This is a genomic window from Thalassospira sp., assembly GCF_048059015.1.
Lineage (GTDB): Bacteria > Pseudomonadota > Alphaproteobacteria > Rhodospirillales > Thalassospiraceae > Thalassospira.
This window is the reverse complement of the sequence record NZ_JBLLNT010000004.1, coordinates 135,172-192,842: the sequence shown is the minus strand read 5'-3', so window position 1 is coordinate 192,842 and position 57,671 is coordinate 135,172. Positions and strand designations below refer to the sequence as shown.

The following is a 57,671-nucleotide window of genomic DNA, read 5'->3' as shown; positions in this document are numbered from 1 at the left end:
CGGTGGCATGCCCGCTGCCAAGCAAAGCGAGACCAGCTGATAGTAGATGATCGCGCCGACAAACGGGGCGAGCAACTGGCGAAACACGCTTTGTTTGCCAACAACTGCTTCACCGATCATGAGTGCCGCAAGGCCGTTGATCAGGATGCCAAGGCCCATATTCACATCGGCAAAGCCCTGTGACTGAACCATCAGCGCGCCACTGGTGGCCGAAAAGGCACTGGCAAGGCCGACACCAACAATGGTCATCGCCCAAACCGAAATGCCCTGTGCCTCGGCCATGGCCGGGTTTGATCCAACAGCGCGAAGGGCCGTTCCCTTTTCGGTTTTAAAGAACCAGTTAAGTGCAAGGAAAACACCCGCGCCAATGATACCGGCAATGATGATCTTGCTGACCGGGAAGCCCGGCGTGACAAATGGTGCCCAGTTATAAACGCTGTCAGATCCAAAGATCGACAAGTTCGATTTGCCCATGATGCGCAGATTGATGCTGTAAAGCATCGTCATCATCAAGATCCCGGCGAGAAGCGTATGAATGCGGAACCGTAGGTGAATAAGCGCTGTGCAGCACCCGGCAATGAACCCGCACAGAAGGGCAATGACAATCGCCAATGCCGGGTTCATGCCGCCCGCAATCAAAACACCACACACACACCCGCCCAGCGGATAGGCACCTTCACTGGTCAAATCCGGGAAATGAAGGGTTCGAAACGGGATCATGATGCCCAGAACGACAAAGGCCAAAATCAGGCTTTGCGCCAGGGTCACCGGGACAAGGGCGACATAGCTGGTAAAGGTCGAAGAAAGAAATTCCATCATGATCTTGCCTTATGCCCCCAACATCATTGCGTCGGTCTTGACCGCAAAATGGTCGACCAGTTTTGCCACGGTGATATTGGCCTTTTCTTCGCCGCCGATCTGAAGTTTGACGCGACCGGCATCCAGCATGATGACGCGATGACCGTAATCAACTGCATGCTGCATATTATGCGTCACCATCAAGGTCGTCAGTTTCAGGCTATCAACCGCACGAACGGTGGCCTGCATAACAAGGTCCGCCGTGCGCGGATCAAGGGCGGCGGTATGTTCATCAAGCAACAGCAAATCGGGCGATCCGCCAACTGCCATGATCAGTGACAGCGATTGGCGCTGACCACCTGAAAGCAATTCAACCTTGGTGTTCAGACGGTTTTCAAGGCCCAATCCAAGTGTGGATAACCGTTCCTTGTAATCTTCAAGGCGCTTGGCATTGAGCCCGCGCGACAGGGTGCGTTTGCTGCTGCGAAGCTCTGCCAGAAGCATGTTTTCCGCAACCGTCATGCTTGCCGCGGTGCCAAGCATCGGGTCCTGAAACACACGCGCGATGCGCGATGCACGTTTGTGAACCGGTGTTGCGGTAACGTCATCGCCATTGATCAGGATTTGCCCGCTATCAAGGGGCAGGGCACCGGATACGGCGTTCAACATCGTACTTTTGCCAGCGCCATTTGACCCGATTACTACCCCGAACTCGCCGGTCTGAAGGGTAAGGTCAAGGTTATCAAGGGCGACTTTTTCGTCAGGCTGCCCGGCATAAAAGGTTTTGCGTGCAGATCGGATTTCAAGCATCCGTCTTCTCCATAAACTCATTGGCGCCGAAAGGGAATTGACCCAGACGGCGCCAATGTTCATTCAAGTGCGTAATAAATTCCGGGCGGATTATTCGACGATGCAACCGCAATCGTTGAACGATGCCGGAATTTCAATGCCAAATGCCGCCGCAGCAGATTTGGAAATCATCGGCGCATGCGTCTCATAGGTCGGTGCCGACGGTGCGATATCTGCCGCAGGCGTACCTTTGAGGATCTGAGCTGCGATCTTGCCCGCATTCAGACCAACCTGGCTGTAATCAACCGAGAAGCTCGCCGGAACCGTCCCATTGGCAACAGCGGAGCTGTCAGAGTTGACAATCGGCACACCAATCTGGCGGGCCGCTGCCGAAACAGCCGCAATCGCCGGCTGAATCAGGTTCGATGCCGGGGCATAAATCACGTCTGCTTTACCGGCAACTGCGGTGACGCGCTGCTGGATGTCGTTGACGTTATCAATACCAACTGCCACGACCGAGAAACCGGCAGCCGGTGCCAGTGCTTCGACCTTTTCAAGTAGTGCGACGTCGTTTGCTTCGCCCGGGTTATAGGGCAGCGCAAGGCGTTTGGCATCTGGCAGAAGCTTGCGGGTGAATTCCAGAACCGCTGCGATATCCTGAAGGTCAGACGCGCCGGTCATATCGGTGTCGCCCTTGTCCCAGGACGGAACCAGTTTGGCAGCAACCGGATCGGTCACAGCCGAAAACACAACCGGAATGCCCGAACCGGCAAGTGCTTGTTTGGCGATCTGGGAAACCGGGGTGGTGATCGTATAGATCAGTTTCGGGTTTTCAGACTGCAGCTTGGTGATCATCTGGGGCACCAAGGATGCGTCAAAGTTGGTGTGGCTTTCGGAATAGGAAACGTCCGTGCCTTCGACAAAGCCGTTGGCAGCCATGGCTTCCTTGAAGCCTTCGATCGCGGCATTGAGCTGCGGATGTTCACCAAAGTTGGCGATACCAACCTTGATCTCATCAGCAGATGCGCTTGATACGGATGCAAAAAGGCTGCCTGCAAGGACCAGACCTGAAATCAGGCCCTTCTTATTCGTTTTCATCTTCTGAAACTCCCTGTTTTCTTGGACTGGCATTTTTCCAAGCCAATCTCGAAACGGGATCATGCGAAGTTCCGGGATGCACGTCAATAATATGTATTATTGTAATGTGCTTATCACACAGGAAATGCCCGGCCTGACGGGGTATCCATCGGGCCGGGCATCTGATTTGGGCGGGTTTTAGGGGGTGTTAGCTGCCGTCTGCGGTGCGAAACACGGTCATGCCATTGACGACCACCCGGCCATCGGGCAGCAATTCACCGTCATATTCCATCGTGCCTTGCGGGCCGGGGCGGCCTGCGGCGAGACTATCAACGGCAAAGGGCACCAAAGCCCCCAGAAGGGTCGGGCTATCAGGGGTACCTAGTAAATCAACCAGCTTGTCCTGACCCAGAAGTTTGAAATCAAAACTGCCGGTAAAGCCATATCGCGCGGCGGCCTGTGCCAGGAATTCACCGGCACCAAGAGCCTCAAGCCCGCGCGATTCAACATAGAACTCGTCAACCTTGACCGGAGCACCATTATGGGCGGCGCGCTGCCACAGGGCATCGCCGATCTGACGGCGGGCAACGCGCGGGGCGGTCCCGGTCAGGATGTCGTAGAAGCCCTGTTGAATGATCGGCTGGGCCTCGGTCCAGGGCAGGCCATCGCTGCTGCTTTTGATCCGAACCGTGCGTGGTTGGATCAGGCTGGGGAGCCACAACCCGTCATGGGCGTAATCAAGATGGGTGGCCCCGTCATCACCGGGATAAAGCACAAAGCTTGTGGATTTGATCGAGCCGCGCTTTTCGCGGTTGGCCCCGGTCCATTCCGCGGCCTGCCATGAAATGCGCGCCAGTTCCGGCAACCATTGAATGACAAGGCCATTCATCATCCAGTGTTTGCGCGTGACCGGCTCATCACCGATCAGGGCATTGGCAAAGCCATCAAAGGTAATCGGCACATTGCGTGCAATGTCCCAGCGCAAATAGCCACCGGCATTGCGCATGGTCATGTCGCGCTGATCGCTGGTGGCTTCGGCATCCATTTTGGCCCGTTCGGGCAGTTTGATATCGAGATCAATGTGGCTTGGATTGTCGGTGTCGCGCACGGTGACCTGCACGTCATCCATCAGCAATTGGCGCGGTTCGGAATAGCCCGACAGATCAAGTTTGACGCTATCATAGATCAGCTCAACCGCATCGCCATCAAGAGCGCGCGCGTCAATTTCGGTCGCGGAAATGCCAGATTGCATCAGGATGGCATCAATCGCACTGCGCGCATCTTCAACGGAAATGGCGTGCGCTGGCTGGCTCACCGCAAACAGCGAGATCGCGCAAATACCGGCACGGATGAATGGAAGACGCACGGCCATCAAGTGATTCCCTATAAAAGGTGCAGCGCATCAAACGCGCGCAAATCTGTTTGGAACACTTCTTATTATTTAGCCCAATTTTGGTGATGATAGGGCAAAAACATCGTGATCCGGATCACCCATGCAAGCATCCTGACAGGATGCTGTCAGGAGTGGGGCGCTATAAGTGCCTGACGTTACTTACAAACAAGGGGCGCCTAACTGCCACATCCGAACTTTTCGCGATGATCAGGTGTTGCAATGCCACACAGAAGCATTTGAACCGCGCGCGAGACACGCTGTTCGATTTGCTGTTCGCTCATCGGCGGGCGCGGATTGTGTTTCATGATGCGTGATTGCCAGTCACCGATCACCATGGCTTCGAACAATTCTGCGCAATGGTCCGGGTCTTCGATGGATATGCGGCCCTTTTTTTGTTGGCGTGACAGGTAATCTGCCAGGTGTTTGCGCGTGCTGTCAGGGCCGACTTCAAAGAACTTTTCGATCAGGGGTAGAAAGTGTTGTCCTTCGGAATACAGAATTTGGGTGAAGCGCGCGACTTCCTCGGTTACTATCTTTTTAGCCAGTTTCGTGCCGAAGTCCGTTAGGGCATCACGAGGAGGGAGGTCCGTTTCCAGCGAAATGTGAAGTTCCGCGGAAAATTCAACGCAGCGCTCGGTCATGACGGCGCCCAGCAAACCATCCTTTCCGCCAAATGCTTCGTACAGAGTTGTACGTGAGCCACCCGATTGCGAAATAACATCATTGAGTGTGACGCCGGAGAACCCTTTTTCAAGCAAGAGTTTCCAGGCTGCATCCATCATTGCGCGTCGCCGTGCAGACCCGCGAGTGGATTGTTTTTCAAGCTTTTCTGGCTTTTCACTCATGATTCTAAATTCGGTTGTTTTTGGCTCTTGATCGTGCAGTGCACAATGTGTACTGTACCGTACAGTATTTCGAAATGCAACTACAAAGCCTTCGCTTTGCTTAGTGTGCAGGACTTAGAAGGAAGAACAACTTGTCCATGCGATCTTGTTTGAAATTTGCTGGTATGGCCGCACTTGCCTTGATGGTTGCCGCCTGCAGCGAGAGCAACGAAGGTGGTCAGCAACAGGCAGCAGCGCCGCAACAGCCGCAGGCGACGCCGGTTGGTACTGTCGTGCTGGAAGCACAGACCGTTGGTCTGGTCGAAGAAATGCCGGGCCGCACCATTGCCTATCGTCAGGCCGATATCCGTCCGCAGGTCGATGGCATCATCAAGGAACGCAACTTCACCGAAGGTGCGTTTGTTGAAGCCGGTCAGCAGCTTTATATGATCGACCAGGATGTCTATCTGGCACGCGTTGATGCAGCACAGGCCGAACTGGCCCGCCAGTCCGCGACCTATGATCAGGCGGTTAAAACGCGCAAACGGTATGACCCGCTGATCAAGTCGCAGGCCGTCAGCCAGCAGACCTATGATGATGCGGTTGCCGCCGAAGCACAGGGTCGGGCATCTGTTGCCGCTGCCCGTGCGGAACTGGAACAGGCCCGTATTGATCTGGCTTACACCACTGTTACCGCACCGATTGCCGGTCAGATCGGATCATCCGATTACACCGAAGGTGCGCTGGTAACCGCCAATCAGTCGGCGAAGCTGACCACGATCACCCAGCTTGATCCGATCTATGTTGACGTGACCCAGGCCGGTGGCCGCCTGATGAAAATCAAACAGGCGATCCAGAATGGCCGCATCAAGGGCATTGATAATGGTCAGGTGGAAGTATCCCTGATTGTTGACTTAACCGGTGAAGAATATCCGCACAAGGGAACACTTCAGTTCTCCGACGTTACGGTGAATGAAACCACCGGCACGATCCGCCTGCGCGTTGTCTTCCCGAACCCGGATGGTGCCCTTCTGCCGGGCATGTTTGTGCGCGGTCAGGTCCGTCAGGGTCAGCTCGAAAATGCATTCCTTGTGCCGCAAAAAGCGGTGATGCGTCGCCCGGATGGTTCGGCATATGTTTATGTCGCAGCCGATGGCAAAGTCGCCTCCAAGGACGTGACCATCGAACAGTCCCAGGGTCAGAACTGGCTGGTTTCCGCAGGTGTTGAAAATGGCGATCAACTGATTGTTGATGGCATTCAGCGCATCGGACCGGGTGCACCTGTTGCGCCGCAGCCCGTTGAAACCGCCAAAGCCGCCGAATAAGGGTTTATTCAATGGCAAAATTCTTTATTGATCGCCCCGTTTTCGCCTGGGTTATTGCCCTGGTGATTATGTTGGCGGGGGGACTTTCTCTTTGGCAGTTGCCCATCGAGCAATACCCGTCGATTGCACCGCCATCTGTGGAAATCAATGCGACCTATCCGGGCGCATCGGCACAGACGGTGGAAAATACCGTTACACAGGTCATCGAACAGCAGATGAATGGTCTGGACTATCTGCGTTACATGTCGTCGAACTCTTCGGCCAACGGTCAGGCGTCCATTTCGCTGACCTTTGAACCCGAAGCCGATCCCGACATTGCCCAGGTTCAGGTCCAGAACAAGCTTCAGGCTGCGATGTCATCGCTTCCGACCGAAGTGCAGCAGCAGGGCGTGACTGTTACCAAGTCATCGGGGTCGTTCCTGATGGTTGTTGGTTTCGTCTCCGCTGATGGTTCGATGTCGGCAGAAGATCTGTCTGACTTTGTGGTGTCCACGGTTGAAGATCCGCTTGCACGTGTGAACGGTGTTGGCTCTGTCACGGTGTTTGGTTCGCAGCATGCGATGCGCATCTGGCTCGATCCGAACAAGATGTATTCTTATAACCTGACCGTGTCTGACGTCAGTTCGGCGATTGAATTGCAGAACACCGAAGTCACCGCCGGTCAGATTGGTGGGGCACCGTCCATTCCGGGTCAGCAGATCAACGCAACCATTACCGCACAGAGCAAACTGCAAACCGTTGACGAGTTTGCCAATATCTTGTTGAAAGTCGAAACCGATGGTTCGCAGGTCCGTCTTGGCGACGTGGCCCGCATCGAAATCGGCGGCGAAAGCTATGAAGTTGTGGCGCGCTATAACGCACAGGCCGCAACCGGTATTGGTATCAACCTTGCCACCGGTGCCAACGCACTTGATACCGCCGAGGCCGTGAAGGCACGTCTGGCAGAATTGCAGCCGTTCTTCCCGCAGGGCATGGAAGTTGTCTATCCGTATGACACGACCCCGTTCGTCAAAGTGTCGATCGAGGAAGTGGTTCACACCCTGTTTGAAGCCATCGTTCTCGTCTTCCTGGTGATGTTCCTGTTCTTGCAGAACTGGCGCGCCACCCTGATCCCGACGATTGCTGTTCCGGTTGTGTTGCTGGGTACCTTTGGCATTCTTGCCGCCTTTGGTTATTCGATCAACACGCTGACCATGTTTGCCATGGTGCTGGCCATTGGTCTTCTGGTCGATGACGCGATTGTTGTTGTTGAGAACGTCGAACGTGTGATGCACGAAGATGGACTTCCGCCGCGCGAAGCAACGCGGAAATCCATGGGCCAGATTACCGGTGCGCTGATTGGTATCGCACTTGTTCTGTCGGCCGTGTTCGTGCCAATGGCGTTCTTTGCCGGATCGACCGGTGCGATTTATCGCCAATTCTCGATCACGATCGTATCGGCGATGGCGCTGTCGGTTGTTGTGGCAATCGTTCTGACGCCAGCCCTTTGCGCCACCATGCTCAAACCCTCGCACACCGATCCGAGTGCGAAGAAAGGCCCGTTTGGCTGGTTTAACCGTGGCTTTGATCGGACCAACAAGTTCTATCAGGGCAGTGTTGACCACGTGGTTCACCGCAAATGGCGTTACCTGTTTGTCTATGTGATCCTGGTTGGCGGTCTGGCAGCTTTGTTTGTCCGTCTGCCGGGCTCGTTCCTGCCAGATGAAGATCAGGGCATCATGTTCTCGATGTTGCAGCTTCCTGCTGGTGCATCGCAGGAACGTACGGTGGATGTTCTCAAAAAGCTCGAAGATCACTTCCTGCAGAACGAGAAAGAAACGGTCAATGGCCTGTTCACGGTTGCTGGCTTCTCGTTTGCCGGTAGCGGTCAGAACGCTGGTATTGCCTTTATTAACCTCAAAGACTGGTCGGAACGTACCCGTCCTGATCAGGCTGTGGGGGCGGTGATTGGCCGTGCTTATGGCGCGTTTTCCCAGATCCGCGAAGCAATGATCTTTGCCTTTGCCCCGCCTGCAATTATCGAGCTTGGTACGGCAAACGGCTTTGACCTTCAGCTTGTGGATCGTGGTGGTAATGGCCATGACGCACTGATGGCAGCCCGTAACCAGCTTCTGGGAATGGCTGCACAGGATCCGCGTCTTGTCGGTGTGCGCCCGAACGGTCTTAATGACATGCCGCAGTTCAACATCAATATCGACCAGGAAAAAGCAAGTGCGCTTACGGTCGAGCTGTCTGATGTGAACCGCACCCTGGCTGCGGCCTGGGGTTCAAGCTACGTCAATGACTTTATCGAAAACGGCCGTGTCAAACGGGTCTATATGCAGTCGGATGCGAAATACCGCATGATGCCTGAAGACCTTGATCACTGGTATGTCCGTAACGGTCTGGGCGAAATGGTGCCGATCTCGGCCTTTGCCATCACCGAATGGAACTATGGCTCGCCGCGACTGGAACGCTTTAACGGTCTGTCATCGATCAATATTCAGGGTGCAGCTGCACCGGGTGTTGCATCGGGCGATGCGATGAAGGCGATGGAAGAACTGGTTGCCAAGCTTCCGGGTGGTATCGGCCTTGAATGGCAGGGGCTGTCCTATGAAGAACGTCAGGCGGGCGAGCAGGGACCGGCATTGTATGCCCTGTCCATGATTGTTGTCTTCCTGTGTCTGGCAGCCCTTTATGAAAGCTGGGCGATCCCGATCTCGGTCATGATGGTCGTGCCGCTTGGTGTTCTTGGTGCGGTTGTCGCAGCCCTTCTGCGCGGTCTTCCAGATGACGTGTACTTCCAGGTGGCCATCCTGACGACCATCGGTCTGTCGGCCAAGAACGCCATCCTGATTGTCGAGTTCGCCCGCGAACTTTACGACCAGGGTATGGGCCTTCTTGAAGCCACCGTCGAAGCCGCCCGTCAGCGTCTGCGTCCAATCATCATGACGTCGATGGCCTTCACCCTTGGTGTCGTGCCGTTGGCGATCTCGACCGGCGCTGGTGCCGCGGCCCGTGTGGCTGTGGGTACCGGTGTGATGGGCGGGATGATTGCAGCGACCGTGCTTGCGATCTTCTTCGTGCCGCTGTTCTTTGTCTTGATTGTTGGCACCTTTGCCAAGAACCGCTCGAAACGCGGTGACGTCAAGGCAGCCCACGAACATCCGGCGGAATAAAATTCAGGGCCAGCCTTGAAAAAGACTGGCCCTGAAAGGCATCGCGCCGTGACGGTGCAGAATAATTAGAGCCTCAGCAATGAGGTCTCTAAAACTGCATGATCCCCCGACCCCGCCGTTGCGCGTGCGAAAGAAAGGGCCGATGCAAAAGCATCGGCCCTTTTGTTTTGGCCCTATCCAAAAGTGGCGTCAAGCGCCTTTTGGATAGAACACACAGGGAGAAAGGAGGGTCAGAGCATACTTCCTTAGATCTGCTTCACTTTGTTTGATCTTGGCGTGACGTTTGGCAAGGCACAGCGCGAAGAGCGATGCGGCGCATCGGTCAAGCGGTGTAACGCCGCAAAACGCCGCCAAGAACAAACCCTTCGGGCCGTTACATTCGCCTGCCCCGCAGCGTCAACGTCCTTGACCGTAGCCCCACTACGCTCTGCAGACATTTCCTTGCCGGACAGGCGAATGCCTCCGGCAAAGTGGATCAGATCTAAGGAAGTATGCTCTTAGTGGCTCAACCCCGGCCCGAAGTTAAGCTTAAAACTTAGTTTTTGCTCATCGCATCAAGGGCCTGGCGATGACTATGCATCTGGTGGAAAATGGCATACCGACGGTCATGTTCGGCCTTGGCTTTTTCATCTGGCGCATGCAGGGTTTCTTTGCCAGCCATCTGACGTGCAGCCTTGGCAAGGCCACCATCGGCATCAAGCGCACCCGCCGCCAGCATGGCCGAGCCCAGAAGAACCGGCTCTTCGCAATCTGACATCACAACGTGACAACCCGTCACATCGGCATAAAGTTTGACCAGAACCGCTGATGCGGTGTGGCCACCACTTAGATGGATATGGGTGATGTTATAGCCGGTATCATTGAGCGCATCGATGATGTGGCGCGTGCCATAGGCAATCGCGCAGGCTGTTGCCCAATAAAGCTTCAGGAAGCTTTCCTCGCTCTGATCGAGTGTCAGGCCGGAAATCACGCCAAGGGCCTCGGGATCGGCAAGCGGGGATCGGTTGCCATGGAAGTCCGGCAGGACATGAAGGCGCGGTGCCAGATCGGTTTTTTCTGCCATCATCGGCATCAGTTTTTCACCGGCAAGCTTGTGCGCATCCCGCCCCATTCCATGGGAAAACGGATGCATGGCAACCACATGGTCAAGCAATGCACCCGTTGCCGACTGCCCACCTTCATTTAGCCAAAGTCCTGGTGCAATCGCACCGAAATAGGGGCCCCAGACACCTTTGATAAAGCGCGGTTCTTTTGACAGTGCCATATGACAGGTCGAGGTGCCGGCAATCATCGCGAAATGCTGATCGAGATTGCCATCAAGATATTCACCAAGGGTGCCAAGCGCACCGGCATGGGCATCAATCAGGCCCGCACCGACCACGCAATTGGTGGTCAGGCCAAGATCAGCCGCACCCTGTTCGGAAAGTGATCCGATCAGATCACCAACCGCAAGTGCGCTTTCATGCATGTTGATCTTGTCATTGAGATCATCCATGCCAATCGTCGCCAGGAAATCGCGATCCCACGGTTCATCCTGATGGGCAAGGTAGGTCCATTTGCACGTCACTGTGCAGCAGGACCGTGCATTGCTACCCGTCGCACGGAAGGACAGGAAATCGGCCAGATCATAGGCCGCACCCATTTTATCCCACGCGGTCGCATGATGGCGTTTCAGCCACATCAGTTTCGGGATTTCCATTTCCGGTGACATGGTGCCACCAATGAATTCAAGAACCCGCGCGCCAGTTTCGGTGCATTCTTCGGCTTCGCGCACTGCACGGTGATCCATCCAGACAATTACATCCCAATTGTCCGTGCCGCCCGGCGTCACACCAAGCGGCTGGTTATTCTGATCACGGATCACGAGCGAGCAGGTGGCATCAAAACCAATTGCGGCAATCTTTTCGGCGGCGACACCGGATTTTGCCATGGCGTCGCGCACGGATTGGCAAACCGATTGCCAGATATTTTCCGAATCCTGTTCAACGAAATCGGGTTTGGGACGGTTCATCGCAATCGCATGGGCGGCACTGCCAAGCAGTTTGCCATTGGCATCAAACACGCCTGCGCGTGCGCTGCCGGTGCCAACATCCACGCCGATGAAGCAGGTATTCTGGGACTCATAATGGGTATTTCCTCCGCTTTCCCCCGACTTTCCGGACCCAGTCCTGATTGCCGGTGTTTTTTTGTTTGTTCTATCTGAACCTGATTTGATCAAAAGTTCAATGATTGGTCAAATGCTCATTTTTGTTGACGCTGAAACGAACATTTCGATACGCTGTTTTCATCAGACAAATGAAACAAGCCAGGTTCAACATGGCCGCAGAAAATAACACTGGAAACGTATCCGGGAATGACACCGCAAAGAGCGCGCTGATGGTCGCGACCGTTCGCGCCTTGATGAAAGATTGCGCCATCGTCCTGTTTGATTGTGACGGGGTGCTTGTCGATAGCGAACCGATTTCGCTGGCGACACTTGTCGATGTGCTCGATCATTTTGGCGCCCCCCTTAGCTTACAGGAAGTCTCGGACCGCTTTACCGGACGATCAAGTTCGGCGCCGATTGATCATATCCGCGCCCAGACCGGGCAGGATGTGCGCGCGGCCTTCAAGCCGTTCTTCTATCAGAAGCTGTTTGCGCGCTATGACACGGAACTGCGCAAGATCGATGGCATCGATGCGGTGTTAAAGGCGCTTTCTGATCATCAGATAGCCTTTTGCATTTCTTCAAGCAGCTCGGTCGAGCGGCTTGAAAAAACCATGCAGGTAACCGGTCTTGGCCCCTGGTTTGGCCAGCGGATCTATAGTGCCGATTTCGTCAAAAACGGCAAACCGGCCCCGGATCTGTTTTTGCACGCCGCGGCTGACATGGGCTTTTCACCCAAAAAGACCGTCGTGATCGAAGACTCGGTCGCTGGTGTCACCGCTGCGGTGGCGGCTGGCATGAAATGCGTCGGCTTTGTTGGCGGTGGTCATTACGATCAGGACCGCGCCAAGGCGTCCGAGCGCCTTTACAATGCCGGTGCCGATGTCGTGATTGACGATATGAACGATCTTGCGGCTGGTATTGCTGCAAGTGCCGCCTGAAGCCTGAAATCAGCCCGCACCGCGCATGAGCTTCTGATCCTATCGTTGGGTCAGAAGCTTTTGATAGCGGGTCTGGCTCAGGCTTAGGTGATCGCGCATGGCTTTGCGTGCGCTATCTTCATCGCGGGTCGCAATGGCATCGTAAATGCGGCGATGCTCGCCCATGATCATTTCCATATAGGCTTTTTGATCTTCGACCTCTGGCGGGCGGCGGCGCAGCTGCGCACGCGGGATGGTCTTATCGCCCAGATGTTCAAGAAACTCGGCAAAGCGGCGATTGTTGGTCGCCGATGCGATGGCGCTGTGGAATTCGAAATCGAGCTGCTCGGTCGGATCGCCTTTTTCAATCGCACGTTCCATCTTTTCCATCGCTTCGTAAATCTTGGCCTGCTGTGCGACAGAGCTTCGTGTGCAGGCAAGACCGGCGGCCTCGATTTCGACCGCCATACGCAGTTCAAGGATTTCCAGAACGTCGGACACCTGCGCGTAATCAACGGCAAAGATCGATTTGTCGTTTGTGCGGGCTTCGGGGGCGAGAACAAAAACACCGGCCCCTTGGCGCGGTTCAAGCAACCCGTCGGCCTTAAGCGCTGCGATTGCTTCGCGCACCACGGTGCGGCTGACGCCAAACTTTTCGGTCAGGACCGGTTCGGTTGGCAGTTTGCTGCCCGGTTCGCGCTGACCGCTTTCAATTTCCTGACGCAGGCTGGCAATGACCTTTTCGGTCAGCGATACCTTGCGGGGCGTGTTTGACGGGTTGCTCTTGTTCATTTTGCGTGTCCGATAAATCCGGTATAAAACAACCGGATAGAAAATGATTGCCCGGCATTAATGTTTGATTGGTGTCACGGGCGTTACCATCTTCAGATAATCGAACGGGGATGGTGATGTAAAGTCATCATATGATTTTGGTTGGATTTGAGGCAGCAACGCATGGCCAAAAAGGGCGAACCGGAATACCGCTGGAACAGCGGACCATTTCAGATCGGCATTGTTCCCCAGGGTGGGGCAATTTCGCGGATTGACTGGATCAGGCCCGATGGCCAAGGCACGATCAATTTGTTGCGTCCGGTAACACCACAGGCGCTGACATCTGGCAATCCGTCCAGTCTTGGCTGTTTCCCGATGGTGCCCTTTGCCAACCGGTTGGCCTTTGCCGAGTTTGATTTTGATGGCCGCATCGTCAAGGTCCCGGCAAACCGTCCGCCAAGCCCGCATGCCATTCATGGCTTTGGCCGGGGCGCTGAATGGAAAATCGAGCGCCCGACGGTCGATACCCTGCGCTTCAATCACAAACATGATGACCCGCAAAGCGGCTTTGTCTATGTCGCCTGGCAGGAATTCAAGGTGACCGAAACTGATGTCACCATCGAAATTGGCGTACGCCATTTGGGCCGCACCCCGATGCCCTATGGTATTGGTCTGCATCCATGGTTCCCGGGCGGGGATGACGTGACAGTTCAGTTCATCGCCACCGATTGCTTTGGCACGGACGAGGACATGTTGCCGACAGCGCGCACCGTGATTGATCTTGGGCGTGATTTTTCCGACGGGAAGATGATCCGCCATAATCTGGGGCTCGATGTGCATTACTCCGGTTGGCAGCGTGAAGCCGACATGATTTGGGACGATGCGGGCTATAGCGTGAAAATGACGGCAAGTGAGACGCTGTCAAACCTGCAATTCTATATCCCCGAAGATGGCAAAACATTTTGTGTCGAGCCGGTTTCCCACGTACCAAACGTGCATAATCACCCGGAATTCAAGGAACTTGGCGATGTTGTCGTGCTTGATCGCAACGAAGCCCTGACCGGCACCATGACCCTGACGCCAAGCTTGCTTGCAAAACCTGTTAGCGGTTTGGTCGATGATGACATGGTCGGTATTCCGGGCAATCGGGATTACTCGCTGGTCGATTAGTTATGCGTCCATGATCACCGCCGTTCCGGGGCTTTACCGGCTTGTCGTTTGTCGATAAAACTTACAAGTGGGTTTTACAACATAACAAGTCCAAGAAGTTCCGGGGGGCGGGATGACGCAATTACAGCTTAGGGTCCAGAAGCGCGAAAAGCTGGCCGATCAACTTTATGGCCAGATTCTTGAACAGATTGTCACCGGCAATCTGCGCGAAGGGGCGAAGCTGCCATCCGAAAATGAAATCTGTGCATCCTTTGGCGTGTCGCGCCCGGTTGTGCGTGAAGCATTGCGCAAGCTGCAATCAGACGGGCTTGTCTATGCCCGTCAAGGTGTTGGCTCGTTCGTCAAGAAACGCCCGCCACAGGGGTTGATTGAATTTAGTGGTGTTCAGGATGTCGCAGGACTTCTGCGCTGCTTTGAGGCCCGCATCGCGATTGAAGGCACAACCGCGCGCATGGCGGCCGAACGCGGCAGTGTCCGCCATCACCGCGAAATCGAAAATGCGCTGAAGCTTCTCGAAGACGGCATTGCCGCAGGCGACATTGCCGATAAGGCCGATCTGGCCTTTCACATGGCGATTGCACGTGCCAGCGGAAACGAGATTTTCCTGACCATCCTTAATTCGCTTGATGGGGTGATGGCAAAATCCATGCGGGTGGCGCTTAATATCACGCGCGGCGGATCGGCAGAACGCGCGCAAAAGGTCCTGGCCGAACATCGCCAGATTTACGATGCGATTCTAACCGGCGATGGCAATAGTGCGGAACTTTTGATGCGCTATCACCTGCATCAGGCACGCCAGCGCGTCACCGACCATGCGCGCGATCAATAGGGCACAGGCCCTTATGCCGCCTGCCTTTGGGCCGCTTTCATCGAACAGGGCCTGACATCCTTGGGGGGATCAGGGGCAACTGCCTGTCACTCAAAATGGCAATTCCGGTTGACAAGGTGGGCCTCGCGGCGGCACACCCAAGAATATAAAAATTGATCATATGACTTTTGGGGTGTTAAACATGTCGGGATCAAGCGGGGCGCTTTATCAGCCGGAAATTCTCAGTAACGAGACGTTTACCTTGGCGGAATGCCCGAATTGGGATGCCAAAAACAACCGGCTGTATTGGACCGATATCCTCAATGGTCAGCTTCATGGTCTTGATGTCAGGTCGGGCGAGCGTCAGACATGGCAATTCGACAGCGAACTTGGCTGCTTTGGCCTGACCGATGCCGGGCGGATTATCATCGCCCTTCGCAAGGACATCCTGTTCCTTAATCCCGAAAATGATCAGCGCACACCGCTATGTCGCATTGAAGATGGGCTTAACAGCCGCACCAATGACGGTAAGATCGGCCCGGATGGTGCGTTTTGGGTTGGCACGATGGATGACAATGCCGACAAGCAGCCCGTCGCATCGCTGTATCGTATCACCGCAGACGGAAAGGTCGAAGAAAAGGCCAAGGGGTTCAAGATTTCCAACGGGATCGCCTGGTCACCCGATGGATCGCATATGTATCACTCGGACTCGCGCGGGCCGTGGGTCAACCGTTGGGATTTTGATGTGGCAAGTGGCGATATTTCCAACTGCACGCGCTATCTTGATCTTGATGATACGCTTGGTCGTCCGGATGGCGGGGCGGTCGATGCCGAAGGATGCTATTGGTCGGCAGGCGTGTCGGCGGGCAATCTGAACCGCTTTGCGCCAGATGGCACGCTTTTGAAATCAATCGCGATGCCGATGCCCAATCCGACCATGCCATGCTTTGGTGGGCCGGATATGAAGACGCTTTATGTCACCAGCCATCGCGAAGGATATAGTGCTGAAAAATGCTCGCAATTCCCTGATGCGGGCAAACTGGTTTCATTGCGGGTCGATGTTCCCGGTGTGCCGGTCTCAGCCTTTAGCGAAAATGGCGAGCGCCGGGCGCAAAGCCGCTAACAAGCGCGTTAAAACCAAAAAGGCCATGCAGGGAAATCTGCATGGCCTTTTTCTTTGGTATTGGTCCGATCAGACCTTTTTGATTTCGGCGGTCACGGTGCCAAGACCATCAAAGATCGCCTCGATCTTGCCAAACGGGCTGATGGTCGGAAGCGCACAGGCGCCCGTGGTGATCACGTCACCTTGCATCAATTTCTTGCCGCGCTTGGCAAGGAACCCAACCAGATATTCCAGCCCGCCGAAAATTTCCGGCCAGGCTTCGGGATCGTCATTGGTGGCCAAAACTGCGCCATTGCTTTTGGTCGTTACCGTGCCGCCGATGAAACCAAGATCGCGCCAGCCTTCAATTTCCGCACCCAGCACGAAATAGCCGGTTGAATTCAAATCAGCCAACGTCTGGATCGGGTCCTGCTTTTCATGATAGCGGCGATCGGCAATCTCGATCGCAAGATGGATGCTTTTGATGTGATCAAGGATATCGCTTGATGTCGCATCCGGGGCAGGGCTGCTTTCCATCACCACGGCAATTTCCGCTTCGATATTGGGAAAATGCAGATCCTTGGTGGTCAGAACCGCACCCTCGGCCAAAATGCGGCCATCCAGAAGCGGGCCGACCAGCGGGCCTTCTGCGCCGATCTTTTCCTGTGCGGCGCGCGTCGCAACCGCAAGCTTCCAGCCCGCCTGTTTCGCACCGGTCAAAGCCAGTGTCGCATCAAGCGTGTCATAGGCTTCATCAAAGCTTGTCGGCGCAATGTCCGCTGGCAGCGGATCAATCAGTTCATGATTAAGGAAGGCATCCGCAAGGATGCGGCTTGCTTTGGTGATGTCAGTCATCGGTGTCTTCTTGGCTGTGGGTCATAACAAATGTGCCCTGACCCTAGCGGGCTTCGTGGGTGAAGTCATCATATCAATTGGTTCGATTCGTCAAAATCGGACGATTTTTCAGTCATCATACAAAAGTTCAATCACCGCAAAACCACAAGGATCACCGCGTTTTTCCCGGTTTTCTGCCGGGTGGATAAGGTTTGGGTAATATGTTTGACAAAGTGGTATGATGAATTTATAGATTCGTCATAGTTATTTTGACGTATTCAGACTTGAAGGACGCTTGATGCATTATCTTGAGATGAAAAAGGCGATTGGCGCCGGGCTGCTTTCTTTCCCGGTAACGCCTTTTGATGCCGAGGGTCATCTGGACCTTGCGGCGTATCGCGCACATGTCGGCTGGTTGTCGCAATTCCCGGCAACGGCATTGTTTGCAGCAGGCGGCACGGGCGAATTCTTCTCGCTCACCCCGGCAGAGGTCGTGCAAACCGTGCGCGCAGCCAAGGAAGTTGCAGGCGATACGCCAATCATTGCCGGTTGTGGCTATGGTACGGCGATGGCGGTTGAACTTGCCAAGGAATGTGAAAAGGCCGGTGCCGATGGTTTGCTGCTGTTGCCGCAATATCTTGTCGGGGCCGAGCAGGAAGGTCTTTATGCCCGTGTGAAGGCCGTATGCGATGCGGTCGAGATCGGCGTGATTGTCTATAACCGCGACAATTCGATCATTTCGGCTGAAACCCTTGCCAAGCTGTGTGACGTCTGCCCGAACCTGGTCGGGTTCAAGGATGGCCATGGCAATATCGAAATGGTGACCAAGGTCTGCACGCTTCTGGGCGATCGTCTCTCTTACATCGGTGGCATGCCGACCGCAGAAGTTTTCGCCAAGGCCTATAAGGCCGCAGGCGTGACGACCTATTCATCGGCGATATTCAACTTCCTGCCGCAGCAGGCGCTTGATTTCTATGACGCGCTGACCCGCGATGATGACGCGACGATGAACCGCGTGCTCAAGGAATTCTTCTATCCGTATCTCGATATCCGCAATCGCGGCAAAGGCTATGCCGTTTCCATCGTCAAGGCGGGGATGCGGGTTATCGGGCGCGATACCGGACCGGTTCGCTCACCCCTGACCGATCTGACGCCCAAAGAACATGACATGTTGGCCGAGGTCATCCGCAATGCCTATGGCGATGGTGCGTTGCGCGTGGCTTAGGGGCAGGGCCCACCCGTTTGGTTTGAATGGTCAATCAGATTTGTGCGGATACGCGAAGCGAAGCCGCCGGAAGATATCCATCTTTCAAGGCTTCGCGACAAAGTAGCGGTGCAAATCCGATTGATCCGAAAGGACAGTCACTATGTTGAAGAACTCCGTCGTCAAACCCCTTGTCCGGGATACCAACCCGCTCTGCGGGCTTTTCCTAGGATTTCTTCAACATAGTGACTGCCATTCCAATCAAACGGGTGGGTCCTGCCCCTCGGTAGGCAGTGCCAAGACGACATGGGACCTGCCATTTATCCCGGTAGGTGGTTCTGCCGGGATAGATATTCGCGACGCCAAAATAATAACCGGCGCGCATTCGACCATAGGGACTTATTAGACTAGTTGTTAATTAATCTGATAGTTGTCTTTACAAGTGGGCAATTGTAAGATCATATGACAACAAACAAGGCCCGATAAGGGAAAACAAGGCTTTAACGTAAGTGACAAAATGTCTCGGGAGGACTCCAAATGAATAACTTTCTGAAAACCACGACACTGACGATTGCAGCTGCTGCTGTGTCGGTGGCGCTGGCATCGGGTGCACAAGCAAAAGAATGGCGCGGCTGGAACATCCATCCGCCGGAATATCCGGTTTCGACCGGCATGGAAGAATTCGCCAAGATCATCAATGAAAAATCCGGCGGCGATCTGGAAGCCAAGGTTTACCATGGCGGCGTTCTGGGCAACCAGCCTGACGCGATCCAGCAGGTCCGTCTTGGTGGTCTGGACTGGGCTGTTTTCAACCTCGGCCCGCTGGGTGAAGTTGCACCCGAAGCAAACGTTGTTTCGCTGCCCTTCATCTTTAAAAACGTCGATGCCATGCACAAAGTCATGGACGGTCCGGCGGGTCAGCAGATTGCTGATGGCCTGATTGCCGCTGGCCTGCAGCCGCTTGGCTGGTACGATTCAGGTGCGCGTTCCTTCTATAACACCAAGCACCCGATCAACACCCCGGCTGATCTTCAGGGTCTTAAGTTCCGTGTCATGAGCAACGATCTGTATGTTCAGATGGTCGCAGCCCTTGGCGGCAACGCAACCCCGATGGCCTATGGCGAAGTTTACCAGTCGCTTAAAACTGGCGTGATTGATGGTGCTGAAAACAACTATCCGTCCTATGACAGCTCGGGCCACTTTGAAGCGGCAAAATACTATTCCGTGACCCAGCACCTGATCCTTCCGGAATGCCTCTGCATCAACAAGGCGCTTTATGACGGCCTGTCTGATGAAGACAAAAAGACCGTTCAGGAAGCAGCTGATGCATCGGTTGCCGTTCAGCGCGCCGCATGGGCCGCACGTGCCGAACAGTCCAAGGAAAAAGTCATCGCTGCTGGCATCGAAGTAAACGAAGTTGCCGACAAGCAGGCTTTCCAGGATGCGATGCAGCCTGTCTATGACAACTTCATCAAGGCAAACCCGGATCTGGCTGATCTGGTCAAAGCCATCCAGGATGCGCAGAAGTAAGATAGGTCTTTGAACGGGCGGCGATATTATCGTCGCCCTTCTTTCTTTTCCTACTTATTCTATTTCTGGTTATCCACTTTCCGGATGTGCTTGGATGCTTTCACGTCTTACCAATTTGATTGACCGCCTTGGGGGCGGTATCGCCGGTCTGCTGAATTTGATCGGCGGCCTGGCACTTGTCGCTCTGATCCCGAGCTTCGCCTGGCTGGTGTTTGGCCGCTATGTGCTCAATGAAACGCCGACCTGGGTTGAACAGATTTCCCTGATCCTGATCGTTCTGATCACGTTCCCGGTCGCGGCCGCTGGCATGCGCGATAACAGCCACCTTTCCGTTTCGTTTTTCCGCGATGCGCTTCCGCCCAAAATCGCTGCGATTGTTGCTGCGATCAGCTACGCCGCGATGGCGTGGTTTGGCTATTGGATGCTGGTCGGCGGCATGGATCTGGTGTCGTTTAACTGGGCCAAGAAAATGCCGATCATTCATATTTCGGATGGTTGGCGTTCGGTGCCGATGGCAGTCTGCGGGGCAGGGATCGCGTTTTATAGCGTGGTACACATCCTTAAAATCATTACCCGCTGGAAAACCATTTCCAGTGCCGAATTTTACCACGACGATTTGCTGAACAAGGACGTGAAATAAGATGGGCATGACCATTCTTCTGGGCGTGTTTGCCATCGGTATTCTGATCGGTATGCCCGTCGCTATTGCACTTGGCATTGCTGCCCTTGGTGCGTTCTTTTTTGAAGGTCTTCCGACCCTGATCGCGTTTCAGCGCATCGGGTCTGGCATTTCGGCCTTTTCCCTTCTTGCCATCCCGTTCTTTATCTTTGCCGGCGAGTTGATGCTTCATGGCGGGATTGCATCAAGGCTTGTGCAATTCGCGACCGCCCTTGTTGGCAGTCGGCGCGGCGGTCTTGGCATTGTGAACGTGTTTTCATCAATGCTGTTTGGCGGCATTTCCGGATCCGCCGTAGCTGATACATCCGCCCTTGGATCGATCCTGATCCCGGTGATGAAAAAGGAAGGCTACCGCGCCGATTACGCCGTAAACGTCACCGTCACATCATCAATCGCCGGGATCATGATCCCGCCCAGCCATAACATGATCTTGTATGCAGTGGCCGCAGGCGGGGGCATTTCGATTTCCAAGCTGTTCATGGCGGGCGTCGTTCCGGGCATCATCATGTGCGTGTTGCTGGGGCTTGCGACCTGGCTGGTTGCGATCAAGCATGGCTATCCGGCTGAACCATTCCCGGGTTGGGCAGTGGTTTGGCGCACGGCTGTGCGCGCCATTCCGGGCTTCTTTACCGCTGTCATCATTGTTGGCGGGGTTTTGAGCGGTGTGTTCACCGTCACGGAATCAGGTGCCATCGGGGTGGCCTATGCGCTGATCATTACGGGGCTTGTGTATCGGGAACTTAGTTGGGCTGGCTTTATTGCCGCGGTCAAACAATCGGCCAAGACAACAGCCCTTGTGATGCTTCTGGTCGGTTGTGCATCGGCTTATGGCTATATGCTGGCCTTCTATCAGGTGCCTGATGCACTGGCCGAGGCCATCACAGGGATCACCGATAACCCGATAATGGTGCTGTTGCTGATCAATATCATGCTGCTGATTGCGGGCATGATCATGGATATGGCGGCCCTTATCCTGATTTGCACGCCGATCTTCCTGCCGCTGGCGGTGCAGTTTGGCATGGACCCGATCCAGTTTGGCATGGTGCTGATGATGAATTTGGGTCTTGGGCTTTGTACGCCGCCGGTGGGATCGTGCCTGTTTGTCGGCTGCGCGATTGGTGGTGTGAAAATTGAAAAAGCCGTGCAGTCGATCTGGCCATTTTATCTGGCGATCCTGTCTGCCCTGCTTCTGACAACCTATATCCCCGCGATTTCAATGACGCTTCCGAACCTTGTGTTTGGTGCGAATTGATCGTGGGTTACTACGGATATCAACGAGGATAATTATGAAACGTTTGCTGATTACCGGTGCTGGCGGAAACCTTGGCAAGATCTGCCGTGAAGGGCTTAAGGGCTATGCCGATGTCATTCGCCTGTCAGACATCGGCCCGATGGACCCGGCGGGACCAAACGAAGAAGTCGTTCAATGCGATCTGTCGGATCGCGCGGCTGTGATCGAGCTTACCAAGGATGTTGATGGCATCATTCATCTGGGCGGCATTTCCATTGAGGCGGCGTTTGATGATCTGCTTCAGGCCAATCTTGCGGGCACCTATAACCTGTATGAAGGTGCGCGTCAGAACGGGGTTGGCCGTGTGATGTTTGCCAGCTCCAACCATGCGATTGGCTTCCACAAACGCACCACCAAGCTTGATGATAAATCCGAACATCGCCCCGATAGCCTTTATGGCGTGACCAAATGCTATGGCGAGGCAGTGGCGAGCTATTATTACGACAAGTTCGATGTTGAAACCGTCTCGGTGCGGATCGGGTCGTGCTTTGAAAAGCCGCGTGATCGCCGGATGTTGTCCACCTGGATGAGCCCGCGTGACTTTATCTCGTTGATGAAGGCGATCTTTGCAGCACCGATGACCGGCCATCTGGTGATGTATGGTGTTTCGGACAACAAATCGAAATGGTGGAGCAACGACCACGCCGATTTCATTGGCTGGAAACCACAGGACAGCTCCGAACAATTCCGGGCCGAAATCGAAGCCGCATTCCCGATCGAAGATCGCAAGGACCCGGCCGTGATTTATCAGGGTGGGGGCTTTGCCGCCAAAGGTCATTTCGAAGACTGATTTCCCGTCAGCTTCCTTTTGAATTGACGCATGGTCAGGATTGTCTATAAGCACAAATGAAAATGATAACGGTTATCATTATCGAAATTCGGATGTGTGATCATGGCGGTCTATGACCGTTTCTGGGACGGGATTTACCAACAATATCGCGAACGGCTGTTGCGACAGGTGCAGAAATATCTGCCCGCGCGCGACGAAAGCCATGACGTCTTGCAGGACCTGTATGTTCAGCTGCGCCATCGCAATGTCAATCCGTCCGACATTTCCAACCCGCCGGCCTATATGATGCGCATGGCGACCAATCTGGCGATTGATGCTGTGCGCCGCCATAAGCGCAACCCGCTTGAATTCACCGATCCGGCCGAGATCAGCGAAATGGGCGGAACAGTTCATCAATCGGTCACGCCAGAACAAATCAGCTCGGACCGGCAGCGTCTTGATATCATCCGCGATGCGATTTCGGATCTGCCGCCACGCTGTCGCGAGGTGTTCTTGCTGTGCAAGCGCGATCATCTCAGCACCCAAGAAGCCGCCGACCGTTTAGGCATAAGTCGCAATATGGTGGAAAAGCATTTGCGTCAGGCGCTTGGGCATTGCAAACAGGTACTGGCCCGCCATGAGAACTAGACATCCTCATTCAAGCGGCCCAATCGTCAAAGAGATAACAGGTTTCGTTGCCAAACGCCGGGTCCCGACATTGCCATGACTGAATTCCGCTATCCCGAAGACTGCAACGGCAATGATCAGATTGCTGATTTCTGGGCCGTGCGCCTGGATCAGGGCGACTTGACCGCGCCCGAAGACATGGCATTCAAAGCCTGGCAATCATCTGATCCGGAAAATGAAAAACGTCTGACCCGCGCGCGTCAGGTGTGGCACAGCATGGAATTTGCCGTCGCCGAGGCGATTGATATCCCCGATGATCGGGCGTCAAACACGCCGACCCGCGATATCACGATGGACGAGTTTGATAGCGAAGCTGTCCGCCGTGATCTTGAACGATTGGGCGCACTTGAAGGTGGCGGTGGGCGTTTGCCCGGTATGCGATCTGCCAAGCGTCGCGCGCGTCCCGTTTGGGCACTGATGACCATCCTGTGTCTTCTTGGTCTTTGGGGCTATTCCGCGTTTCAGCCCGAACCCGATCTGATTGCCGCAAGTGATGCCAATGTCGTCACATCCATTCATGAATTGCCCGATGGATCGCGCATGTGGATGGAGCCGGGCACCCGGATTGGCATCGATTTCACCGATCACTATCGCGATATCAGCGTTCTGGATGGCGGCATCTTTATCGAAGTCGCCAAGGACGCCAATCGACCACTTCGCGTGCATATGAACCGTATGACGGCAACGGCTGTCGGTACGGCATTCAGCGCATCGAAATGGGGTGGTCATGTCCGGGTGGAAGTATCTGAAGGCACGGTCGATCTTGAAAGCCGTACTACCAAGCTGGCCCGTCTAACGGCTGGTCGCGCATCCTGGCAGGACGAAGACGGCGATTTGCATTTTGCCGCGATGGACCCGGCCCGCATTGCGCCGTGGCGCGAAGGTCGCTGGATCGTCAAGGATATGCCAATAGATGAGCTGTTTGGTCGTCTCTCACCGCTTATGGGTGATGAGACCTTTGTGCGTGATCCGATGTTGGGCGAGATCACTGTATCGGGCAGCTTTGATCTGACAAAACCCGACAGTGCCTATGGTGCGTTGCTTGTGGCTTACGGCCTGACAGACCGGGCATTTCCGGGCGGTTTCAGAATAATTTCAAGAAAATAGAAAAATCTACCTCCTCAAATCCGGGGGGTCGTTCGTCATGAAGGTAATAGTGATTTGCATTATTATTTTCAAGCGAAGGGGTATAGCTTTGAAAGCGAAGAATTTCGGGATGTCGCGCCTGTTGGGGAGCACGGCTTTGGTCGCAACATTCATGATCGCAACCGTGCCGATGGCACACGCACAAGACACCAGCAATCAGGCACAACCGGTTTCAATCGCCGCAGGAAATCTGCGCGCTGCCATCGATCAGGTGGCCGAACAATTTGGTTTGCAGCTGATTGTCCAAGGTGATCTTGGTGGGCTCAATAGCGGGGCGGTATCTGCCAATCTATCTGCGCCCGAAGCCCTTCATGTCCTTTTGGCGGGTTCTGGCTATCAGTTCGAGTTCGTCACCGAAGACAGTGTCAAAATCAGCCCGGTTGCAGCGGGGGCACCCGCAGTCGAAGGTGCGGTTGTTTTGCCCGATGTTGTCGTTACCGCAACCCGTTCGCGCCGCTCGCTTAGCACCATGTCGCCATCGGTTGTCGTGATTGGCCGCGATCAGATCGAAGCACAGTCAGCCAAAAGCAGCGACATCACCAATGTGATCCGCAATAGCGTGCCGGGTTTCATGTTTGATGATCAAAGCCTGATCGCCAGCACGGAAACCTTCCGTGGCCGTGATGTTCAGGTGCTGGTTGACGGGGTGTCGCGAAATACACCACTTCGTAACAGCAGCCGCATTCTTTCCATGATCGATATTCAACAGGTTGAAAGCATCGAAGTCATTCCGGGCTCAAACGCGCTCAATGGCGACGGCGCAACCGGGGCCACGATTAACATCATCACCAAAACGGGTGAGGCCGGCAAAAACACCTTCGTCGTTGATGGTCATGTCAAAAGCTATACCGACGATATCGGTGAAAGCTTCTCGCCATCTTTGACCCTTTCGGGCAGCGGTGGTGTTGGCAAGGTTGATTGGGCGGCCAGTGTCACCGGATCAAAAACCGGTAATGCCTATGACGGTTATGGCAATCAGGTGCCATCCGATGCGATGTTGGGGCAGGGCGGGTTTGATAACGCCGAAGACCTCAACCTGTTTGGCAAAACCGGTGTGACCCTTGCCGAAGGGCACCGTGTGTTTCTATCGACCGAGGTGGTCCGGTTTCGTCAGGACATTGAGTATAACCCGGACCTGACGACCGATCCGGTCTCGGTGGATTACGATAATCCCTATCGTGCACAGCCGCTTGAAGATGAAAGCCAGTATTTCACCGCCGGTTATGAATATGATCTTGGCAAGATCGGCACCGGTGATCTGAAGCTGTTTTACAATGACAGCTACAAACAGGCCGCGCGTGCGGATTACCATGCTTCCTACAATCCGGCACTCGTCGCCCTTGCCAGCAGCGGCTCGACCGAAGATCCGCTGGGTCAGTCGGTGATTGAGGCGGTCAAATACGGTATCAAGCTTTCAACCGATACCAGTCTTGATATGGCCTATGATGGTCTGACCCTGACCTGGGGTGGGGATTTGACCTTTGATGATGTCAAATACCGCACGGTGAGCGACCGCGATATTGGCGCGCCGATGGAGCAGGACGGCAAGGCGATCTTTGCCCAGCTGAGCGCGCCGGTGACCGACTATGTCGATCTGTCAGGTGGTGTGCGCTATGAAACCTATGACCTCACGGTCAAGGATTTCACCCGCCCGAACTATATGCGTTATGTCGGCGGGGTCGGGACGGCCTATATCGGTGCGGCGGCCTTCACGGGGGGCAATACGACCTATAACGCAGTCACCTATAACGCGTCCGCCGTGGTGCATTGGACCGATCAGATCGATACATCTTTTAGCTACAGCGAAGGTTTCTCCGTCCCCGATGTCGGGGCCTATACCCGCCGTGCCGGTATCAGCGGCGTTTCAATGAATTTTGCCGATATCGATGTCGATGCGTCCAAGGTCAAAACCTATGAGATTGCCGCGCGCTTTACCGGGCAGGATTTCCGCACGACTGGCGCGGTCTACATGAGCACCAATGAACGCGGCGATAATTTCGATAGCTCGACCAACTCGCTCAGTCAGGAAAAGGAACGCATCCTGGGTGCGGAACTGACCGGTGAATATGACATTTCCGAAGACACCTATATCGGTGCCTTGGCGTCCTATGTCGAAGGTCGCTATGACACCAACGAAGACGGCGATCTTGATAGCTGGCTTCCAAATAACCGCATCCCGTCACCGTTCCGCTTTACCGGCTATGTCGATAGCCACGTGTGGGATGATCTGAACCTGCGTTTTGATGGCACCTATACGGCAGGGCGCAACAAAATCAAAACCGCCAAGATCAAGCCAAGCCTTGTCTTTAACCTGTCGGGCAACTACCCGGTTTTGGGCGGCACTGCGCGCTTCGGGATCGAGAATATCCTTGATACCAGCTACGAAAACCCGGCGGCAACCGCCCTTCGTGGTTATTCGGTTGCAGGCCACGGCCGTGCAGTCACCATCGGTTTCCGTCGTGAATTCTAATTGCCACCATACCATTTGATCTGATCCATCCATCGGCCCGGCGGTTTATTTATCCGCCGGGCTTTGGCGCATAAAGGAAGCCCCTATGTTTCGATCAAGCACACCTGCCAAAGACATCGTTTTGTTTGAAATGGTGGATCGCCAAAGTGATGAAGATGGCAAAGCCTATCTCGCGGCCCTTGCGGCACTTTCGGCGCGATCCGAACCGGCAATCCTGATTTTCCGGGTGGCGGGCGAGATTAATCAGGACCACGAAATCCGCAAACAGGCCGCCGCATGGTTCAAGCAGAAGCGTGATCGGTTGGGCATGTTTGCCAAGGGGCTGATCCGGGTTGATGAAGGCCATCATCATGGCGATGGGGAAATACATAGCCATGATGCGGATGACCCCGAACAAAGCAATTTCGCCCGTATGTTGCCATTCCCGGTCCGGCATGTGGCATCGCTTGACGCCGCATATGATCTTGCGCGTGATTGGCCGCCTTCTGACAGCTAATTGATCTGACAAAGAAATTTCTGTGACGGGGTTGGAATGTGATAATTGTTCATGTTATGTTCTTTTGGTCAAGAGCCACCATAACGGGATTTAAAAATGATCAAGGGAAGCTGCCTTTGCGGCAAGGTTACGTTCGAGATTTCTGGCGAGCCATCATCGCTCAGCTATTGTCACTGTTCACGTTGCCGAAAGGCGGCGGGCGTTTTTTCCGCTGTTGTCATTGGCAAGGCAGAAGATCTTCACCTGCGAAGCGGGGAAGAGGTGATTGGCCGCTTCAAGGATGCGGAGTTAAAGTTTGAACGGTGCTTCTGCAAGGAATGCGGAACGTCGCTTGGTGATCTGTCATCGGGCCAGATTTACGTCATGGCGGCATCGGCCTTGGATGATGATCCAAAAATCCGCCCGTCGCTGCATATCCATACCGCGTCCAAACCCGACTGGTATGAGATCAAAGACGATCTGATGAAGTTCGAAGGCGACTATATTCCGCCCGCTAGCTGAGGCCGACAGGCCATGAAAGAACAGGCGTCATGGTTTGCATGACGCCTGTAATTATCGATTACGGATCGCAAGGATCAGGAAGTAACTCGTACCGATCAAGGCGGCAATCAGCCCGGTCGGAAGCTGTGCCGGGTACAGCATGTTACGCGCCAGCCACTCGGCCACCATCATCACATTCACCCCGATCAAAACAGCGCCCAGCAAATGCCCGCCTGCCAGGCGATAGCCCGCCACACGCGCCAGATGCGGTGCCATCAGGCCAACAAAACTAAGCGGTCCGACAAGAAGCGTCGCACTGGCAGCCAAAATGGCAGCCAACAGCATCATGGCAAACTGAAACACCGAAATGCCAAGACCAAGCGATACTGATTGATCCGTGCCCAAGGATGCCAGTTCAAGCGGACGGCGAAGGGCAATGGCGGTGATCAAAAGAGCTGCTGTGATGCCTGCAACAATCATCACTTCATTCATATTGGTGAAATAGGTCGTCCCGGCCAGCCAGGACATCAGCATGGATGTTTGTGTGCCACCCCGTGTCAAAACGATGCGAACGATTGCGCCTAAAATCGCGGTCAGGGCCAAACCATTGAGCAACATGTAATGCGGCGCATGGGTGAATTTGCGACATAGTCCCAGCAGAACAAAGAGCGAGATGATGCCACCCGCAGCGCCGATCGCCATCAACTCGGCCCGTTTGCCAAATCCGAAAATGGCAAGGGCAACGATCATGGCAAGGGCGGTGGCCGAACTAACCCCGGTGATTTCCGGACTGGCCAGCGGATTGCGCCCGACCCGTTGAATAAGGGTTCCGGAAACCGCCAAAGCTGCCCCGCAAATCATCGCGGCAAAGGTGCGCTCTGCCCGGCCAAGTGCTATGTCGGCACCGTCCGCATTCCAATCGAGCAACACCAGCGCATGACCATCAAAGGAAATCACCAGTGATGCAATGATGCCGACCACCAGGGTGGCAAGAAGGATGATGCTCAACTGGGATTTGGATGTGATTTCCTGATCGGAATGATGATCTTCGCTTTGCCCGCCGGGCATGATGCGCGCCTTGCGCAGGATAAAGATGATAAAGGGCGCACCAAAAAGGGCGGTCGCCGCGCCCGTCGGCAAAACATCCCCGCCAAGCCCGTTAAACTGGCGCACAACAAAATCAATGATCAAAAGCGCAAAGCCACCCGTCAGAACCGAGTGGATCATAAGATCGCGTGATCTGGTCAGTCCGGCAATGCGAAGGGCGGCGGGAACGGCAAGCCCGACAAAACCGATCATGCCTGCAGCAGAGATAACCGATGCCGTGATGAAAACCGCAAAGCCAAGGATCAGCAGGCGAAGGACTGTGACCTTTGCGCCAAGCGAACTTGCCGTGTCATCGCCAAGGGCCAACAGATCAAGCGGGCGCGACAGGGCCAGAATGGCAATCATGCCAATCATCACACGCGGCAACACAAAGGCTGTATCTTCCCAGCCGTTCTGGGCCAGATCACCAGCGCCCCACATGAAGATCGACTGCAGATATTGCTCGTTAAACAGCAGGACGATCTGCGATCCCGATTGCAGCAGCAGATTGACAATCATGCCCGCCAGAATAAGCCAAAGCGTCGCATTACCGCGCTTTGATGCAATCAGATAAACCGCGCCAAGGGCGATCATCCCGCCGGCCAGGGCAAAGGCTTCTTGAAATATCGCAAGGGATGCCGGGGCGATCAGAACAAAGATGGTCAGGGCAAATTCAACACCCGCACCAACCCCCAATGTGGTCGGGGATGCCAGCGGGTTACGTAATACGGTCTGGATCGCAGCCCCCGCAAGGGCCAAGCCCGCCCCGCATAGAAACGCCATCACAAGGCGGGGTAGGGTGCTGTAATGAAACAGGATTTGATCAAAATCGGTTTCATCGGGTGTCAGGATCACCTGACCTGCCAATCCCTTTTGCAGGAACGGCCAGAAATCAATGGCAAGGACCGCGATTGAAAGGGCGCCAAGCGATATCAGAAGTGTTGCAGGCAGGCGCGCAGGCGTCGAATGCGTCATGAATGCGGGCCGTTCTCAAGGCTTTCAGCCAGCAGTTTGGCAAAGCGAAGGCCCGATGGCACGCCGCCGTAAGCCCAAACGACCGGAAGCTCATAGACCCGACTGTTACGGGTGAAATCCATCACCTTCCACATCGGGGAGCTCCAGATTTTGTTGATCACCACATCTGGCACCGGGTTGGTATAGACAACCGTACCCTTGGCATAGGGGGCTAAAATCTCAAACCCGCCGCGCGCAAAGCCCCATTTATTGATCGCCCCGTCATAGGCAACTGGCAAACCCATCGCGCCCAGAACCGATCCCGGAAGCGATGATTTGGCAAAGATGCCGACATTGCTGTCATCAAAGAAATAGATGATGTTAAGCATCGGGTCGTTGCCCAAAACAGCCGTGATGCGATCGCTATATTCCGCAAGCTTTTGATCGACATGGGCAAGGTAAGCCTCGGCCTGTTCTTCGCGGCCGGTGGCCTTGGCGATTTTGGCAAAAACATCGCGGGCTGCCTCAAATGCCGGGCGTTTTTCATCAAACAGGCGAAGTTCAAGCACCGGGGCAATTTCTGCCAGCTTCTCATAGGCCATGCCGATATCGGGGATGGTAATGATCAGATCGGGTTTTGCTTCGCGAAGCGCTTCAAGATTGGGCGAGGATCGCTGCCCCAGATCGACGAAGCTTTCGGGCAATTTCGGTTCGGAAACCCATTCGACATAATCCTGCGGATCGGCAACCGCGACCGGATCAAGGCCCAGCGCAATCACGGTTTCGGTAAAGGACCAGTTGATGGTGGCAATGCGTTTTGCCGGGGCCTCAAGGGTTAGGATGCCGCGTTCATGTTCGATCTCGATCGGGTTGGCCATGGCATCAGATGCGATCATGACAGCAAGGATCAGGGCAAAGACGCCACAAAGCGCGCGATAGGCTGTCATGGCTTATGATCCGCTGGCTGGGTTGTGGGCAGACGTCACCGCATCGGCGAGTAATTCGGCAAAGCGGGCAGCGGAAAGCACCCCGCCAAAGGTCCAGCTCGACGGGATGGCATAGACATGGTCATTGCGCGCAAACGGCATGGCTTTCCAGATGGCAGAGTTAAACAACTTGCCCTGAATGGCCGGGGCAATCGGTTCGACATAGGCAAACTGCGCATCGCCCATTTTTGCAAGATCCGCCACATCGCCATTATGGAATGCCCAGCCATTCACATCCCCTTCCCAGGCATTGGCAAAGCCCATGCGATCAAGCGTGGAGCCAAACAAAGACATTTTGCCGTGAATGCGGAAATGGGCTTCATCAAGGATGCGTACGACGGCGAATTTGGCTTCATCGCCAACCGCATCGAGAATACGCTGGGCGGCGGCCTCAATCCGCGCATTGGCAGTAACAATCACCTCTTCGGCCTTTTCGGGTACACCGGCGATCTTTGCCACATTGCGCAGCAGTTCTTCGGCGCGATCAATCGCTGGTTCGTTACTGCCCGTGTTATAGATCGAAAACACCAGTGTCGGCGCAAAGCTTGAAAGCTTGTCATGGGCCATCGCGACATCGGCACTGATCAGGATCGCATCCGGCTTGGCTTCGCGAAGCGCTTCGAAATTCGGTTCGCGCCGGGTGCCAAGATCAGAAAACGTGGCTGGCAATTCCGGCTCCACCACCCACAGGCGATAGCCGTCTGCTTCGGGGATTGCGACCGGATCAATGCCAAGCGCCAGAAGGCTTTCGGTTAGCGACCAGTTCGATGCGGCAAACCGGTTTGGCGTTTGGGCAAACTCAACTTCCCCCAATTCATGGCGAATGGTTTCGGCCACGGCTGTCATCGGGGTGAGGGCCGTGAATGCGCTCAATGCTACTGCGCAGCCAAGCGCCAGCGCGCCAATCGGTTTGGTGAACATGGATTTCTTCCTTTTGGTGGGGCGGAACTGGATGCGCATCGAGCGAGTATTTTTAGGCGACATAGCTCACCGTGCGGGCTGTGCCCGGAAGGCGGATGACATCAATGTCGGTCTGGAAAATGTCGCGCAATGTCTCGCCGCGCATGAAATCACCTGCCGTCCCGCGCCAGCAGGTTTTCCCGCCGCGAAGGGCAATGATGTGATCGGCAAATCGCCCGACCATATCGATATCGTGCAAAACGGCTATGACGGTCAGATTGCTGTGATCTTTCAGATTGGCGACCAGTTGCAAAATATCGCGCTGATGGCCGACATCAAGGGCCGAGGTCGGCTCGTCCAGCAGCAATATCGGCGCATCCTGAGCGAGCAGCATGGCAAGCCAGACCCGCTGGCGTTCCCCGCCCGACAGGCTGGCGACCAGACGGTCCTTGAAACCCGTTACATGGGTCAGTTCCATCGCCTGATCGATCTTTGCGTGGTCTTCATCGCGGTATCGCCCGAATGCACCGCGCCACGGATACCGCCCAAAGGCGACCAGTTCGCGGACACTTAAATGCGGCGGCACAACCGGGTTTTGCGGCAGATAGGCGACCTTGCGCGCAAAATCACCGGTGCCATGATCGGCAAGGTTTTTGCCATCAAGCATCAAGGTTCCCGCATGGGCCTTGTTCTTGCGGGCAAGCAGTTTCAAAAGCGTACTTTTGCCCGATCCGTTATGACCGACAATCGCGCTAAACGCCCCGGTCGGGAAATCAACCGTGATGGCATCAAGCAGCGTTTTTGGGGTCTTGCCGTCACTTTTGAATGTGACGTCTTTCAGATCGAACATGTGCCGGAAACTCGCATAATCAGTAATCGGGGCAGGCGGGCATCTGTGGCGGCAATTACGGCGTGTAACATGCCGGACGCACGCACCTTTCCAATCTGAGAATGCCTATCAATTACTTGGCGTAAATGCAACCGAGTTGCGATCGCAAACAGTGAAAATATTGCCTGAAATTTAAATCATCATACAAAATTACTTTTCAGATCTATCCATTCCGGGTAGCAATAGAAATAACAGAATTCCCGTGCCGGAATGGTTGGCGATTTGCCATCATTCTTTCGGGACAAAGCGGAAAACCGCACGAAATATCAGGGAGAAACCATGGCCAACGTGAAAACCGTATTGCCACACCTGCGTTGCACATTGGGCGAAGGTCCGCATTGGGATGCCAAGGACGGCGTTCTGTATTGGGTCGATATCGTCGGCAAGACCGCCTATGCATTGCGCCCGCAAGACGGCGGATCGCGCAGTTGGACCTTTGATCAGCCGGTCGCGGCCATTGTCCCGCGCGAAAATGACGGGCTTTTGGTTGCCCTTGCCGATGGCTTGGCATTCCTTGATCCCGAAAGCGGGGAAACAACGCCCTTTAGCGCACCCGATAGCGACCATGCCGGCAATCGATCCAATGAAAGCCGCGTTGATCCGGCGGGGCGGTTCTGGCACGGCACGATGCAAAACAATATTGGCCCGAATGGCGAAGACCTGCCTGTTACGGTTTCGAGCGGAACGCTCAACCGGGTTGGCGCGGATGGGGAACCCGTGCGGTTCTTATCGGATATCGGCATTTCCAATACGCTTTTATGGTCGGTCGATGGTACCAAGATGTTCTTTGGCGATACGATCAAGGACACGCTTGATGTCTATGATTTCGACATGGAAACCGGTGTGCCGAGCAACCCGCGCGTGTTCTTTGGACCGCAGGATCGTGGCAATATGGACGGATCGGCGATGGATGCCGATGGCTATATCTGGAACGCGCGCTGGGGCGGGGGATGTTTGATCCGCTTTGCCCCGAATGGTGAGGTCGATCAGATCATTGATCTGCCCGTGACCCAGCCGACCAGCTGTGTGTTTGGCGGCCCGGATCTGAAAACGCTTTACATCACCTCGGCCGCAGTCGGGTTGGAAGGCAATGGCAACGAACTTGAAGGTGCGTTGCTCTCGATCCAGACCGACGTCGCCGGACAGCCCTGCACCCGGTTTGCCGGATAGAAAGGTGAACTAAAAAAGTTTGGGTGCGGAAATTAATTCGTTTTGCCGCTTTTTGGCCTTGGTTTTCCGTATTTTTGGCGGCACCATTGTGTGAATAAAACCACACAATCAAAAAATACGAGCAAACCGGGGTTACAATGAAACCTTTCTCATCCGCACACATGTGGGTACGGGCAGTTATTGCCATTGGCATGGTCGGAATATTATCGGGCTGTGCGGGGTTCCAATCCAGTCAGACCAGCGTGACCGGTTCGGTCGCCTATCGCGAAAGGATTGCCCTGTCGCCTGATAACACCTTCCTTGTCGTACGGCTTCTTGATGTGTCGCGTGCCGATGCACCGGCCATTGAAATTGCCAAGCTGCGCCAACAGGTCAGCAACCCGCCCATGGTGTTTATCCTGCCCTATGACCCGGCCGATATTGATCCGCGCATGACCTATGCGGTCGAGGCCGTAATTGAAAATGCCAAGGGCGATACCCTGTTTCGCAATGATCAGATGTATCCGGTCTTAACCCGCGATGCGCCAAGTGATGTCGATATCATGGTTCGTCAGGTCGCACGTGCGCAGTCCGATGGCGCGCGCAAGACCAAGGGCGGCGATGTTGCCCGCGATGTGGCCGCGATCGAGGCCAAGCTTGGTGATATGCGCGTGATCCCCGGTCAATATGCCGCGTCCGATCATACCGTAACCTATAAGGCATATGTCTCGGCCGATGGTGACCCACTTCTGGTCGACGAGCATCGCGATCTTGGCGATTACGGTGTGTCGGAGGTCAAACTTTACTATCGCAATAATCAGCTGCTGCGCTTTTCCGAAACGGCAACGCGGGTGAATTACGGCGGGGCCAGCGATGATCAGCCGCTGAAATACGACCTCAAGCTTGATTTCGCCCAAGGCCGCTTTGCCAGCGGGACCAAAACGGTCAATGGCATGGCAAGCCAGCCCGATGAACATGAAATCAGTGGCGCGCTATCGCAAAGCAAGGTCGCCCTTGCGCGCATTGATGCGATGCTGGCGCAACTCAACACCAGCCCGGCACCGCTTGCCGGATCGCGCTACTTCGTTTGCGAAGATCAAAGCCGGTTTTCGGTTTCGTTCGATCCAAAGGGCGAACGTGCAATTGTCGAGTTCCCCGGTCGTGAACCGCTTGAACTGGCCGTCATGCCGACCGGATCGGGATATGGTTATAGCAACGATGTCTATGAGTTGCGCGGCAAGGGCGGGGATGCCATCTGGCACACTGCATCGGACAAAACGCGCTGCGCGGTATCGGCCGATCCCGTCGCATTGCGTCTGGCACCGGGCAATTTCCCGGTCGTGAAGGTAAGCGAGCTTAAAGAAAAGGGCACAGGTATCTGGACCCAGTATTTTGACGAACTGCAACCCGCCATCACCGCCTGCCTTGGTAAAAATCCCGGTGATCTGGTGTCGGTCGTCAAAGCCTGGCCGATGAACCACGGCATGGTGGGCGTGCGTACCATTAATGGCAATGGCGGTCGTTATGATTGTCTGGTGCCGTCTGATGGGCTTGGCACGGTTCATACCGAACTGGTTGAAACCACCACCAATATCCTGCCCGGCGAAGATGATGTGCGCTTTACCCCTGCCAACGGGGCGTACCCGAATGGCAAATGTTTCAGCCACGAACGCCTCGAACAGGGTGGTGTCTTTGTCGGCTGGCTGTCGCAGAAAACCTGCGAGCCATGAGCTGATATGATGTGAATTGAACATCCCCGTTTGCGACAAAGCCCCGCACTGTTTGCGGGGCTTTGTTTTTGCGCGCAACGCATAAAAAAATCCCGGCAGGGGGCTAGCCATACCGGGATTTCAAGGGGGAATTCTAGCTGCTGGTTCTAGTGGGTCATCGCACCGGTTGCGTAAAGCATACCGTGAGATCCACTGAGAACATCTTCATTACCAAGATTGATCGCCTGGAACCGGTGACGATCAAAATGGCCGGGCATCAAAAGCCCGCTTGCCGGATTGGCATGGAAGCCAAAGCGCGCGTAATAGTCCGGATCACCCACCAGTAGAACCGAACGGTGACCGGCTGATTGTGCAGCATTGAGCGCTGCATAAACCAGACCGGCACCAACGCCAGAACCGCTATAAGCCTTTTCGACTGCGAGCGGGCCAAGCAACAGCGCATCACCGCTGTTGCCTGCTTTGACATTCCACAACCGTACGGTACCGATCATCTGTTTGCCGTCGTGGGCGACAAACGCAAGACCGTCCGCCGGAAGCCGATTACGGCGCAGGATTTCAGACGATTTCTGAAACCGCGCCAGACCCATGACGCGATCAAGCAGCTTTTCGCGTTCAATGTGCGAATAAGCGCCTTCGCGATCAATCGTGATCATTGGCGTATCTTTCCCGAAAAAAGGGGTCAGATGATGTATGCGGTCAACGGCGAGAAGCCGTTAAACGCAACAGAAGCATAAGTGGTGGTATAGGCACCCGTGGCTTCGATCAGAACTTCATCACCAATGGTCAGTGCGACCGGAAGGTCATAAGGTTTCTTTTCATACAGCACGTCAGCAGAGTCACAGGTCGGACCCGCAAGAACGCAGGGAGCAACATCGCCACCATCATGCACAGTGGTGATCGGGTAACGGATGGCTTCATCCATGGTTTCGGCAAGGCCACCGAATTTACCGATGTCGAGGTAAACCCAACGCACCGGATCATCTTCGTGTTTGCGCGAAATCAGAACGACTTCGGCTTTGATCACGCCTGCATCACCAACCATGCCGCGGCCCGGTTCGATAATGGTTTCAGGCATGTGGTTGCCAAAGTGGGTGTGAAGCGCGTCAACGATCGCTGCACCATATGCTTCGGTCGCCGGAACGTCGCGCAGGTAACGGGTCGGGAAACCCCCGCCCATATTGACCATGCGAAGAACGATGCCTTTGTCAGCCAAAGTACGGAAGATCGCAGATGCTTCTGCCAATGCGGTGTTCCATGCATCAAGGTTGCACTGCTGCGAACCAACGTGGAACGACACGCCATAGGCATCCAGACCCATGTGATGGGCATGTTCAAGAACTTCGAGTGCCATCGAGGGCGCGCAACCGAATTTACGCGACAGCGGCCATTCAGCACCTACGCCATCGGTCAGGATGCGGCAGAATACCTGCGCACCCGGTGCGACACGGGCAATTTTTTCGACTTCTTCGACGCAATCAACCGCGTAAAGGCGAACACCCATCTGATAAGCGCGCGCAATGTCGCGTTCTTTTTTGATGGTGTTACCAAACGAAATGCGGTCCGGGCTTGCACCAGCGGCCATCGCCATTTCAATTTCAGGGACAGATGCAGTGTCGAAGTTGCTGCCAAGATCGGCAAGCAGGCTCAGAACTTCCGGTGCCGGGTTTGCTTTGACCGCATAGAAAATGCGGGAGCTCGGAAGCGCACGGGTAAAGGTCTCGTAGTTGCGCTGTACAACGTCGAGGTCAACAACAAGGCAAGGGCCTTCCGGACGGTTCTGTGCGAGAAAATCAATAATACGCTGAGTTGCCATTGGGGCGTTCTCCCATTCCACGATATGGCAGTTGCAGATACCTGATGCGTATGAGCGCGGTGGAGGCGCATGACGCGGACTACCTGCGAACTGAATAGCTCCGGGGCCAACCGGAACTTGCGAAGTCTGCCTCGCTATGGAATGGGGGTTCCCGCTCCGCACGTGGGCAATGATGGTGTGCCTCTTTAGTGTCGGTGGATTTGGACGCCACCTGAGACCAAAAAAGCCCTACACCGTCGTTGCTTTAAGTAAGTCCTACGGGTTCCAGTAAGCAGGACCACCACAGGCACGTGCGACTTTGGGCAAGGCGGGATTTACGCCCATTGCTTTTCGCGCGCAAGTGAAATTTTCACCCGTTTTGTCATGAAACAATCGCAGGATCGTCGAATAACCGATACCGCAACGCAAAAAATGGCTCAAAAGGCCGGGTTTTGACTTTGCAAGAAATTGAGTTCCCGCATTTTGGTATGGGGCATTGCAATTTGTGCATGGTTCGAAAGGCGATTGACCATCCTTTGACGACGCGATAGCCCTTGGTTACAGCACGAAAATGACCACGCCATATCGGCGTCGCCCCACCGAACTGGAACAACCATGACAAAAATCAAAATCACCGCAGGCCCGTTCACCTTTGATGGTGTGCTTGAAACGCAAAAAGCGCCGGAAACCTGCAAGGCGTTTTTGGAACGCATGCCGTTTGAAAGCAAAGCCGTCCATGTCCGCTGGAGCGGCGAGGGTGTCTGGATGCCGCTCGGCGATTATCAGTTCGGTGTTGGCTATGAAAACCACACAAGCTTCCCGGCACCGGGCCAGATTATCCTCTATCCGGGCGGGATCAGCGAAACCGAAATCCTTTTGGCTTATGGCGGCGTTCATTTCGCATCCAAGGTCGGCCAGCTTGCCGGTAACCACTTCATCACGGTCACCAGCAATCTTGAAGACCTCGAAAAGCTTGGCAAAATGACGCTGTGGGAAGGTGCCCAGCCGATCCGGTTTGAAGTTGCCTGATTGCAGTAAACCCGATCCGGTCATCTGCATTAAAGGCCGGTGTGAAGTCGCACACTGGCCTTATGTGTTGCCCTGGATTAGAACGCCTCAACACTTATAATTAGGCGGGTTGTGCCTTGATCGAGACGATTAATCTTTGGATTCGGGATCATCAGGATCTGGTCTATATCCTGATCTTTACCTATTGCGTCAGCAAATCCAGCATCCTACCGGTCTTTGCCGGTATTCTGGTCGCGTCCGAAAGCCTGCTTTTGGGGCCGTCGCTAACCGCGATGATTGCGGGCGGGATTATCGGTGATCTGGTGCGTTACGGGCTTGGTCGGCGTTACGGTAATGCGATTATTGGCAAATTGCCGAAATCCTTTGCGGGCTGGATGGGCAAGACCATGCGCCTGTTTGAGCATTATGGCGTCGCCTATATCCTTTTATGCCGTTACCCCAACACCATTCGCATGATCGGCATGCTTCCGGTCGGCATGAGCAAGATGCCGGTGGTGCGTTTCCTGCCGCTTAGCGTTATCTCGATCCTGCTTTGGGTCGGAGTTTACTTCGCATTGGGCTATAGCCTTGGTGCGAGCATGAGCGAGCTTTTGGAACGCAACCTGATGCTGGTGGGCCCAGTGCTTCTGATTGTGTTTGTTGGACTGGGTTGGTACGGCCTGCGCCGGATTGACAAGCTTGAAGAACGCGCGCTGAAAGCCACCGAATAGGCAAAAGAAAACGGCAGCCACTGGGCTGCCGTTTCTGTATTTGCGTCAGGCGAGATGATGCCTATTCAGCAGCAATCGTCTTGCCGTCTTTTTCAAGCATCTCGCCCTGTTTGCGTTTGGCAAGGATTTCACGCGCCTTGGCGTAGCTTTCATCATGCCAGAAGATCAGGCAACCGTTACAGCCACGGCCACAGCAGCCCTTGGTGCCAACGCGCGGGGTGCGGAAAGAACGTTCCTTCTGGCGGTCATCAAGGGCGGTCTGAAGTGCTTCGCGTTTCGCGTCATAGCGCTCTTCGTTGCCTTTGCCCATCTCGATCTTGTGGCCTTCCTGGTCAAGTTTCAGGCGCTGCCATTCGTCTTCCGAAAGCGCCTTTTCCTTGCGCACGATGGTCATCGGCAGGATTTCGCGTTTCAGGAATTCCGGGTCTTCCTGTTCAAACAAGCTGAACGGAAGGCGGATGCGCGGATGGGTGTTGGCATGAACCGCTTCGCCGACCTTGCCGGTTTTGGCGTCGATGAATTCATACATGCGGATGAAGATGGTCTGACGCGAACGCGGCGGGACGATTTCGATCACGTCACCGGGCAGCATGCGGTTTTTGACCGACATGATAAAGGCGTCGTCTTCGACTTCCTCGATCATTCCGGCAAATTCCCAATCCGACACGTTGGTGTTGCTGTCATAGCCGTGCGCATAATTGGTCAGACGACCATCATGGAAGGCCAGCGTGTAACCACGGTTCGGAATGGTCGAGAGTTCCTTCATATATTCTTCGGCTGACCAGTTTTCCGGGTCTGCGTACCAGTCATCAATCGCCATGCGGTATGCGCGCGCAACGAGACCCGCGTAATAGGGGCTTTTGCCACGGCCTTCGACCTTAAGGCTATCGACACCGATTTTCAGGTAATCTTCAAGCTTTGGCATGATGCACAGATCACGCGAGTTCAGGATGTAGGAGCCACGCTCGTCCTCCTGAATTTCCATCAGCTCGCCCGGACGCATGTCTTCTTCAAGGAAGAAGTCAAACATCTCAAGGTTTTCTTCGGTCAGTTTGAGTTCCTTGACCGTGCCGTCCTTAAGCTTCATGTGGACTTTGTATTTCCAGCGGCACGAGTTGGCACACGCCCCCTGGTTCGCACCACGTTCAGCCATGAAGTTCGAAAGCAAGCAACGACCGGAATAGGTCATGCACATCGATCCATGCACGAAGGCTTCGATCTTGATGTCCGGGCATTGCGCGCGGATTTCGGTCAGTTCCTCGTAAGAAACTTCACGGCCCAGAACCACAAGCTTCGCACCAATGCTTTGCCAGAATTTCACGGACTGCCAGGAACAGACGTTGGCCTGGGTCGAGACATGAAGATCAAGCTCCGGTGCATGTTCGCGGACAAACATGAAGACACCCGGATCGGCCACGATCAGGCCATCGGGCTTACATTTGCGGACGGTATCGACATATTCCGGAAGCTTGTCGATATCCTTGTTATGCGAAAACAGGTTCAGCGTCAGATAAACGCGAACGCCATGTTTATGCGCAAATTCGATCCCTTCGACCACGTCATCAAGTGACATCTGGCTTTTGACGCGCAGCGACAGGTCCGGCGTGCCCATATAGACGGCATCAGCGCCATAAAGCACAGCAACTTTCAGCTTCTCGAGCGAGCCTGCGGGCATCAGCAATTCGGAACGGCGCGATTGATCACTCATCACTTGCGGGTCTTCTTATCGGTCATACGGGAAATCTCTCTGGCGCGGCTTCTATCACAGCCTGCTGCCTGTGCCGATTAAAATCGCATATTTGCCGGGGTTTGCATAGCCGAAGCGTTGATCAGCAGCCATGTCCCGCTTGCAGGGCGTAAACCAAAACACCCCCACCAATGGGCAGGGGTGTTTGGAATTGTTTCAAAATGTTGGCTTATTTGACCTTTTTGATCTCACCGCTTTCGATCTTGGCCCAATACTGGTTGATTTCACCACGCACCACCGGCATCAGGAAATAAAGGCCGATGATGTTGGGGATCGCCATGGCAAAGATCATGGAGTCCGAGAAATCAATCACGGGACCGAGGCTCATGGATGCGCCAACGATCACGCACAGGCAGAAGAACAGCTTGAAAATGATCTCCTTGCCTTTGCCTTCACCGACCAGATAGGTCCAGCTTTTAAGCCCGTAATAGGACCATGACAGCATGGTCGAGAAGGCAAACAGGACAACTGCCAGTGCCAGGATCAGCGGGAACCAGGTAAAGGCCGACGCGAATGCGGCTGAGGTCAGCTCAACACCGGTAAGACCGGAATTCAACTCGCCACTAATCGTGATCACAAGGGCGGTCATGGTGCAAATCACCACCGTATCGATGAACGGTTCAAGAAGGGCAACATAGCCCTCGGTAACCGGTTCCTTGGTGCGGACAGCCGCGTGTGCGATGGCTGCAGAACCAATACCGGCTTCGTTGGAGAAGGCTGCGCGTTTGAACCCCTGGATCAGGGCGCCGACGACACCGCCAGCAACGCCAGCCCCGGTAAAGGCGCCAACAAAGATCTGGGCAAAGGCATCACCGACCATTGTGATGTTTGAGAGGATAATGATGATGCCCGCGGTGACATAGATAACCGCCATAAACGGCACGATCTTCTCGGTCACCTTGGCGATGGATTTGATGCCGCCAATGATAACCACGCCAACAATGATCGCCATGAAAAGTCCAAACAGCCAGCCGGACCCGGCGAGGAAGCTGTTTTCTCCACCTGTTACATTGACAACCTGCTGGAAGGCTTGATTGGCCTGAAACATGTTGCCGCCACCAACCGCACCACCAATGCAGCAGATTGCAAACAGGACCGCCAAAACCTTGCCAAGGCCGGGCTTGCCCTTTTCGGCCAGACCCTTGGACAGGTAATACATCGGCCCGCCCGAAACACGCCCATCGGCATATTCGTTACGGTATTTCACGCCCAGCGTACATTCGGTGAATTTCGATGCCATGCCCAAAAGCCCGGCAAGGATCATCCAGAATGTTGCACCTGGCCCACCGATGGAAACAGCAACGGCAACCCCGGCAATATTGCCAAGGCCAACCGTGCCCGAAAGGGCGGTTGCCAATGCCTGAAAGTGTGAAACTTCGCCAGCATCCTCGGGATGGGAATAATCCCCTTTGACCAGCGAAATGGCGTGGCCGAATTTACGGAATTGCACAAACCCGAAATAGAGCGTGAAGATGGTTGCTGCGACCACCAGCCAGCCGACAATCAACGGGAATGCTGTGCCGCCAATCGGCACGGAATAGAACATGGTTCCGGCAATCACATTTGAAATCGGTGCGATTGCCTGATTGATGGCTTCATCAAGGCCGGCTTCCTGCGCATGTGCAATTTGGGGCAGGGTGGCCGACATCATTGCCGCGGCCGTGGCCGCTGCTGTCTTGTTCCAGAACATGATGTTTCTCCGGTTTAACTTTTCGTGATTGCCTTACGGAACGACAGTGACCGGAACAGGCGATGCCTGAACCAGGGTAAGCGGCAAACTGCCCAGCAGTCTTGCGCCAAGCGTCGATCCACCCTTGCGGCCAACGATGATCTGACAGGCATTTTTCTGTTTTGCGATGTCACATATCAGTTCGCCGGAATGGCCGTAACGGACCTCCGAAGTCACCGGTATTTTCAATTTTTTAAGGGTATCAAGGGCGGGTTTGAGCGTCTGCTCTGCCCTGGTAAGTTCTTCTGTACGCCGTTGATGGCGTTCTTCAAGCTCCTGTGTCGACAGGAAGCTGTATGGGGACCACTCCAAGACAAAAACAAGATGCACGGCACAGCCGACTGCTGTTGCACGCTGGCCCGCGAATTCCACGGCGCGCTGTGCTGCATCTGTTCCGTCATAGCCCACAAGTATTGGCTGATCGGTCATTTGCTTCTCCTGATCAGATGCTGAAAATTTCAGGCTGATCCTCCCACGGCACGCGATGCAGATCCCCTCTGCACCAGTCGCTTGGTCAGTGACGGCGGCATGACGGTTCCCCCGATATGCATTTACCACCGCCAGCTGAGGCGACGCGAAAAGCATACATAAAAATGAAACAATTTCGCTGCAAAGTTGAGTATTAGTAAATTATATGATGCTAAAAGTTGATGATTTGGGGGCTAAAACAAAACAATGCCCGCCGAATTGATCGACGGGCATCGTAATATTTTGCGAAACGGCTCAAAAAAAGTGGGGTCAACCGGCTCTGTTTTGCCAGTTTGACTGCATTCAAAGCCCTTTCATCGGCCCAATCATTTGCAGAAAGTCGATCAATACATTGGCAGCGACATCGATATCTTGCGCTGTGACGGCCTCGTCGGGGTGGTGACTAAGCCCGTCGCGGCAACGCACGAACAGCATGCCGATATCGCACAGATCATGCATGGCAAGCCCGTCATGACCAGCCCCGCTAAACAGGCGGAATGGTTCAAACCCCTGTTCGCCAATCGCCTGACCCAGACCATTCATGATCCAGTCGGCACAGGGAACACCTTCGGCCTCATATGTCTGATCCGCACTGATTTCCACGCGCCGGTTGGTGGCGATATTGGGAAGGGCTGATAATATCTGACCCCGGCCATTGACCCGGACAAAGCGTTCAGGGGCGCGAAGCTCAATCGTCAGATCGACATGATCGGGAATGACATTGACCGCGTTCGGGCTGACTTCGATTTTGCCGACAACACCCACCATGCCCTCTGTCGCGGAACACACCGCTTCGACCTGATGAATAACGTCAGCCGCCGCCACCAGCGCATCATGGCGATTATGCATCGGTGTCGTGCCTGCATGGCTTGCCTTGCCCTGAATGCGAATGTTGTGGCGTTCAATCCCGGTCAGGGCGGTGACAACACCGACCGGAAGATCACGCTTTTCAAGAACCGGGCCCTGTTCGATATGGACTTCAACAAAGCCCAGCGTGTTTTTCTTGTCACGCTTCAAGCTTGGGATATCGTCCGGCGCACAGCCGAAATCGCGCAGGGCATCGGCAACGGAAATGCTTTGATCATCGGTCGCATCAAGCGATTTGGGATCATGTTTGCCAGCAAGGGCGCGCGACCCGACAAGGGTTGATTGAAACCGTGTGCCTTCTTCATCGCCAAAGGCCACAACTTCGATCCCGAATGGCAAATCAATGCCCGATTTTCTGATCTGTTCGATCACTGCAATCGGCAGGGCAACACCCAGCATGCCGTCATATTTGCCACCCGAAACAACCGTGTCCTGATGCGATCCAAGGATCAGGGTGGGCGCGCCGTCCAATGCCTTTTGATCGCGTCCGACGATATTGCCCGCCGCATCAATTTCGCTTTCAAGGCCCGCTTTGGTCATCCAGTCGCGGATCAGCGGGGTGACCGCACGGTGCTCGTCACTCAGGAACAGTCGCGTGACTCCGGGGCCGGGTTGGCTGTGGGTGGCGGCTTCTTCAAGGCGGTCAAAGATCAGTTGGCCAAGCATGATAACGGGAACTCTGATTTTAATACTGGTGGGGCGCATCCGGGGTGGGCAGGCGGTCAAAGAACCGGCGATATTCCGGATCACGGGTCTTGCCGTAAAGGCGTTGTAATTCCAAAAGGGGGTCGGCGTGATCATCGACCCGCAAGTCGAGTGGCAGGCGGTTGGGTTCCACGACCTTGATCATGGCCGATGTCGTGCCGCGCACATCGCCCCCGGCATCAAAGCCCGCGACCAATGCTTCTAACAGGCATTGATCGAACGGTTTGGATGATTTCATCATGTCGACATACCGGTCGCGCATGACATTCGGCACATTTGAATGGGCCAGCATATTGCCGCCAACCACCAAATCACGTTCGGTGATATGCGTGGTTTCCGGGCGGTTTTTATCCCCGGTCCAGGCGGCTGTTTCGCCATTGGCATCCAGAACAAGAAGCTGGCGCCAATGGTGACCATTATCGGCAAGGGTCAGTTCATCACGTACCGAATCCGCGCGTTTTCCTGTTTCCAGCAAGGTCAGGCCATTGATGCCGTACCAGTAATTTGTCGAGAATCCCTGTGTCGCAATGGCACCGACGCCGGGTTTGATATGCGGGACAAATCCGCCAACGGCCAGATTTCCCGTGGCACTGGCGATCCCCAGCGCATTGGTTTTCGGGTCTCTGGCGACGATTGTGTAGGTCATGTTTCCCGCCTGACGGACAGCTTGTTGAATTTGCTGTCTTGAATTTATAATGATAAATAATTGCCGAATTCGAATTTATCATTATAAATAGGTTTTGCAACCGTCGCATCCGAATGCATCGACAGCGGGTTCGGAAAACGGGGAAGCGTCCGTAAAAATAATAACTCAGCGGTGCGTTGTCGGTCGGTTCGGTTTGAGCCGGGGGTAACAGGAAGGTTTCAACAAGGGAGGCTTGAATGAAAAGCCTGTTTAAGGGGATGCTTGCAGCAGCAGCCCTCGCGGTTTCCGCATTTGGTTTCGGCCCGGCGGCCGAAGCGCAGACCCCACCGGGTGTTCTGGTGGTGGGTCAGATTGCAGAACCCAAATCACTTGATCCGGCGGCAGTGACCGCCGTGAATGACTTTCGCATTCTGATGAATGTTTATGATGGTCTGGTGCGTTACAAGGACGGCACGCTTGAGGTTGAGCCCGCCCTTGCCGAAAGCTGGACAATCTCCGATGACGGTACGGTTTATACCTTCAATCTGCGTGATGGTGTGACCTTCCATGACGGTACGCCGTTTAATGCCGAGGCGGTAAAATACAATTTCGACCGTATGCTTGATGAAAATCATCCCCAGCATGATACCGGTCCTTTCCCGCTGGCATTCTTCTTTAGCGCGGTTGAAGAGGTCGAGGTCGTTGATGATCTGACCGTCAAATTTCAGCTGAACGCGCCTTATGCGCCGTTTCTGTCCAACCTTGCCTATCCGACCGGCCTGATCGTTTCCCCGACGGCGGTTCAGGAAAATGGCGCGGATTATGGTCGCAGCCCGGTTGGTACCGGTCCGTTCAAATTTGCCGAATGGGAAAGCAACGCCAAGGTGGTTGTCGTGCGTAACGATGATTACTGGGAAGATGCCGCCAAACTTGAAGCGGTTGTGTTCCGCCCGATCACGGATGCCAATACCCGTGTGGCCGAGCTGATGGCTGGTGGTATTGACCTTATGGTCGAAGTCCCGCCAGACAGCCTGACCCAGCTTTCAGGTGATGCCAATTTCAGTGTCTATGAACAGGCAGGTCCGCACCTTTGGTTCCTGATCCTGAACCTGAAAGAAGGTCCGTTCAAAGACAAGAAAGTCCGTCAGGCGATCAACTATGCGATTGATAAAAAGGCATTGGTTGAAAACGTGCTTCAGGGCACGGCCGAAGTTGCCGCTGGTCCGACGCCGCCGGCATTCGCATGGGCTTATAACGAACAGCTTCAGCCTTATCCGCATGACGTGGAAAAAGCCAAACAGCTGATCAAGGAAGCCGGTGCCGAAGGTGCAGAAGTCACCTTCTATGTCACCGAAGGCGGTTCGGGCATGCTTGATCCGGTTCCGATGGGCGCTGCCATTCAGGCCGACCTTGCCCAGATCGGTCTGACGGTTGCGATCGAGACCTATGAGTGGAACACCTTCCTTGGCAAGGTGAACCCGGGTCTTGAAGGCAAGGCAGACATGGCAGAAATGGCATGGATGACCAATGATCCCGACACCCTGCCATATCTGGCACTGCGCACCGATGCATGGCCCGATAAGGGTGGCTTCAATTCGGGTTATTATTCCAACCCGGAAGTGGACAAGCTTCTTGAAGCAGCCCGTTCTTCAACCGATCAGGCTGAACGTGCCAAGCTGTATCGCGAAATGCAGGAAATCGTTTATGACGATGCGCCCTGGGCCTTTATCGCGAACTGGAAACAGAACGCTGTTTCAAGCACCATGGTTGATGGTTTCAAGCTACAGCCATCGTTCTTCCTGCTGCTTGATGACGTCGTAAAGAACTGATCTGATCTTGATGCCGGGGTAAGGGTGCCTTGCCCCGGCATTATTGTTTTCGACTTTTCCCGCACATAGCCAGACGAGCCTTGCCATGCACGTCTATATTTTACGCCGATTGATCCTGATGGTGCCGGTTTTGCTGGGCCTGACTGTGATTGTTTTTCTGATTATGTCGATGATCCCCGGTGATCCCGCATTGGCGATCCTTGGATCCTATGCCACGCCGGACAATGTCGCGAAATTGCGCGCCGATCTTGGTTTGGACAAAACCATGGTCGAACAATACTGGATCTGGCTGACCAATATGCTTCAGGGCGATTTCGGGCGATCCTATAGCCTGAACCGTCCGGTTCTTGATGAAATCTTGGAGCGGTTTGGTGCGACGCTTATTCTGGCGGGCACCGCCCTTGTCCTGTGCACGATCTTTGGTCTTCTGACCGGGGTGGTTTCGGCCGTGCGCCAATATGGCTGGGCGGACAAGGCACTGACCTTTGCTGTTTTGATCGGGATTTCCATTCCCAGTTTCTGGCTGGGTTTGCTTTTGATGATGTTCTTTGCCGTTGAACTTCGGTGGCTTCCGGTCAGTGGCATGTATGCGATTTATGGCGGTGGTGATTTACCCGATCTGATCCGTCATCTGATTTTGCCGTCGATCACGCTGGCCGTGGTCGCCACAGGCATCATCGCGCGTCTGACGCGTTCGAACATGCTTGAAGTCCTGCGTCAGGATTTCATTCGGACCGCACGCGCCAAGGGGCTTGATGAAAACCGGGTGATTTATCGCCATGCCTTCAAGACAGCACTTGTGAACGTCGTCCCGGTGATCGGGGTGCAGGCGGGCTTTGTGCTGGGCGGGGCGGTTTATATTGAAACCGTGTTCCAGTGGCCGGGCATCGGTCGAATGTTGGTTAATGCAATTTCGACCCGGGATATCTTGCTGGTTCAAGGTGGCGTGGTTCTGGTTGCGGGCAGTTACGTTCTGTTTAACCTGTTTGCCGATGTCATCCAGCATCTTCTTGATCCGAGGGTGAAGGCATGACCAGCACAGCAATCAATCCTCAACCCAAAACCAAAAAACGGTCGGCACGGCCATCAGCGTTCAAGCTTCTGGCGCGCAATCAGCTTGCCCTGATGGGCGCTGTGATCCTGGCCCTTGTGGTTCTGGTGGCAATCATCACCCCGATCCTGCCATTGCCGGACCCAGATGCCACCAACCCGGCACAACGTTTGTTGCGTCCGTTATCGGACGGTCACTTGTTGGGAACCGATCACCTTGGCCGTGATTTGCTGTCGCGCCTTTTGTGGGGCACACGGGTTAGTTTGGCGGTTGGTATTTCTGCATCCTTGGTTGCGGCACTGTTTGGCTCAACCATCGGGATTGTGTCGGGCTATTTCGGCGGGCGGACCGACAACATCATGATGCGCGGCATCGATATGTTGATGGCCTTTCCCTATATCCTGCTGGCACTGGCGATTGTTGCCGCCCTTGGTCCGGGGTTGATGAATGCGCTTTATGCGATTGCGGTGGTCAATATCCCGTTCTTCGCGCGTAACATTCGTGGAGTCACGGTGGGCATTGCGCATCGGGAATTTGTCGATGCCGCCAAGCTTTCGGGCAAGGGGCATATTCGCATCCTCCTGACCGAAATCCTGCCCAATGTGATGCCGGTGATCGTGATTACGATTTCGACCACGGTGGGTTGGATGATCCTTGAAACAGCGGGGCTAAGTTTCCTGGGGCTTGGTGCGCAGCCGCCGCAGGCCGATCTTGGCTCCATGCTGGGCGAGGGGCGTAAACTGATCACAACCGCGCAGCATCTTTCGGCCATTCCCGGTGCGATGATCTTTATTCTGGTCATGAGCATCAATTTGCTGGGCGATGGTATTCGCGATGTGCTTGATCCGCGCTTGAAATCAGGTGCGCTCGCCCGTCCGGCACCGCTGACCAAAATTGACCGCAGCGACGAAGGTGCTGGTGCAGCTGTATCGAACGATACGGTGTTGGCGGTAGATGAACTCCGCACCGAATTTGTTTTGGGTGATGACACCTATAAGGCGGTTGGCGGCGTCAGCTTCGATGTTGGCAAAAACGAATGTGTCGGTCTGGTCGGTGAGTCCGGATCGGGCAAATCGGTCACCGCACTGTCGTTGCTGGGCCTTGTCGCATCCCCGCCCGGAACTATTGTTGGTGGGCGGGTGATGTTTGATGGCAAGGATGTCTTTGACATGTCCGAACGTCAGGTCCGTGACATTCGTGGTGGCAAGGCGGCCTATGTCTTTCAGGACCCGCTTTCAACGCTGCATCCGCTGTTTTCGATTGGTGATCAGCTGGTTGAGGCGATCCGCGCCCATAATGCCATCAGCTACAAGGATGCCTGGGCCAAGGCGGTGAAGTTGCTTGGCATGGTGCGCATTCCCAATCCGGAAAGCCGTGCCAATAACTATCCGCATCAATTGTCAGGCGGGATGCGCCAACGTGTTGGCATTGCCATGGCACTGGCCAATGAGCCGCGCCTGATTATTGCTGATGAGCCGACCACAGCCCTTGATGTCACCGTGCAGGCACAGATTTTGAAACTGATGAACAATCTGCGCACCGATCACGGCACGTCTGTTTTGTTCATCACGCATGATTTTGGCGTGGTTTCGGAAATCTGTGACCGGGTGGCGGTGATGTATGCCGGGCGCATTGTTGAAATGGGAACGACCGAACAGGTTCTGAACCATCCGGCCCATCCCTATACCAAGCGGCTGATTGATTGTGTGCCGCGTCTGGGCGAACCGGATCGTCGGACATCGGCCATTCCGGGCTTGCCGCCGGCGGTCAATGATCTGCCCGCCGGGTGTGCCTTTGCCGATCGTTGTGATCGGGCAGAGGATAAATGTCGGATTGGTCAGATCAGTTTTGATGATCTGGGCGACGGGCATGGTGTGCGCTGTATCAAACCGATGGAGGGTGCAAATGCCTGATGGTTCTGACGTCGTTTTGCAAACAAGCGATCTTGTCCGCACCTTTGGCGGTGGGCGGACCCTTTTCGGGGGCAAGAAGCCGACCGTCTATGCCGTGCGCGGGATTGATGTTGCCGTGCGCAAGGGCGAAACCCTTGGCATTGTTGGTGAAAGCGGATGCGGCAAATCAACCCTTGCCCGCATGCTGGTTGGTCTTGATCGTCCGACCGAAGGCAACATTACCCTGACCGGATCAGATATGAACGATCTGGTCGCCGAGGATCGTCATGCATTGTCGCGGCGCATTCAATATGTGTTTCAGGACCCGATCAGCTCGCTTAATCCGCGCAAGCTGATCCGGGAAACACTGGCGGCACCGTTGCGGTATCTGCGCGGTCTTTCGGGTGATGCGCTGGATAAACGCATGAAGGAATTGATGGATGCGGTCAATCTGCGTCCGGAATTCCTGGATCGTTATCCCCATGAATTTTCCGGCGGGCAGGCGCAGCGTATCGGCATTGCGCGCGCTTTGGCGGCCGAGCCGGAAATCATTGTTCTCGATGAACCGGTATCGGCCCTTGATGTGTCAGTGCAGGCACAGGTTTTGAACCTTTTGGCGGAACTGAAAGATCAGTTTGGCCTGACCTATATCTTTATCAGCCATGATCTTTCGGTCGTCGAAGCGGTCAGTGATCGGGTGGCTGTGATGTATTTCGGGCGCGTTGTTGAACAGGCACCCGGACGGGCCTTGTTTGATGCGCCACAGCATCCCTATACCCGACTGTTGCTTGATAGTGCGCCGGTACCGGGCAAACGTGGTTTGACCGTGGAAGACGCCAGTGCGGAACTGCCTGATCCATTGGCACCGCCGCCTGGCTGCGCCTTTGCGCCGCGTTGTCCCTATGCCAAGGATGATTGCGTGGCGAAAGTTCCCGATGCGCGTTATGGGCTTGATAATCATGACGCGGCATGTTTCCACCCGCTCAATGCGGTGACAACACCGTAAAACAAGCTAATATACCGTAAGGGAAGTCATCCGGGCGCGACAGGAAAGACAGAATGACAAAAAACCCGATCAAGGGATCGACTGAGGATATTGAACTTGCGACACGCCCGCGTAAGCGTGAACGTAAAAGATCCGATGTTATTGCGGATGCGCTTAAGGATTACATCGCCCAAAAGGGCCTGCGTCCGGGTGAACGCCTGCCACAGGAAGCCGAACTGATCACGCTTCTGGGGGCGTCAAAGGGCACAGTGCGCGAGGCGCTGAAATCGATGGAAACGCAAGGTCTGATTGCGACGCGCACCGGGCCGGGTGGTGGTGCGTTTATCGATACAGTGTCCGAAGGCCGCGCGGTGGAGCTTCTGGCCAATTACTTCTTTTTCAAGGATCTTTCGATCCGCGATATTTATGAGCTGCGCATTCTTTTGGAACCAGAAATGGCGGCGGCATGCATCGGGCATCTCAATGAAGATGACTACGAGCGACTTGAAGAAGTCATGACTTGGTATGCAAGCCACCCGCAATCGATTGAAGAAGCCCGTCAGCAGCGCCTCAAGGAGCTGGAATTTCACCTTGTACTGGTGGAACTGTGCCCCAATCCGCTGTTGTCATTCATGTGTCGGTTCATGATCGATTTGCTGATGAATTTGACGGTGTGCAAAAAGATCTATGATCAGCCCAATACCGAGCTTCGCGAAACCGGACGCAATTATCAGTTCCGTCTGATCGAAGCCCTGCGCAAGGCCGATGGTGAAACCGCACGTGCGGTGACCTATCAGCATATGTGCGCGGCCCAACGCCTGATGGAAGAACAGGAAGCCGTGGTCGAAAATCGGTTCCTGAAATCAGGCAATATCGATCTGCCGCGTGACTTGCCACCCAGTGCGGAATTGCGCGCATTGTCGGGCATCGCGACCAAACACTAATCCACCTTTTGGTCCGTGTTTCGGGCCATGCAACCTGCGTCATTCTGGACGGTAATCATGTCTGTTTCCCATATCGACCGCCAATATCTTAGCGCTGTTTTGGCAAAGCTCCTGACGATTGACAGCCCGACCGGCATGACAGAGCAGGCGGTTGATTTCGTCTGTGACGAGTTGCGCGCTATGGGTATTGCGTTCGAGCTGACCCGGCGTGGCGCCATCCGGGCTGTTGTGCCGGGGCAGGCAAAGGGTGTTGATCGCGCAGTCGCAGCGCATCTTGATACGCTGGGTGCGATGGTCAAACAGATCAAGGATAATGGCCGTCTGGAAGTTTCCATGATCGGGCATTGGTCATCGCGCTTTGCTGAAGGCGCGCGGGTGACGGTCTATTCCGATAACGGCAAAACAACGCGCGGCACGATCCTGACGATCAAGGCATCGGGCCATACGTACAATACCGAAATCGAAAGCCAACCGGTTACCTGGGAACAGCTTGAGTTGCGCCTTGATGCGCGGGTTGCGAATGGTGATGACGTGCGTGCCCATGGCATCAATGTCGGGGATATGGTGGCGATTGATACCAATGCCGAATTTACCGATAGCGGCTTTGTCGTGTCGCGCCATCTTGATGACAAGGCGGGGGTGGCAGCCGTTCTGGCAGCGGTGCGCGCGCTGGTAACCGCCAAGGCATCCTTGCCGGTTGATTGCAAAATCCTGTTCACCATTGCCGAAGAAGTCGGTCATGGTGCGCCCCATATTCTTGATGATGATATTGCCGAACTGGTTGCGGTGGATAATGGCACCTTCGCGCCAGGGCAAAACACCAGCGAATATGGCGTCACCATAGCGATGAAGGATATGTCAGGCCCGTTTGATCGCAAGCTGAACCGTCATTTGCTTGATCTGGCCGAAGCCAACGGGATCGAGCATTCCCGTGATGTTTTCAAGTTTTACCGAAGTGACGTCGCCGCAGGCATTGAAGCGGGCTATGACGCGCGCGGATCGTTGATCTGTTTCGGGCTTGATGCATCGCACGGCCATGAACGCGCGCATATCGATAGCTTCGTCGCGGTTGGCGAATTGCTGGTGGCCTATATGCAAAGTCCGTTGCTTGATGCGGATAGCTGATCAGGTCTTGGTGCGCTGATCTTCGGGATCAGGATCAATCGGGCGCGGGCGGCCGTCATCATCGAGCGCGACAAAGGTAAAGACACCTTCGGTCACTTTATCAGATATCTCTCCAAACCGGGTCTGGCGCCAAGCTTGGACATGAATGCGAAGCGATGTTCGGCCTTCATGGATGATTTCTGTGAAGAACGATACTTCGTCCCCGATATGAACCGGGCGCAGGAACGACATGGTGTCGACAAATACGGTCGCGGTTCGGCCTTTTGCCCGGCGTGCCGCAGCGGTCCCGGCGGCCAAGTCCATTTGCGACATCAACCAGCCACCAAAGATATCGCCGCTTGGATTGGTATCAGCAGGCATGGCAACGGCACGTACCGATGGTTGACGATCAGGTAGGGTATCCGTTGCAGTCACGTCTTTGGTCATTGCGGGCATTCCAAGCTGGGATGACTGGGGCAGTGCCAATTAACGTTACTTCAGTTTCTTCGATTAAAGCCAGCGCAAAGGTCGCAAAATCAGCGAACTACCAGATGTTTGGTATGGCAAGAAGGTGGGATGACGCGTGCGTTCGATGCGCGATTTTCCCAAGCAAACCGGGCGGTTGAACAGCCAAACAAGAATTCGCATTTTTAATCTTGACCAAATGATCAGGATTGGACATGCTGTATTCGTCAGAGAGAGGCATCTGCACGTGTAATCAACCGGGGATAACCCCGCAAATATAACCGCACGGCAGATTAGATACTGGGAAACAATCTGGCTTTGGCCGGACGGATACGCCAAGAATGTCAGTACGAGAAGACCCAGAGTTGGGCGGAACCGCATCCGTCCACACAACGCCATAAATCCATCTTGATCCCAATTCGGGGTCGCTTGGCGTCATTGATCGCTTTGGGCCAGATTGTATTTTCATTCTTGTTGTTTTGTCTCTCGATGACGTCAGGAGAGGACGCCTTTTTGGCAGGGAGACAAAACCAATGACCACCTTGCAGGCCAAGCAAGCTTCTAAATCCGGTGCCGTTCACGGCGGTGTCGGTCACAATGAGACCGATGACGGATTTTCCGATCTGCATCCGGCATATTCCACGCTTCAGGCAATGGCAGAAAGCAATCGCTGCCTGTATTGCTACGATGCCCCTTGTGTCACCGCATGCCCGACATCGATCGATATTCCGACCTTTATTCGCAAAATCAGCACCGGCAACCCGGATGGCGCGGCAAAAACCATTTTGTCAGCCAACATCATGGGCGGGACCTGTGCGCGCGCATGCCCGACCGAAGTGCTGTGTGAACAGGCATGTGTACGTAACGTCGCCGAAGATGTTGCCGTTGAAATCGGAAGCCTGCAGCGTTTTGCTGTCGACCATTTGATGGAACGCGATCTGCCCCATCCGTTCAAACGTGCGTCCGAAACCGGCAAATCGATTGCCGTGATCGGTGCGGGTCCGGCGGGTCTTTCCTGTGCGCACCGTGCTGCCATGCTGGGTCATAATGTGACCGTGTTTGAAGCAAAGGCAAAGCCGGGCGGACTGAACGAATATGGCTTGGCCGCCTATAAGATGACCAATGACTTTGCCCAGCGCGAAGTTGAATTCCTGCTCGGTATCGGCGGGATCAGCATCGAGTATGGCAAGGCGCTTGGGCGTGATATCTCCATTGAGGCGCTTAAAGATTCCTATGACGCCGTCTTTGTCGGTGTCGGTCTTGGATCGACCAACAATCTTGGCCTGAAGGGCGAAGAATTCCCCGGTGTTGATGATGCGATCAAATTCATCGAACAACTGCGTCAGACCGAACCGAAATCCGACATGCCGGTTGGCAACAACGTGATCGTCATTGGCGGTGGTAACACCGCAATTGATGCCGCCGTTCAGGCCAAGCGCCTGGGGGCAGAGGAAGTCACCCTTGTCTATCGTCGGGGTGCGGAAAACATGTCTGCGACCGAGTTCGAACAGGATTTGGCAAAAACCAATGGTGTGGTTGTCCGCTATTGGGCCAAACCGGTTGCGATCAAGGCGAATGGCAAGCTGATGGGGATGGAGTTCGAAAAAACCGAACTCGATGCCAGCGGCAAGCTTGTTGGTACCGGCGAGACCTTTGAAGTGCGTGCCGATCAGATTTTGAAAGCCATCGGACAGAAAATCAAAACCGATGACCTTGCCGGAATGGAGATCGCCGGCGGCAAAATCGTGGTCGATGACAATTATCAGACAACAGCCCCGGGCGTGTTCGCCGGTGGGGACTGCATCAAAAGCGGCGAAGACCTGACCGTGCAGTCGGTCGAGGACGGCAAGCAAGCCGCCATCGCCATTGATGCATTCCTGAAATCCGCTTGAACCGCAAGTCAAAGGGAGAGAGAAAAATGGCTGATCTAAGCTGCAAAATCGCCGGGATTGACTCGTTAAACCCGTTCTGGCTGGCATCCGCACCGCCGACGGACAAGAAATACAACGTCGTTCGCGCCTTTGAAGCAGGCTGGGGCGGGGTTGTCTGGAAGACGCTGGGCATTGATCCGCCCGTGGTCAACGTATCGTCGCGCTATGGCGCGCATCATGACCAGAACCGTCGTCTTCTGGGGATTAACAATATCGAGCTGATCTCGGACCGTCCTTTGGAAGTGAACCTTCAGGAAATCCGTGAATGCCGCGTCGAATATCCTGATCACGTCATCATCGGATCGATGATGGCCCCGATCGAAGAACGCGCCTGGAAGGACCTTGCCCAGCAGATCGCCGAAAGTGGTGTGCATGGCATTGAGCTGAACCTTGGTTGCCCGCATGGCATGTGCGAACGCGGCATGGGCTCGGCCATCGGTCAGGTGCCGGAAATGGTCGAGCAGGTCACTCGTTGGGTCAAGGACGCGGTTGATATTCCGGTCTTTACCAAGCTGACGCCAAACATCACCAACATCCTTTGGTCGGCCGAGGCTGCCTATAAGGGCGGGGCGGATGCGGTATCGCTGATTAACACTGTTAACTCGATCATTTCGGTCGATATCGATCAGATGGTTCCCGAACCAATGGTTGATGGCAAAGGTACCCATGGTGGTTATTGCGGATCGGCGGTCAAGCCGATTGCGCTGAACATGGTTGCTGAAATTGCCCGCACGCCAGAAACGAAGAACCTTCACATTTCCGGTATCGGTGGCATCACCACCTGGAAAGATGCGGTGGAGTTCATGGCGCTTGGATCCAACGCGGTTCAGGTTTGTACTGCTGCGATGATCTATGGCTTCCGCGTTGTCGATGATCTGATCGACGGGATGAGCCAGTGGATGGATGACAAGGGTTACACCAGTGTCGAACAGTTCACCCGTGCGGCGGTGCCGCAGGTGGCGAACTGGAACGAGCTTAATATGAATTTCGACACCAAAGCCGTCATCAACCCGGATAACTGCATTGAATGTGGTCGTTGCCATATCGCATGTGAGGATACCTCACATCAGGCGATTACCATGACCAATAAGCCCGAAGGTGGCCGACTGTTTGAAGTGGTCGACGAGGAATGTGTTGGCTGTAACCTTTGCTATCACATCTGCCCGGTTCCCGATTGTATCACCATGGAGCCGGTCAAAACCGACAAGCCGCCCATGACCTGGCCGGAACATCCGCTGAACCCGATGCGTCAAGCGGCCGAGTAATCCATCAGATCGACGAATGCCACCAAGGAAGAAGGACTGAAGAATGACCGTTCAACCCAGTGTACGTAATCTGTCGATTGATGGTGACCGCCTTTGGGACAGCCTGATGGAAATGGCCAAGATCGGCAAAACAGCAAAGGACGGCGTTTGCCGTCTGGCGCTGACCGATCTTGATCGTGAAAGCCGCGATCTGTTCATCAAATGGTGCGAGGCGGAAGGCTGTTCGATCCGGATCGACAAGATGGGCAATATCTTTGCCCGTCGCGAAGGTCGTAACCCGGACCTGCCGCCAGTTGTCATGGGAAGCCACCTTGACAGCCAGCCCACCGGTGGCAAGTATGACGGCGTTTATGGCGTGCTTTCGGGGCTTGAAGTGATCCGTGCCCTTAACGAAGCCAAATACGAAACCGAAGCCCCGCTTGAAGTCGTTTGCTGGACAAATGAGGAAGGCTCACGTTTTGCCCCGGCGATGGTGTCATCAGGCGTTTTCGCCAAGGTGTTTGACCTTGAATATGGTCATTCCCGCGCGGACATCGATGGCAAAACCATGGGCGAGGAACTGAAGCGTATCGGTTACATGGGCCCGGATGAACCGACTATCGATGCCCATCCGATGGGGGCCTATTTCGAAGCCCATATCGAACAGGGCCCGATCCTTGAAGATGAAGGCAAGGATATTGGCATCGTCACCGATGCGCAGGGTCAGCGTTGGTATGAAATCAAATTCACCGGTGTCGAAGCCCATGCTGGCCCGACCCCGATGAAAACGCGTAAGGATGCGTTGCTGGGTGCAGCACGCGTGATTGATCTGGTCAACAAGATCGGTCTGGATCGTTCCCCGCTTGCGTGCGCCACAGTCGGGATGATGCAAATACATCCGAACTCGCGCAACGTGATCCCGGGCGAAGTTTTCTTCACCGTTGATTTCCGTCATCCTGACGATGCTGTTTTGGCCGATATGGACAAGGCCCT

49 protein-coding genes (2 of these 49 only partly in view) are annotated in these 57,671 nt (G+C 54.8%); 29 read left to right on the top strand and 20 right to left on the bottom strand.

Going from position 1 to position 57,671, the window contains the following annotated elements; genetic code table 11:
- The 5 genes from ACMZ66_RS07410 to ACMZ66_RS07390 all read right to left on the bottom strand — a co-directional run.
- Positions 1–819 carry the 5' portion of an ABC transporter permease gene (locus ACMZ66_RS07410; RefSeq protein ID WP_416935919.1) on the bottom strand. Its footprint begins 108 nt before the window's first position, so only the first 819 of its 927 coding nucleotides appear in the window; it begins with the start codon at positions 817–819; its stop codon lies beyond the left edge, outside the window.
- Between the two features lie 9 nt (positions 820–828).
- On the bottom strand, positions 829–1,608 hold the full coding sequence (locus tag ACMZ66_RS07405; RefSeq protein WP_416935917.1) for an ABC transporter ATP-binding protein: 780 nt from the start codon (positions 1,606–1,608) through the stop codon (positions 829–831).
- 90 nt (positions 1,609–1,698) lie between these two features.
- On the bottom strand, positions 1,699–2,685 hold the full coding sequence (locus tag ACMZ66_RS07400; protein ID WP_416935915.1) for an ABC transporter substrate-binding protein: 987 nt from the start codon (positions 2,683–2,685) through the stop codon (positions 1,699–1,701).
- Positions 2,686–2,872: 187 nt separating this feature from the next.
- On the bottom strand, positions 2,873–4,036 hold the full coding sequence (locus ACMZ66_RS07395) for a hypothetical protein (protein WP_416935913.1): 1,164 nt from the start codon (positions 4,034–4,036) through the stop codon (positions 2,873–2,875).
- 197 nt (positions 4,037–4,233) lie between these two features.
- A complete protein-coding gene (locus tag ACMZ66_RS07390; RefSeq protein WP_416935912.1) occupies positions 4,234–4,902 on the bottom strand; it encodes a TetR/AcrR family transcriptional regulator in 669 nt (222 codons plus the stop codon).
- A gap of 137 nt (positions 4,903–5,039) precedes the next feature.
- On the opposite strand from ACMZ66_RS07390, the gene ACMZ66_RS07385 reads away from it, so the two are divergent.
- A complete protein-coding gene (locus ACMZ66_RS07385; RefSeq protein WP_416936216.1) occupies positions 5,040–6,206 on the top strand; it encodes an efflux RND transporter periplasmic adaptor subunit in 1,167 nt (388 codons plus the stop codon).
- A gap of 11 nt (positions 6,207–6,217) precedes the next feature.
- Complete coding sequence (locus tag ACMZ66_RS07380) at positions 6,218–9,364, top strand: efflux RND transporter permease subunit (protein ID WP_416935911.1); 3,147 nt, start codon at positions 6,218–6,220, stop codon at positions 9,362–9,364.
- Positions 9,365–9,899: 535 nt separating this feature from the next.
- On the opposite strand, the gene ACMZ66_RS07375 is transcribed toward ACMZ66_RS07380, so the two are convergent.
- Positions 9,900–11,459 carry an FGGY-family carbohydrate kinase gene (locus ACMZ66_RS07375; RefSeq protein WP_416935909.1) on the bottom strand — a complete coding sequence of 520 codons (1,560 nt, stop codon included), beginning with the start codon at positions 11,457–11,459 and terminating at the stop codon, positions 9,900–9,902.
- Between the two features lie 281 nt (positions 11,460–11,740).
- Between ACMZ66_RS07375 and ACMZ66_RS07370 the strand changes: the two genes are divergently transcribed.
- Positions 11,741–12,451 (top strand): HAD family hydrolase, encoded by a 711-nt coding sequence (locus ACMZ66_RS07370; protein ID WP_416935907.1) that lies wholly within the window; start codon positions 11,741–11,743, stop codon positions 12,449–12,451.
- 39 nt (positions 12,452–12,490) lie between these two features.
- Here the strand turns inward: ACMZ66_RS07370 and ACMZ66_RS07365 are convergent, their stop codons facing one another.
- Positions 12,491–13,222 carry a FadR/GntR family transcriptional regulator gene (locus ACMZ66_RS07365; RefSeq protein WP_416935906.1) on the bottom strand — a complete coding sequence of 244 codons (732 nt, stop codon included), beginning with the start codon at positions 13,220–13,222 and terminating at the stop codon, positions 12,491–12,493.
- A gap of 162 nt (positions 13,223–13,384) precedes the next feature.
- Here ACMZ66_RS07365 and ACMZ66_RS07360 point away from each other — a divergent pair, with 162 nt between their 5' ends.
- The 3 genes from ACMZ66_RS07360 to ACMZ66_RS07350 all read left to right on the top strand — a co-directional run bounded on the left by ACMZ66_RS07360 (position 13,385) and on the right by ACMZ66_RS07350 (position 16,302).
- Positions 13,385–14,371: an aldose 1-epimerase gene (locus tag ACMZ66_RS07360; RefSeq protein ID WP_416935904.1), complete on the top strand. Its 987-nt coding sequence runs from the start codon at positions 13,385–13,387 to the stop codon at positions 14,369–14,371.
- Positions 14,372–14,483: 112 nt separating this feature from the next.
- Entirely contained in the window at positions 14,484–15,200 is a 717-nt protein-coding gene (locus ACMZ66_RS07355) for a FadR/GntR family transcriptional regulator (RefSeq protein WP_416935903.1), read from the top strand.
- Between the two features lie 181 nt (positions 15,201–15,381).
- Entirely contained in the window at positions 15,382–16,302 is a 921-nt protein-coding gene (locus tag ACMZ66_RS07350) for an SMP-30/gluconolactonase/LRE family protein (RefSeq protein WP_416935902.1), read from the top strand.
- A 69-nt stretch (positions 16,303–16,371) separates the two neighbouring features.
- Here ACMZ66_RS07350 and ACMZ66_RS07345 read toward each other — a convergent pair whose 3' ends face one another.
- Positions 16,372–17,136 carry a 2-keto-4-pentenoate hydratase gene (locus tag ACMZ66_RS07345; protein WP_416935900.1) on the bottom strand — a complete coding sequence of 255 codons (765 nt, stop codon included), beginning with the start codon at positions 17,134–17,136 and terminating at the stop codon, positions 16,372–16,374.
- A 277-nt stretch (positions 17,137–17,413) separates the two neighbouring features.
- On the opposite strand from ACMZ66_RS07345, the gene kdgD reads away from it, so the two are divergent.
- From kdgD to ACMZ66_RS07295, 10 genes are all read left to right on the top strand, one after another.
- Positions 17,414–18,340, top strand: a complete 927-nt coding sequence (gene kdgD, locus ACMZ66_RS07340) for a 5-dehydro-4-deoxyglucarate dehydratase (protein WP_416935898.1) — start codon at positions 17,414–17,416, stop codon at positions 18,338–18,340.
- A gap of 516 nt (positions 18,341–18,856) precedes the next feature.
- On the top strand, positions 18,857–19,849 hold the full coding sequence (locus tag ACMZ66_RS07335) for a TRAP transporter substrate-binding protein (RefSeq protein ID WP_416935896.1): 993 nt from the start codon (positions 18,857–18,859) through the stop codon (positions 19,847–19,849).
- 94 nt (positions 19,850–19,943) lie between these two features.
- Positions 19,944–20,489 carry a TRAP transporter small permease gene (locus tag ACMZ66_RS07330; protein ID WP_416935894.1) on the top strand — a complete coding sequence of 182 codons (546 nt, stop codon included), beginning with the start codon at positions 19,944–19,946 and terminating at the stop codon, positions 20,487–20,489.
- Between the two features lies 1 nt (position 20,490).
- Positions 20,491–21,780 (top strand): TRAP transporter large permease, encoded by a 1,290-nt coding sequence (locus ACMZ66_RS07325; RefSeq protein ID WP_416935892.1) that lies wholly within the window; start codon positions 20,491–20,493, stop codon positions 21,778–21,780.
- Positions 21,781–21,814: 34 nt separating this feature from the next.
- On the top strand, positions 21,815–22,609 hold the full coding sequence (locus tag ACMZ66_RS07320; protein ID WP_416935891.1) for an NAD-dependent epimerase/dehydratase family protein: 795 nt from the start codon (positions 21,815–21,817) through the stop codon (positions 22,607–22,609).
- 102 nt (positions 22,610–22,711) lie between these two features.
- Positions 22,712–23,236: an RNA polymerase sigma factor gene (locus ACMZ66_RS07315; RefSeq protein WP_416935889.1), complete on the top strand. Its 525-nt coding sequence runs from the start codon at positions 22,712–22,714 to the stop codon at positions 23,234–23,236.
- A gap of 75 nt (positions 23,237–23,311) precedes the next feature.
- Entirely contained in the window at positions 23,312–24,382 is a 1,071-nt protein-coding gene (locus tag ACMZ66_RS07310; protein WP_416935887.1) for a FecR family protein, read from the top strand.
- An 88-nt stretch (positions 24,383–24,470) separates the two neighbouring features.
- Complete coding sequence (locus ACMZ66_RS07305; RefSeq protein ID WP_416935886.1) at positions 24,471–26,891, top strand: TonB-dependent receptor domain-containing protein; 2,421 nt, start codon at positions 24,471–24,473, stop codon at positions 26,889–26,891.
- Between the two features lie 85 nt (positions 26,892–26,976).
- Positions 26,977–27,387 (top strand): hypothetical protein, encoded by a 411-nt coding sequence (locus ACMZ66_RS07300; protein WP_416935885.1) that lies wholly within the window; start codon positions 26,977–26,979, stop codon positions 27,385–27,387.
- Positions 27,388–27,483: 96 nt separating this feature from the next.
- Positions 27,484–27,888 carry a GFA family protein gene (locus ACMZ66_RS07295; RefSeq protein WP_416935883.1) on the top strand — a complete coding sequence of 135 codons (405 nt, stop codon included), beginning with the start codon at positions 27,484–27,486 and terminating at the stop codon, positions 27,886–27,888.
- Positions 27,889–27,939: 51 nt separating this feature from the next.
- Here ACMZ66_RS07295 and fhuB read toward each other — a convergent pair whose 3' ends face one another.
- The 4 genes from fhuB to ACMZ66_RS07275 are packed head-to-tail and all read right to left on the bottom strand — an operon-like array spanning position 27,940 to position 32,643.
- The gene (gene fhuB, locus ACMZ66_RS07290; RefSeq protein WP_416935881.1) at positions 27,940–29,928 is read right to left on the bottom strand and encodes a Fe(3+)-hydroxamate ABC transporter permease FhuB; all 1,989 of its coding nucleotides are present in this window, start codon (positions 29,926–29,928) and stop codon (positions 27,940–27,942) included.
- A complete protein-coding gene (locus ACMZ66_RS07285) occupies positions 29,925–30,854 on the bottom strand; it encodes an ABC transporter substrate-binding protein (protein ID WP_416935880.1) in 930 nt (309 codons plus the stop codon). Before ACMZ66_RS07285 ends, fhuB begins: the two co-directional genes overlap by 4 nt.
- A 3-nt stretch (positions 30,855–30,857) precedes the next feature.
- A complete protein-coding gene (locus ACMZ66_RS07280) occupies positions 30,858–31,814 on the bottom strand; it encodes an iron-siderophore ABC transporter substrate-binding protein (protein WP_416935879.1) in 957 nt (318 codons plus the stop codon).
- A 52-nt stretch (positions 31,815–31,866) separates the two neighbouring features.
- Entirely contained in the window at positions 31,867–32,643 is a 777-nt protein-coding gene (locus tag ACMZ66_RS07275) for an ABC transporter ATP-binding protein (RefSeq protein ID WP_416935877.1), read from the bottom strand.
- A 318-nt stretch (positions 32,644–32,961) separates the two neighbouring features.
- On the opposite strand from ACMZ66_RS07275, the gene ACMZ66_RS07270 reads away from it, so the two are divergent.
- Positions 32,962–33,852, top strand: coding sequence for an SMP-30/gluconolactonase/LRE family protein (locus ACMZ66_RS07270; RefSeq protein WP_416935875.1), 891 nt, complete (start codon positions 32,962–32,964; stop codon positions 33,850–33,852).
- A gap of 137 nt (positions 33,853–33,989) precedes the next feature.
- A complete protein-coding gene (locus ACMZ66_RS07265; protein WP_416935874.1) occupies positions 33,990–35,561 on the top strand; it encodes a YbaY family lipoprotein in 1,572 nt (523 codons plus the stop codon).
- A 146-nt stretch (positions 35,562–35,707) separates the two neighbouring features.
- Here the strand turns inward: ACMZ66_RS07265 and ACMZ66_RS07260 are convergent, their stop codons facing one another.
- Positions 35,708–36,214 (bottom strand): GNAT family N-acetyltransferase, encoded by a 507-nt coding sequence (locus ACMZ66_RS07260; protein WP_416935872.1) that lies wholly within the window; start codon positions 36,212–36,214, stop codon positions 35,708–35,710.
- A gap of 26 nt (positions 36,215–36,240) precedes the next feature.
- On the bottom strand, positions 36,241–37,374 hold the full coding sequence (locus tag ACMZ66_RS07255; protein WP_416935870.1) for a type III PLP-dependent enzyme: 1,134 nt from the start codon (positions 37,372–37,374) through the stop codon (positions 36,241–36,243).
- Positions 37,375–37,968: 594 nt separating this feature from the next.
- Here ACMZ66_RS07255 and ACMZ66_RS07250 point away from each other — a divergent pair.
- Positions 37,969–38,382, top strand: a complete 414-nt coding sequence (locus ACMZ66_RS07250) for a DUF3830 family protein (protein ID WP_416935868.1) — start codon at positions 37,969–37,971, stop codon at positions 38,380–38,382.
- 116 nt (positions 38,383–38,498) lie between these two features.
- Complete coding sequence (locus ACMZ66_RS07245) at positions 38,499–39,092, top strand: DedA family protein (RefSeq protein ID WP_416935866.1); 594 nt, start codon at positions 38,499–38,501, stop codon at positions 39,090–39,092.
- Positions 39,093–39,153: 61 nt separating this feature from the next.
- Here ACMZ66_RS07245 and ACMZ66_RS07240 read toward each other — a convergent pair whose 3' ends face one another.
- The 5 genes from ACMZ66_RS07240 to ACMZ66_RS07220 form a co-directional block, all read right to left on the bottom strand.
- The gene (locus tag ACMZ66_RS07240) at positions 39,154–40,800 is read right to left on the bottom strand and encodes a U32 family peptidase C-terminal domain-containing protein (RefSeq protein ID WP_416935864.1); all 1,647 of its coding nucleotides are present in this window, start codon (positions 40,798–40,800) and stop codon (positions 39,154–39,156) included.
- A gap of 208 nt (positions 40,801–41,008) precedes the next feature.
- Positions 41,009–42,529: an alanine/glycine:cation symporter family protein gene (locus tag ACMZ66_RS07235; protein ID WP_416935862.1), complete on the bottom strand. Its 1,521-nt coding sequence runs from the start codon at positions 42,527–42,529 to the stop codon at positions 41,009–41,011.
- A gap of 33 nt (positions 42,530–42,562) precedes the next feature.
- A complete protein-coding gene (locus ACMZ66_RS07230; protein WP_416935860.1) occupies positions 42,563–42,997 on the bottom strand; it encodes a universal stress protein in 435 nt (144 codons plus the stop codon).
- Positions 42,998–43,339: 342 nt separating this feature from the next.
- Positions 43,340–44,569: an allantoate amidohydrolase gene (locus ACMZ66_RS07225; RefSeq protein WP_416935858.1), complete on the bottom strand. Its 1,230-nt coding sequence runs from the start codon at positions 44,567–44,569 to the stop codon at positions 43,340–43,342.
- A 19-nt stretch (positions 44,570–44,588) separates the two neighbouring features.
- Entirely contained in the window at positions 44,589–45,254 is a 666-nt protein-coding gene (locus tag ACMZ66_RS07220; protein WP_416935856.1) for a DUF1028 domain-containing protein, read from the bottom strand.
- 236 nt (positions 45,255–45,490) lie between these two features.
- Here ACMZ66_RS07220 and ACMZ66_RS07215 point away from each other — a divergent pair, with 236 nt between their 5' ends.
- The 6 genes from ACMZ66_RS07215 (at position 45,491) to ACMZ66_RS07190 (ending at position 53,059) form a co-directional block, all read left to right on the top strand.
- Entirely contained in the window at positions 45,491–47,062 is a 1,572-nt protein-coding gene (locus ACMZ66_RS07215; protein ID WP_416935854.1) for an ABC transporter substrate-binding protein, read from the top strand.
- 85 nt (positions 47,063–47,147) lie between these two features.
- The gene (locus ACMZ66_RS07210) at positions 47,148–48,095 is read left to right on the top strand and encodes an ABC transporter permease (RefSeq protein ID WP_416935852.1); all 948 of its coding nucleotides are present in this window, start codon (positions 47,148–47,150) and stop codon (positions 48,093–48,095) included.
- The gene (locus ACMZ66_RS07205; RefSeq protein ID WP_416935850.1) at positions 48,092–50,026 is read left to right on the top strand and encodes a dipeptide/oligopeptide/nickel ABC transporter permease/ATP-binding protein; all 1,935 of its coding nucleotides are present in this window, start codon (positions 48,092–48,094) and stop codon (positions 50,024–50,026) included. The genes ACMZ66_RS07210 and ACMZ66_RS07205 overlap by 4 nt, the downstream gene beginning before the upstream one ends.
- Positions 50,019–51,011 carry an ABC transporter ATP-binding protein gene (locus ACMZ66_RS07200; RefSeq protein WP_416935848.1) on the top strand — a complete coding sequence of 331 codons (993 nt, stop codon included), beginning with the start codon at positions 50,019–50,021 and terminating at the stop codon, positions 51,009–51,011. Before ACMZ66_RS07205 ends, ACMZ66_RS07200 begins: the two co-directional genes overlap by 8 nt.
- 53 nt (positions 51,012–51,064) lie before the next feature.
- A complete protein-coding gene (locus ACMZ66_RS07195; protein WP_416935846.1) occupies positions 51,065–51,934 on the top strand; it encodes a FadR/GntR family transcriptional regulator in 870 nt (289 codons plus the stop codon).
- Positions 51,935–51,991: 57 nt separating this feature from the next.
- Positions 51,992–53,059: an osmoprotectant NAGGN system M42 family peptidase gene (locus ACMZ66_RS07190; protein ID WP_416935844.1), complete on the top strand. Its 1,068-nt coding sequence runs from the start codon at positions 51,992–51,994 to the stop codon at positions 53,057–53,059.
- On the opposite strand, the gene ACMZ66_RS07185 is transcribed toward ACMZ66_RS07190, so the two are convergent.
- Positions 53,060–53,485 (bottom strand): acyl-CoA thioesterase, encoded by a 426-nt coding sequence (locus ACMZ66_RS07185; RefSeq protein WP_416935842.1) that lies wholly within the window; start codon positions 53,483–53,485, stop codon positions 53,060–53,062.
- 551 nt (positions 53,486–54,036) lie between these two features.
- On the opposite strand from ACMZ66_RS07185, the gene ACMZ66_RS07180 reads away from it, so the two are divergent.
- The 3 genes in view from ACMZ66_RS07180 to ACMZ66_RS07170 are tightly spaced (at most 43 nt apart) and all read left to right on the top strand, a layout consistent with a single transcriptional unit that may run on beyond the window.
- Positions 54,037–55,395: an NAD(P)-dependent oxidoreductase gene (locus ACMZ66_RS07180; RefSeq protein ID WP_416935840.1), complete on the top strand. Its 1,359-nt coding sequence runs from the start codon at positions 54,037–54,039 to the stop codon at positions 55,393–55,395.
- A gap of 26 nt (positions 55,396–55,421) precedes the next feature.
- Positions 55,422–56,699: an NAD-dependent dihydropyrimidine dehydrogenase subunit PreA gene (gene preA, locus ACMZ66_RS07175; RefSeq protein WP_416935838.1), complete on the top strand. Its 1,278-nt coding sequence runs from the start codon at positions 55,422–55,424 to the stop codon at positions 56,697–56,699.
- A gap of 43 nt (positions 56,700–56,742) precedes the next feature.
- Positions 56,743–57,671 carry the 5' portion of a Zn-dependent hydrolase gene (locus ACMZ66_RS07170; protein WP_416935836.1) on the top strand. 349 nt of this gene lie beyond the right edge of the window, so 929 of the gene's 1,278 nt are visible here — the first part of the coding sequence; the start codon lies at positions 56,743–56,745; the stop codon falls past the right edge of the window.

Coding starts and splice junctions, on each gene's coding strand:
- ACMZ66_RS07205 (WP_416935850.1), top strand. CDS start 48,092: ATGACCAGCACAGCAATCAATCCTCAACCCAAAACCAAAAAACGGTCG.
- ACMZ66_RS07385 (WP_416936216.1), top strand. CDS start 5,040: ATGCGATCTTGTTTGAAATTTGCTGGTATGGCCGCACTTGCCTTGATG.
- ACMZ66_RS07335 (WP_416935896.1), top strand. CDS start 18,857: ATGAATAACTTTCTGAAAACCACGACACTGACGATTGCAGCTGCTGCT.
- ACMZ66_RS07255 (WP_416935870.1), bottom strand. CDS start 37,374: ATGGCAACTCAGCGTATTATTGATTTTCTCGCACAGAACCGTCCGGAA.
- ACMZ66_RS07215 (WP_416935854.1), top strand. CDS start 45,491: ATGAAAAGCCTGTTTAAGGGGATGCTTGCAGCAGCAGCCCTCGCGGTT.
- ACMZ66_RS07355 (WP_416935903.1), top strand. CDS start 14,484: ATGACGCAATTACAGCTTAGGGTCCAGAAGCGCGAAAAGCTGGCCGAT.
- ACMZ66_RS07400 (WP_416935915.1), bottom strand. CDS start 2,685: ATGAAAACGAATAAGAAGGGCCTGATTTCAGGTCTGGTCCTTGCAGGC.
- ACMZ66_RS07320 (WP_416935891.1), top strand. CDS start 21,815: ATGAAACGTTTGCTGATTACCGGTGCTGGCGGAAACCTTGGCAAGATC.
- ACMZ66_RS07250 (WP_416935868.1), top strand. CDS start 37,969: ATGACAAAAATCAAAATCACCGCAGGCCCGTTCACCTTTGATGGTGTG.
- fhuB (WP_416935881.1), bottom strand. CDS start 29,928: ATGACGCATTCGACGCCTGCGCGCCTGCCTGCAACACTTCTGATATCG.
- ACMZ66_RS07235 (WP_416935862.1), bottom strand. CDS start 42,529: ATGTTCTGGAACAAGACAGCAGCGGCCACGGCCGCGGCAATGATGTCG.
- ACMZ66_RS07225 (WP_416935858.1), bottom strand. CDS start 44,569: ATGCTTGGCCAACTGATCTTTGACCGCCTTGAAGAAGCCGCCACCCAC.
- ACMZ66_RS07260 (WP_416935872.1), bottom strand. CDS start 36,214: ATGATCACGATTGATCGCGAAGGCGCTTATTCGCACATTGAACGCGAA.
- preA (WP_416935838.1), top strand. CDS start 55,422: ATGGCTGATCTAAGCTGCAAAATCGCCGGGATTGACTCGTTAAACCCG.
- ACMZ66_RS07280 (WP_416935879.1), bottom strand. CDS start 31,814: ATGTTCACCAAACCGATTGGCGCGCTGGCGCTTGGCTGCGCAGTAGCA.
- ACMZ66_RS07300 (WP_416935885.1), top strand. CDS start 26,977: ATGTTTCGATCAAGCACACCTGCCAAAGACATCGTTTTGTTTGAAATG.
- ACMZ66_RS07365 (WP_416935906.1), bottom strand. CDS start 13,222: ATGAACAAGAGCAACCCGTCAAACACGCCCCGCAAGGTATCGCTGACC.
- ACMZ66_RS07310 (WP_416935887.1), top strand. CDS start 23,312: ATGACTGAATTCCGCTATCCCGAAGACTGCAACGGCAATGATCAGATT.
- ACMZ66_RS07200 (WP_416935848.1), top strand. CDS start 50,019: ATGCCTGATGGTTCTGACGTCGTTTTGCAAACAAGCGATCTTGTCCGC.
- ACMZ66_RS07370 (WP_416935907.1), top strand. CDS start 11,741: ATGGTCGCGACCGTTCGCGCCTTGATGAAAGATTGCGCCATCGTCCTG.
- ACMZ66_RS07390 (WP_416935912.1), bottom strand. CDS start 4,902: ATGAGTGAAAAGCCAGAAAAGCTTGAAAAACAATCCACTCGCGGGTCT.
- ACMZ66_RS07180 (WP_416935840.1), top strand. CDS start 54,037: ATGACCACCTTGCAGGCCAAGCAAGCTTCTAAATCCGGTGCCGTTCAC.
- ACMZ66_RS07380 (WP_416935911.1), top strand. CDS start 6,218: ATGGCAAAATTCTTTATTGATCGCCCCGTTTTCGCCTGGGTTATTGCC.
- ACMZ66_RS07185 (WP_416935842.1), bottom strand. CDS start 53,485: ATGACCAAAGACGTGACTGCAACGGATACCCTACCTGATCGTCAACCA.
- ACMZ66_RS07325 (WP_416935892.1), top strand. CDS start 20,491: ATGGGCATGACCATTCTTCTGGGCGTGTTTGCCATCGGTATTCTGATC.
- ACMZ66_RS07315 (WP_416935889.1), top strand. CDS start 22,712: ATGGCGGTCTATGACCGTTTCTGGGACGGGATTTACCAACAATATCGC.
- ACMZ66_RS07395 (WP_416935913.1), bottom strand. CDS start 4,036: ATGGCCGTGCGTCTTCCATTCATCCGTGCCGGTATTTGCGCGATCTCG.
- ACMZ66_RS07360 (WP_416935904.1), top strand. CDS start 13,385: ATGGCCAAAAAGGGCGAACCGGAATACCGCTGGAACAGCGGACCATTT.
- ACMZ66_RS07295 (WP_416935883.1), top strand. CDS start 27,484: ATGATCAAGGGAAGCTGCCTTTGCGGCAAGGTTACGTTCGAGATTTCT.
- ACMZ66_RS07195 (WP_416935846.1), top strand. CDS start 51,065: ATGACAAAAAACCCGATCAAGGGATCGACTGAGGATATTGAACTTGCG.
- ACMZ66_RS07330 (WP_416935894.1), top strand. CDS start 19,944: ATGCTTTCACGTCTTACCAATTTGATTGACCGCCTTGGGGGCGGTATC.
- kdgD (WP_416935898.1), top strand. CDS start 17,414: ATGCATTATCTTGAGATGAAAAAGGCGATTGGCGCCGGGCTGCTTTCT.
- ACMZ66_RS07220 (WP_416935856.1), bottom strand. CDS start 45,254: ATGACCTACACAATCGTCGCCAGAGACCCGAAAACCAATGCGCTGGGG.
- ACMZ66_RS07240 (WP_416935864.1), bottom strand. CDS start 40,800: ATGAGTGATCAATCGCGCCGTTCCGAATTGCTGATGCCCGCAGGCTCG.
- ACMZ66_RS07285 (WP_416935880.1), bottom strand. CDS start 30,854: ATGACAGCCTATCGCGCGCTTTGTGGCGTCTTTGCCCTGATCCTTGCT.
- ACMZ66_RS07210 (WP_416935852.1), top strand. CDS start 47,148: ATGCACGTCTATATTTTACGCCGATTGATCCTGATGGTGCCGGTTTTG.
- ACMZ66_RS07405 (WP_416935917.1), bottom strand. CDS start 1,608: ATGCTTGAAATCCGATCTGCACGCAAAACCTTTTATGCCGGGCAGCCT.
- ACMZ66_RS07345 (WP_416935900.1), bottom strand. CDS start 17,136: ATGACTGACATCACCAAAGCAAGCCGCATCCTTGCGGATGCCTTCCTT.
- ACMZ66_RS07265 (WP_416935874.1), top strand. CDS start 33,990: ATGAAACCTTTCTCATCCGCACACATGTGGGTACGGGCAGTTATTGCC.
- ACMZ66_RS07230 (WP_416935860.1), bottom strand. CDS start 42,997: ATGACCGATCAGCCAATACTTGTGGGCTATGACGGAACAGATGCAGCA.
- ACMZ66_RS07275 (WP_416935877.1), bottom strand. CDS start 32,643: ATGTTCGATCTGAAAGACGTCACATTCAAAAGTGACGGCAAGACCCCA.
- ACMZ66_RS07350 (WP_416935902.1), top strand. CDS start 15,382: ATGTCGGGATCAAGCGGGGCGCTTTATCAGCCGGAAATTCTCAGTAAC.
- ACMZ66_RS07270 (WP_416935875.1), top strand. CDS start 32,962: ATGGCCAACGTGAAAACCGTATTGCCACACCTGCGTTGCACATTGGGC.
- ACMZ66_RS07190 (WP_416935844.1), top strand. CDS start 51,992: ATGTCTGTTTCCCATATCGACCGCCAATATCTTAGCGCTGTTTTGGCA.